This window comes from Terriglobales bacterium, from assembly GCA_035567895.1.
Lineage (GTDB): Bacteria > Acidobacteriota > Terriglobia > Terriglobales > Acidobacteriaceae > Gp1-AA112.
Genome location: DATMPC010000036.1, coordinates 1 through 51,638 on the forward strand (window position 1 = coordinate 1; position 51,638 = coordinate 51,638).

General features: G+C 55.5%; 37 protein-coding genes and 1 pseudogene. 17 read left to right on the top strand and 21 right to left on the bottom strand.

All coding sequences use genetic code 11. The annotated features are described in order from the left end of the window. Positions 1 to 182: 182 nt before the first annotated feature. Positions 183 to 443, bottom strand: coding sequence for a helix-turn-helix transcriptional regulator (locus VNX88_08615; protein HWY68713.1), 261 nt, complete (start codon positions 441 to 443; stop codon positions 183 to 185). A 918-nt stretch (positions 444 to 1,361) separates the two neighbouring features. Between VNX88_08615 and VNX88_08620 the strand changes: the two genes are divergently transcribed. Beyond that, a complete protein-coding gene (locus VNX88_08620) occupies positions 1,362 to 1,880 on the top strand; it encodes a MarR family transcriptional regulator (protein ID HWY68714.1) in 519 nt (172 codons plus the stop codon). Positions 1,881 to 1,945: 65 nt separating this feature from the next. Here VNX88_08620 and VNX88_08625 read toward each other — a convergent pair whose 3' ends face one another. Both VNX88_08625 and VNX88_08630 read right to left on the bottom strand, forming a co-directional pair. Then, the gene (locus VNX88_08625; GenBank protein ID HWY68715.1) at positions 1,946 to 2,485 is read right to left on the bottom strand and encodes a hypothetical protein; all 540 of its coding nucleotides are present in this window, start codon (positions 2,483 to 2,485) and stop codon (positions 1,946 to 1,948) included. A gap of 421 nt (positions 2,486 to 2,906) precedes the next feature. After that, positions 2,907 to 3,563: a TetR/AcrR family transcriptional regulator gene (locus VNX88_08630; protein HWY68716.1), complete on the bottom strand. Its 657-nt coding sequence runs from the start codon at positions 3,561 to 3,563 to the stop codon at positions 2,907 to 2,909. Between the two features lie 81 nt (positions 3,564 to 3,644). On the opposite strand from VNX88_08630, the gene VNX88_08635 reads away from it, so the two are divergent. After that, positions 3,645 to 4,493 carry a nuclear transport factor 2 family protein gene (locus VNX88_08635; protein ID HWY68717.1) on the top strand — a complete coding sequence of 283 codons (849 nt, stop codon included), beginning with the start codon at positions 3,645 to 3,647 and terminating at the stop codon, positions 4,491 to 4,493. A gap of 435 nt (positions 4,494 to 4,928) precedes the next feature. Here the strand turns inward: VNX88_08635 and VNX88_08640 are convergent, their stop codons facing one another. Then, complete coding sequence (locus VNX88_08640; protein HWY68718.1) at positions 4,929 to 6,350, bottom strand: TIGR03118 family protein; 1,422 nt, start codon at positions 6,348 to 6,350, stop codon at positions 4,929 to 4,931. Positions 6,351 to 7,478: 1,128 nt separating this feature from the next. Here VNX88_08640 and VNX88_08645 point away from each other — a divergent pair. Continuing rightward, positions 7,479 to 8,305 (top strand): annotated as a pseudogene (locus VNX88_08645) (SDR family oxidoreductase). Positions 8,306 to 8,782: 477 nt separating this feature from the next. On the opposite strand, the gene VNX88_08650 reads toward VNX88_08645, so the two are convergent. From VNX88_08650 to VNX88_08660, 3 genes are all read right to left on the bottom strand, one after another. Continuing rightward, complete coding sequence (locus VNX88_08650) at positions 8,783 to 9,511, bottom strand: DUF899 family protein (protein ID HWY68719.1); 729 nt, start codon at positions 9,509 to 9,511, stop codon at positions 8,783 to 8,785. Between the two features lie 120 nt (positions 9,512 to 9,631). Further along, positions 9,632 to 11,140: an alkaline phosphatase family protein gene (locus VNX88_08655; GenBank protein ID HWY68720.1), complete on the bottom strand. Its 1,509-nt coding sequence runs from the start codon at positions 11,138 to 11,140 to the stop codon at positions 9,632 to 9,634. 142 nt (positions 11,141 to 11,282) lie between these two features. Beyond that, complete coding sequence (locus tag VNX88_08660; GenBank protein ID HWY68721.1) at positions 11,283 to 11,432, bottom strand: hypothetical protein; 150 nt, start codon at positions 11,430 to 11,432, stop codon at positions 11,283 to 11,285. Between the two features lie 275 nt (positions 11,433 to 11,707). Between VNX88_08660 and VNX88_08665 the strand changes: the two genes are divergently transcribed. Continuing rightward, complete coding sequence (locus VNX88_08665) at positions 11,708 to 11,899, top strand: hypothetical protein (GenBank protein HWY68722.1); 192 nt, start codon at positions 11,708 to 11,710, stop codon at positions 11,897 to 11,899. A 396-nt stretch (positions 11,900 to 12,295) separates the two neighbouring features. On the opposite strand, the gene VNX88_08670 is transcribed toward VNX88_08665, so the two are convergent. The 12 genes from VNX88_08670 to VNX88_08725 all read right to left on the bottom strand — a co-directional run bounded on the left by VNX88_08670 (position 12,296) and on the right by VNX88_08725 (position 35,626). Further along, positions 12,296 to 13,027, bottom strand: coding sequence for a hypothetical protein (locus VNX88_08670; protein HWY68723.1), 732 nt, complete (start codon positions 13,025 to 13,027; stop codon positions 12,296 to 12,298). A 43-nt stretch (positions 13,028 to 13,070) separates the two neighbouring features. Further along, a complete protein-coding gene (locus VNX88_08675; protein HWY68724.1) occupies positions 13,071 to 14,936 on the bottom strand; it encodes a S8 family peptidase in 1,866 nt (621 codons plus the stop codon). Between the two features lie 78 nt (positions 14,937 to 15,014). Continuing rightward, positions 15,015 to 15,146 carry a hypothetical protein gene (locus VNX88_08680; GenBank protein ID HWY68725.1) on the bottom strand — a complete coding sequence of 44 codons (132 nt, stop codon included), beginning with the start codon at positions 15,144 to 15,146 and terminating at the stop codon, positions 15,015 to 15,017. A 1,002-nt stretch (positions 15,147 to 16,148) separates the two neighbouring features. Beyond that, positions 16,149 to 19,265 (bottom strand): multidrug efflux RND transporter permease subunit, encoded by a 3,117-nt coding sequence (locus VNX88_08685; protein HWY68726.1) that lies wholly within the window; start codon positions 19,263 to 19,265, stop codon positions 16,149 to 16,151. A gap of 147 nt (positions 19,266 to 19,412) precedes the next feature. Then, on the bottom strand, positions 19,413 to 22,682 hold the full coding sequence (locus tag VNX88_08690; protein HWY68727.1) for an efflux RND transporter permease subunit: 3,270 nt from the start codon (positions 22,680 to 22,682) through the stop codon (positions 19,413 to 19,415). After that, positions 22,679 to 23,962, bottom strand: a complete 1,284-nt coding sequence (locus tag VNX88_08695) for an MdtA/MuxA family multidrug efflux RND transporter periplasmic adaptor subunit (GenBank protein HWY68728.1) — start codon at positions 23,960 to 23,962, stop codon at positions 22,679 to 22,681. Before VNX88_08695 ends, VNX88_08690 begins: the two co-directional genes overlap by 4 nt. A 282-nt stretch (positions 23,963 to 24,244) precedes the next feature. Continuing rightward, positions 24,245 to 25,093, bottom strand: coding sequence for a hydrogen peroxide-dependent heme synthase (gene hemQ, locus VNX88_08700; GenBank protein HWY68729.1), 849 nt, complete (start codon positions 25,091 to 25,093; stop codon positions 24,245 to 24,247). A gap of 102 nt (positions 25,094 to 25,195) precedes the next feature. Next, positions 25,196 to 27,589, bottom strand: coding sequence for a phosphoketolase family protein (locus VNX88_08705; GenBank protein HWY68730.1), 2,394 nt, complete (start codon positions 27,587 to 27,589; stop codon positions 25,196 to 25,198). A 187-nt stretch (positions 27,590 to 27,776) separates the two neighbouring features. Beyond that, complete coding sequence (locus VNX88_08710) at positions 27,777 to 30,851, bottom strand: carboxypeptidase regulatory-like domain-containing protein (protein ID HWY68731.1); 3,075 nt, start codon at positions 30,849 to 30,851, stop codon at positions 27,777 to 27,779. 511 nt (positions 30,852 to 31,362) lie between these two features. Beyond that, on the bottom strand, positions 31,363 to 34,029 hold the full coding sequence (locus VNX88_08715) for an ABC transporter permease (GenBank protein HWY68732.1): 2,667 nt from the start codon (positions 34,027 to 34,029) through the stop codon (positions 31,363 to 31,365). A 309-nt stretch (positions 34,030 to 34,338) separates the two neighbouring features. After that, positions 34,339 to 35,274: a DJ-1/PfpI family protein gene (locus tag VNX88_08720; GenBank protein HWY68733.1), complete on the bottom strand. Its 936-nt coding sequence runs from the start codon at positions 35,272 to 35,274 to the stop codon at positions 34,339 to 34,341. Between the two features lie 19 nt (positions 35,275 to 35,293). Then, complete coding sequence (locus tag VNX88_08725) at positions 35,294 to 35,626, bottom strand: PadR family transcriptional regulator (protein HWY68734.1); 333 nt, start codon at positions 35,624 to 35,626, stop codon at positions 35,294 to 35,296. Positions 35,627 to 35,926: 300 nt separating this feature from the next. On the opposite strand from VNX88_08725, the gene VNX88_08730 reads away from it, so the two are divergent. After that, positions 35,927 to 38,356, top strand: coding sequence for an ABC transporter permease (locus VNX88_08730; protein HWY68735.1), 2,430 nt, complete (start codon positions 35,927 to 35,929; stop codon positions 38,354 to 38,356). Between the two features lie 326 nt (positions 38,357 to 38,682). Then, entirely contained in the window at positions 38,683 to 39,321 is a 639-nt protein-coding gene (locus VNX88_08735; protein HWY68736.1) for an Ig domain-containing protein, read from the top strand. 33 nt (positions 39,322 to 39,354) lie between these two features. Here VNX88_08735 and VNX88_08740 read toward each other — a convergent pair whose 3' ends face one another. Continuing rightward, on the bottom strand, positions 39,355 to 39,549 hold the full coding sequence (locus VNX88_08740; GenBank protein HWY68737.1) for a hypothetical protein: 195 nt from the start codon (positions 39,547 to 39,549) through the stop codon (positions 39,355 to 39,357). Between the two features lie 137 nt (positions 39,550 to 39,686). Between VNX88_08740 and VNX88_08745 the strand changes: the two genes are divergently transcribed. The 8 genes from VNX88_08745 to VNX88_08780 all read left to right on the top strand — a co-directional run bounded on the left by VNX88_08745 (position 39,687) and on the right by VNX88_08780 (position 46,203). Continuing rightward, positions 39,687 to 40,103 (top strand): helix-hairpin-helix domain-containing protein, encoded by a 417-nt coding sequence (locus VNX88_08745; GenBank protein HWY68738.1) that lies wholly within the window; start codon positions 39,687 to 39,689, stop codon positions 40,101 to 40,103. Positions 40,104 to 40,167: 64 nt separating this feature from the next. Further along, positions 40,168 to 40,836, top strand: a complete 669-nt coding sequence (locus tag VNX88_08750; GenBank protein HWY68739.1) for a DNA-3-methyladenine glycosylase — start codon at positions 40,168 to 40,170, stop codon at positions 40,834 to 40,836. Positions 40,837 to 40,952: 116 nt separating this feature from the next. After that, positions 40,953 to 41,375: a cobalamin B12-binding domain-containing protein gene (locus VNX88_08755; protein HWY68740.1), complete on the top strand. Its 423-nt coding sequence runs from the start codon at positions 40,953 to 40,955 to the stop codon at positions 41,373 to 41,375. 223 nt (positions 41,376 to 41,598) lie between these two features. Beyond that, a complete protein-coding gene (locus VNX88_08760) occupies positions 41,599 to 43,299 on the top strand; it encodes an acyl-CoA carboxylase subunit beta (protein HWY68741.1) in 1,701 nt (566 codons plus the stop codon). Between the two features lie 97 nt (positions 43,300 to 43,396). Continuing rightward, positions 43,397 to 44,278, top strand: coding sequence for a hydroxymethylglutaryl-CoA lyase (locus VNX88_08765; protein ID HWY68742.1), 882 nt, complete (start codon positions 43,397 to 43,399; stop codon positions 44,276 to 44,278). Then, the gene (locus VNX88_08770) at positions 44,275 to 45,057 is read left to right on the top strand and encodes an enoyl-CoA hydratase-related protein (GenBank protein HWY68743.1); all 783 of its coding nucleotides are present in this window, start codon (positions 44,275 to 44,277) and stop codon (positions 45,055 to 45,057) included. Before VNX88_08765 ends, VNX88_08770 begins: the two co-directional genes overlap by 4 nt. Continuing rightward, the gene (locus VNX88_08775; protein HWY68744.1) at positions 45,054 to 45,503 is read left to right on the top strand and encodes a thioesterase family protein; all 450 of its coding nucleotides are present in this window, start codon (positions 45,054 to 45,056) and stop codon (positions 45,501 to 45,503) included. The genes VNX88_08770 and VNX88_08775 overlap by 4 nt, the downstream gene beginning before the upstream one ends. 43 nt (positions 45,504 to 45,546) lie before the next feature. Next, positions 45,547 to 46,203, top strand: a complete 657-nt coding sequence (locus tag VNX88_08780; GenBank protein HWY68745.1) for a hypothetical protein — start codon at positions 45,547 to 45,549, stop codon at positions 46,201 to 46,203. A gap of 147 nt (positions 46,204 to 46,350) precedes the next feature. Here the strand turns inward: VNX88_08780 and VNX88_08785 are convergent, their stop codons facing one another. Further along, the gene (locus tag VNX88_08785; protein ID HWY68746.1) at positions 46,351 to 47,277 is read right to left on the bottom strand and encodes a TerC family protein; all 927 of its coding nucleotides are present in this window, start codon (positions 47,275 to 47,277) and stop codon (positions 46,351 to 46,353) included. Positions 47,278 to 48,280: 1,003 nt separating this feature from the next. Between VNX88_08785 and VNX88_08790 the strand changes: the two genes are divergently transcribed. From VNX88_08790 to VNX88_08800, 3 genes are all read left to right on the top strand, one after another. Next, positions 48,281 to 49,447 carry a hypothetical protein gene (locus tag VNX88_08790; protein ID HWY68747.1) on the top strand — a complete coding sequence of 389 codons (1,167 nt, stop codon included), beginning with the start codon at positions 48,281 to 48,283 and terminating at the stop codon, positions 49,445 to 49,447. Positions 49,448 to 49,737: 290 nt separating this feature from the next. Continuing rightward, complete coding sequence (locus VNX88_08795; GenBank protein HWY68748.1) at positions 49,738 to 50,253, top strand: hypothetical protein; 516 nt, start codon at positions 49,738 to 49,740, stop codon at positions 50,251 to 50,253. A gap of 555 nt (positions 50,254 to 50,808) precedes the next feature. Next, positions 50,809 to 51,638: VWA domain-containing protein (locus tag VNX88_08800; GenBank protein HWY68749.1), on the top strand; the 830-nt coding region annotated here is incomplete at its 3' end.

The following is a 51,638-nucleotide window of genomic DNA, read 5'->3' on the forward strand; positions in this document are numbered from 1 at the left end:
CGCCGTGATACTGGCCGTGATTTTGGTCATCGTTGTGGGCACAATACGGCTGATCGGCTCAAACGCCAACACCGTCTTTTCGCAAGCGGCTAGTACTATCCAATAACTGCCGATTCGTCAAAACGTAAAGGGCGACGCCTCAGGTCTTACACCTAAACAGGGGCTTTATTTGGCATCAAAGACTAAGCAGGTGGTATTCCCACGCCTCCACCAACAGTGCTGGCGGCATCGAATCGTCGAGCCTCGTACCACAGTGCGAGTTCGACTCGATTCCAAAATCCGAGTCTGTCGAAGATGCAGCGAAGGAGGTTTTTGACGACGTACTCAGTGGTTCCGATTGCGGCAGCGATATCTTTGTTCTTGAGTCCTTCTGCAACAAGTTCGATGACGCGCTGTTCGCGCGCGCTGGGTTCATGTCTTCCGTAGAGTTCTGTTCCTGACACTTCTGTCTCCTGTATAAAAACGTTGCCAACTTCACTCGCTTGACCCCACCAGTGATTGCAAAGCGTAGGAACATCCTGTTGAAGTGTGCCTTGACCGTGCGCTTAGCTATGCCTAGTTCTTTTGCGATGTCTTCGTTCTCGCACCCTTGGAGCAGCAGATCAACGACCTGCTGTTCTCGATCACTCAAAAGGACGGGTTCAAACATCAGGCTCCTGCCTCCATCTGAGGGAATGCAATCTTCCCCCTGACTAGACCTGTGAGGCAGTGCTTTGCAATCTGCACTGCCGCATCATAGGTCCGGGGGAAGCACTCGAACAAAAGTACAGGTTCGTCTTTGTTTTGGGAGGGCCTACGGTCCCATACTTGAACGACGTGCTTCTGCTTGCAGAGCTTGTTTGGAGACGAGGAGACGAAAATCTCGGCCCTGAATCGACCGTGCGCGATTTGGTTCAGAGGCTTGGTCATCACTCGGCCCCCACCGCTGTCGCAACCTGCGGCTCGTTGTCTCTAACAATGTCTGGGCAGGGAGTCTGACGAATCGCAGCGCGGATAGCCATGAACTCGCTGCGCGCAGCGGCTCGACACTTCTGATGTTCCGGGTCTCCAATATGCTTGCAGGAGTCGGATAGGCGGAACAGAGTTTGTATTGAGTTGCCGATCTTGATTTTCTGGTAGTACTCAAGGGCCTGTGGAAGGGTAGTGCGTACAAAACCAACCAAAACCTCCGCCTCATTTCTTGGTAACAGGATTTCGCAGGCAGTGCCCGAGCCGGAGGCATGCCTGCAGTTCGTATGTTTAAAGTATCATACTACCGACACACGTTCATAAAAGTCAACCCAACGTCTGTGGACATCTTGCAAATACTGCCAAGAGTGTGCAGTGTCGATGGTCACTATCGTGTATGATGTGCCCAGGCTATGAATGACAACAATCCCATCAAGACATTCCCCGCAGTCTGGAAAAGCTACATCCTTTTGTACAAACTAGCGCTCACCATTGTCGAGAAAAGGCTGGAAGAGTACTACGGGGAGGGCCAAGGGGTCGAATTGAGAATGGTGTGGGTTCTCATGGCGGTCCAGGAACACACCACGAACCAGAGGGCACTAGCCGCGAGCTTGGGCATCAACAACAACGTGATGGTAGACCTACTTGACCGAATGGAAGAGAAGAGCTTAGTCACACGCACGAGGAATCCTGAGAATCGCCGCGAGCATCTCTTGCGGCTCACCCCACGAGGGAAGAAGGTGCTGAAATGGGTGTATGACAGCTTCGATGAGGGAGCCAAGCAGGCATGGAGACCATTGACCCTGAAGACGCTAGAACAGATCAACGAATTCGCCATGAGCATCATCGACGGGCACTATCAGGAATTGGACGAGACGTTGGAATTAACTGATCTCGGTCATCGTAAGCCCCCACCCCCACTACCTAGGTAGTGATTTTTAGTGGCTTCCGGAGGCATGTGGGGCCGTTGGACATCGCGTTGCCGAACCGTCAGAGACTACTGGGAGGAAACGGGTGAAGACCAGTGGGCGTCGCGGAACTGCCAGCGTCCCTCGCGGTACTCTGCAAGTCCAGTAAAGTATCCCGTTTCGGTAACGCCGTGCCCGGCGGTGTCGACCTGAATCTCGCGCCATGAGACCGCGACGACGGCGAACTCGTTGGTGAGCGGATCGACGCGCAAATCATCTCCCCAATTCAATTCAATGTGACGGATGGTTTGGGCGAACTTGCGAGTACCGTCCTGTGCGGCGGCAGTATTCGGGAAGGCCATCTGGCCGTTGACGGCCATAAAGAATGCGCGACTCGCATCGAAATACTTTATCCAAGCCGTGGGGCCATCCTGAGTGACGGAATGGGCGACGGTTTGCATGAACGCGCGCACGGCTTGGTCAGCTCCGTCCGGGGTCACGGAGAGGGAATGGCTGGCGCCAGCTCCAGAAGGAACGCAGGCTGCCAACGTGATCGCCAGCAGCAGAGAACGGATTCGCAACTTGCGCGAAAGGAACAGAACAGGAAGAACGCGCGTCGAAGACAACATAGAAAACCTCCATCGACCGACAAGCCGGAATAGCGAGGTATAACACAAAGGGAATCTAGTGCGTCAATTAGCGAAAAATCCCCATTCCGCTCACAAGCGCCGGAGGTTCCCGGTTCCTTCGTGAGTTGTCGGCAAACCATAAGCTATCCAGAAACGGGCTTCGAGGACCAGAAGCCGACTTCTGGCCCGTGGAGGGTTTCAACATTCAAGTGAAGACTGCCTTTCTCGAAACGGATTACTTCCGGGTTGCCCGTCATTCACTCCATTGGTAGTCTAGCCGCAGCCGTGTCTCTTGAAGCGGCCTTCCACGAGTTGAGGGGCTAAAGCAGAGGACCACAATAACGGCAACGATGAGAACGGGGTCGTCAGGACGGTCCTCGTTTCCCTTTGCAGCGAGAGTTTGAATCGTCTCCTTCGATCATCAGCCAGCAATTTTCAAAGGCGGGCAGCGTCGGGTGGCAAGGGAACTGATGCGTGCCAATATCGTTTCCCGTGCTGTCGATATCGCCTTTTTTTGATCTAGCAACTGCAAGGCCCAGTGTGCTCCCACAGCCATAGAATAGATTTCCAACACGAACTGAGCCGCGTTGATATCGGCCTTGATGTGCCCGGCCTTCTTCGCGTCTTCAACTGCGCGAGTAAGCGTATTCAACCAAGCTTGCATGGCTTCTACGATCGCCTCGCGAACCGCGCCTGGCCGGCTATCAAATTCAAATGATGCTGCAGTAAAAAAGCAGCCTCCGGCAAACACTTTGCGCTCAACATGGCTCAACCAGCGGTCGCATAGGCTCCACAATCGTGGCATCCCAGCCGATTCAGCTAGAGCCGGGTGGACGACATAGTCGACGAAGATCTGGCGCGCCGTCTTTACAGTTGCCAGTTGCAAGTCCTCTTTGGAGCCAAAGTGAGCAAACAGGCCGCTCTTGCTCATCTTGAGTTCGTCGGCTAAGCGCCCGATCGTCAATCCCTCTAAACCTTCAACAGAGGCCAGGTCAACTGCAGCACGCAGTATGCCTTCTCGCGTCCGCTGACCCTTGGGTAGGTTGGCGCGTGTTTGCGTTGATGCGGAGGATCGCATGCGAAAAATGTAGCTCGTTGCCAAATAATAGCACGAACGTTCGTTTTTGTGAGATACTTGGTCCTGCTTCCGGAGGCTCTCATGCCCCGACTCGTTGTTCCGCTGCTTATGATCGCCGGCCTTGCTTCGTGCATGCAGGCCGAGGAGATTCCGCTCGAGACCTGTGACCGCCTCCCGGTCGTGCAAAGCAGCATCGCCGGAATGAAGTTCCTCTTGCTCGTGGATACCGGGGCGACATCTATGCTCAACTTAAAATCGTTTCCGCATGGAGATGCACAAAGGATTTCAGTCACTTCCTGGACCGGAACCGCTCAGACCAATGCCCAGCAAATCGTCATCGGCGATCTGGCTGTGGGTCAGCATCATTTCAAGAATCTGAAACTGCCTGCAATCGATCTATCGCCGATTGGGCGTGCTTGTGGCCGGCAGATTGACGGTATCTTTGGGATCGATTTGTTGGTGAAGCTGGGAGCCACCGTCGACCTAAAGGAGTCGGCTGCGCGACTCCTTGTGGGTACGGAAAGCACCAAGGCACGCGTCGATGAGTTGCATGAGCAACTCGTAGGCTGTGAACAGGCATTCAATCGCGCAGATGAAGGAGCCTTTTCCGACTGCTTAGATCCGAACATTGTGCTGTTCACCGTGGCTGGAGACTTTTACGGGCGCGACGCAGCCATGAACTACTACAGACAACGATATTTCCAACAGCATCCGCCGGCACAGCTCGCTATTACGCCGCGCGCCCATCATCCTCTGGGCGAGGCCATTTGGGTCGAATACGATTTGCGCATCGCCGTGGCCCATCAAGTGATCGTCGCCCGCGGCACGGCGTTATGCCAGAAAAGTGAAGGCAAGTGGCGAATTCTTCATATGAACCATTCCAGTCCGCCAGCAGAAGCCTTCGCTTCCGAGATCAACCCGGGCAAATAGAAGCGCGAAGAAGCACCACCCAGATGGATCGAAAAATCAACTATTTGGCTGATTTCCTTTGTTCTGGACCAGGGGGTCGGAGGTTCAAATCCTCTCTCCCCGACCATTCCTCATTTTTGCCCTCTGGAAGATGTGGGCCATTTCATGTATCTAGAAAAGCCCGCTGAGTTCAAAGCAAACCGGTTCCAGCAGTCGAAGCAGTCTGGATGTCCGCTAGGTTCAGATGCCACGTATTGCGATACAACGATCCTGCGCTGAGAAAACTGCGAATCAAACCCCCGTCTCGGGAACTATTCTCCCGGGCGGTTCCCTTTTGGGTCTACCCGTGCGCCGGTTGGCCGAAGTTCTTCGGGTTCATCAGCATTCAGTTTGAAACCGAAGTTGGCAGTCATGATTTATGGCTCCTGTTGATGCGCAGCGTTCGCAACACGCTAGTCAATGGCCCTGATCGTGCGGTACCGTGACTGTCACCGTCACGCTCGATGAGAGGGGCAGTTTGTCTTTACAGGAGATTTCGACAGTGTACAGACGCCCGTCGCCGCCTCCATTGCGTGACGCGCGTAGCTCCACCCTGTGGGCATCAACCACGATGGAGGAGTCGGCTGTGTTGTTAATACCGCCACCGGAATCTGCTGCCGTCACGCTGAGAGAGCAAGCGGGAGCCGCATCACAGTCGTCGCTGACGGAGTAGCCGATCGTCACATGGACGAACTTGTTGTTGGGCGGCCAAAGCACATTGGGACTAGCAGAGGCACCGCTAATCACTGGTCCATGACATGTCGACAAGCTGCCGAAGAGTCCGTGCTGCTGGGCTTGAATGCCGGCGGAGAAATACAAGACGCTGGAATTGCCACCAGCCTTGTCGTTGCCGAAAATTAATGTCCAGAGGCCATCAATCGACAGCGGTTTGCCGTCGGTCCCCTCTAGCAATCCGAGAAATTTGCCGTTGTCTGCTCCGGGCGCAAGACTGAAAGCACTGATGTTGCCCGGGCCGCTAGCAGCAATTCCAGTGTTAAAGTTGCCGACCAGAAGCGCGTTGCTGAACTTGCCGAAATCGGCCGGGGCGACCGCCATACCCCAGGGATCGAGAAGCGTTCCGCCGGTGGCAAATCGCTTGATGAAATTGCCATCGGTGTTGAACACATTGATGGCACCGGACCCGACCGCCTCTGGGTTTGTCGGTGTATAGCTAACGTAGAGGTCGCCGTTGATATTGGCGATATTGAACGGGACGAGGCCGGCCGGGAGATTCGGATCGGTGAAAGTGCCGGGGAGCGTCGCCTTGGCAAAAGTGTGGTCCCAAACATCAATGCGGTTGCCGGCTGCATTAGCCGCATAAAGGAATTGGACCCCGGATCGCAACCCTAACGCGAGTCCCGTGTACGCCGCTGGCATCGATCCGGTTGCTCCGAGTTGGGCTTGATGGGAAGGGGCCGGCGGCGGGACACCCGGACTCCACCCGTAAATGTTCCCATTTAGTCCTGCAAAGAGGAAGACCGACGCTCCGCTGGAGGTCCCGGAAGTGACCGTGAAATCAGTGGCAACACCATTGAACATCTGTCCTGAGGGAACAGGAACGTTCACGATTAGTGAATTCGCCGTCACTGCGCCAGTGGTTGGATTGACTGAGTAAAGAGTCGCTACCGACTTTCCCGCGTCTGAGACCCAAAACGGACTGCCGTTGCTGTGGGACACGCCCCACGGATTCACGAGATTCGAGTCCTGCACCACAGCCATACCTGAAATATCAGAAACCAGGTTTGTTTGCTTGAAGAACTGCGCGCGGACGGGCAGCGTCAATAGGAATCCTGCCAACAAGACAGCGACAGAGACGATCTTCTTTCTTCTTCGGCTCATGGCGTTTTCTCCTATTCTGAGGTATCGAATTGAATGGCTTGTTCAAAGCCAACCCCTATTCCGGAAACAACTGTGCCGGAATTCCCATTGTGGCCGTTCACTCTCACGGCTCGGTAGTTCGCGATACCGGATCAGATTTGTATCGCCTGCCGTGGGCACGTTTCAAAGTGGGAGACGACCACCCATCGATGAGGCGAGGAGACAGAGTGAAAAATCTAACAACGGGCCGAGGGCTCGGCCAAAAAACCGTTCGAATTATGCTCGCGGTGTGGTGAGCTGTCAACCCGGTTTTAGTTGTTCACGCACGTCAAAGATCGTTCTTTGGTTAAGCGAAGACGGGAGATTGGCTTCGGTGGTGGCAGCAGCTCAGCCGTGCGATCGCGCGACTGATGGGAACCGCCCGACCTTAGTCTACGGACGGCGCGGTGCCGAGTTCTGACTGGTTTGTCGGCAAACAGGAAGTTGGCCATAAACGGGCATCTAGGAAGTTTCGTTCCGCAGCGAATCCGCCGATTCTGAACGAGTCGTCGGCCATCCGGAATGTATGGTCCGCCGCTGTGTCGCAAGCGAAAAATGAAGTGACAGGTTGGTCCGCGCAAATGTATACGGCCTTTGTTGGAGCACAAGGCTCCTGGCCATGATGGAATGCGCTGCGCTCTCTTCCTATTTAATTAGGCAGTCTTGGAAGACTTCTTCCCAATACAGGTTTGGAGAGCGCCGGGTTCGACCGTTGTGCCATCTCATGGTTCGCCAGCAGACCTGGCAGAAATCATCAAATCCGTAGTAGCCGCTGGTGTGCAGATGTGGGAATCGCGCATGCGATTTCCAAGCCGGACCTTATTAAGTACCTTAAGGATTCCTTTGGCCGGGTGCCCTACCCTTGCGGTTTTCAAGGGTGGGTTACGAGAACGTGTCCATTTCATGATTTCCTCAGTTCCATTTGTTGGAGTAGGTTCCCGATTCGAATCAATGACAATCTGACTACAACACACCCGGCCGAGACAAGGACAACCGGGGACAACGGATGACTGTCCGCTAGTTTGCTAGAAGCTCCGGAGCTTAGCACCCTCCCCATTTGACGGAGCTCCTTCAGCGAACTAACATGCTGCGCGCAATTCGGAGGTGTTTATGTGTTTTGAGGGAAAGACTGCTCTGATCACCGGAAGCTCACGCGGGATCGGCCGCGGCATTGCGTTGAAATTGGCGGAAGGAGGCGCGCGCGTCGCCGTTCATTACTACCGGAACCTGGAGGCTCGCAGGCAACGCTGGACCAAATCCGGAAACTCGGCTCTTCAGGAATTCTGGTGCAGGCGGACGTATCCAAGCCGGAAGAAATCCGCCGCATGTTTCAGCAGGTTCGCTCCGAATTCAAGTCGCTGGATATCTTCGTCGCGAACGCGCGCCCCGAAGCTGCGACGTTCTACCAGGCTCCGATGGAGATCACGCTCGACAAGTGGGACACCGCCATCGATTCCCAGGCCAAAGCTTTCCTTGTGGCCGTGCGCGAGGCGGCTCCCATTATGTCGACTGGCGGACGCATCGTCGCGATCTCGTTCGCGCCCGGCGGACGCTTTGGAAGCTGGCAGCCCTGGGTAGCGATGGGCGCTGCAAAGGCGGCAATGGAAGTCTTGGTGCGCTACTTCGCAGTAGCTCTGGCGAGCCGAGGCATCACCGTGAACACCATCAGCCCCGGCTGGATCGAAGACAGCGTTCTGAACAGCCTGCCCGAAGCGTTCCAAAATGGTCTTCGTGATTGGCAGGAGCGCGGATGGACTCCAATGGGTCGTCTCGGTACCCCAGCCGACATCGGCAACGCGGTAGCCTTGATCTGCTCCGAACGGGCCTCCTGGATCACAGGTCAACTCATCGACGTGGACGGCGGTGCCTCGTTGGTCGATGCCCATCTCCCGCTGGAGTTCCAAGGCATCGCCAAACAGGCAAAGGCCGCAGCCTGACATGGCAATGACAAGAAACCGGACAGACGGAGCGTTGTCTCTCGAAATCCTCAGGAGAATAACGGGAACGTCTCGTCTGGAAGGTGTGAAAAAACTGACTCTGATTTCGCGTTCGGAAACATTGCGTTTAGAAGCCCTACGAACGATTCGTTGGACGCTGGGTGCCCCGGCCTTCGACTTGTTTTCCCTTAATGAACCGGAAAGAGGGTGCGCTATCCTCCGTCTGCCGCGGCGGAGAGGATGGGAGAGAAGGGTGTCGACGACTCGTGGTTTTGATCTTGCTTTTGATTCTCTGCAATGGACTTAAATCCTGCGTCATGCAAGAAAGTTGAGACGTATTCATGGCGCTAACGATCTGATCAAGTCCATTGCGCAGAACCAAGAGCAAGATCTGACTAGCCTCGACCCGTACGGTAATGCACGCGTAGACCCTGTGCTGAAATGGTCGTTCCTGTTTTAAGACTGGCTCGAGGTGAACTAGGCGGCTTGGACTTTGGTACCGTAAGCAAGGCTGGCGTACCAGCTGCCTCGGCCTTGCGGGGTGAGGTCCATAAAGTGCCAGATAGGAGTGAGTAGATCGATGCCACGCTCCTGAATGTCGGGCGCCATCCTGGGATGCGCTGTGTAAAAGTGACGCACGGTACCCTTGGCGTCGCGCGTGAAAACGGAAACGGTTGAGTCCTGACCGCCTTCGCGGTCTTCGCTGCCTAAGTCGTATTTGAAAGTATTGTTGCCGGCGCTAAGGAGGCGCAGCTTGTCCCAGCCCCGTTCGCGCGCGTGCGAGCGCAGCGTCGGGAGATCGGCGGCAGCGACAACAGCGAAGTCAAGATTCTGAGCGAGATGATGGGCGACACCATTCGCACCGTCGAGCCATGCGGTGCACATGGGGCAAGCCTTCGTCTGCCTCTTTCCGAACATGAAGTGATAGACGACCAGCGAGCGATTGGGCTTGGTGAAGAGTTCGCCGAGTCGGACGGTGCGCACAGGCGCATCACCAGCGTTGAGGTCACGTGGACCCTCTTCAAATTGATAGTCCTGAACAGCAGCACCTTCCGGAAGACTGCGGCGCAGCTCAGCGACACGTTCGCGCTGACGCATGAGCTCGATTTCGGCAAGGCGAAGCTCCGCGCGCTTGGCCAGATACTCGGAAGATTCGTTGGTCAAATTGGTTTGCCGAAACGTTCCATCAATTACTGTGTGAACCATGATGGTGGCCTCCGCGTGTCATTCTCTCTCAAGCAGTAATGACGTGCAATCGATGGTTGACTCACAGAGGCGCCGCAGACAGCCCGGGTGCCACATCTTTCCTTGACTGTGTCTTCGTGTTCACTGTGGAGCAACTAGATCCGTTTTCGGGTGCTCCGGCAAGATTAGAGGTGGCAGCGGTCTGCGATTGAAATCAAAGTCATTGACCAAGTCACCGAGCTGCGGTGCATTTTCCCGCACGGTTGGGCGTGGATCCGGCCTGCCATCGGTTTTTGGGTCGAGTCGCATTCCATTCAGGAAATCGTCCTCGATGAATTTCAGGTAGGCGTCAAAGCTCAGCGTCTGCTTATCGATAAACCCGCCTTTGGCAAAAGGGGAAATCACCAATCCTGGCACGCGGAGACCATATCCATTCTCGTCCACCTTGGGGGGCACAACATGATCGTAAAAACCGCCCCAATCATCCCAAGCCAGGAAGATCGCAGAGTCTTTCCAATTTGGACCTTTCATCACTGCGTTGATGAGGCCGGTTACGAAAGCCTGCCCGACACTCACCAGCGCAGGCGGATGCTCGCTGACTTCACCCGAGGGAACAACCCACACGACTTGAGGCAGCGTTCCCTTGCGCGCCTGCTCATAAAAGTTCTCAATGGGCTGGATTCGGTCGAGCTCGCCGTCGTTCTTAACCGTGTCGAAATACGGAAGTGGATTCCAAATACCGGGTGTTCTGGCGTTTTGTTTTACCGGCGGACAGTTAACTTGTGAGTCGTCCTCGCAATCCGGTTCCGTTCCCTTCACCACGTAATATCCCCAGCTTACGTGATTTTTGTGCAGTAGATAAGTGAGATCGGTCCAGGCGTAAATGGGCCGCGTGCCAGGTGGACCATTCCGGGCTTCACCTCCGAAGGCAGCATTCGTTCGACCACCGAAATCCGGGGGTATCCCCGGAGCTTGCAGAGCATTCGTGCAGCTCTCGGGCTTGTCATGCTCGGTGCAGAAAGCCGACCACCCAGAGACCTGGAATAAATGTTCGGGCAAGCTCCACGACGCGTTCGGCTCGAACATATGGTCCTGGAGCACGAATTTTCGCGCGTACGCCCAGTAATTAGGGATCTCCCCCTCATCGTGGTAGCCCATTACGTCGGAAGGTGACGAGGGATCACAAACCGGACTGTTTCCAGGCAGACAACCCCTTCTGCCCCGCGGCGCTGCCGTCGCACTGACAGCCTGCGCAACAAAGCCGTCCATCTTGCCTTCGTCGATCGCGGCGAGAGCGGCTTTTTCCCCATGTGGTCCGCCGCCATTGGCGTCCTGGGAATCGTGGTATGGCTTGATGCATCCTCCATTCTTCGGATCAGGATTGCATACCGACGGCACACCACTTTCCATCGGGAATCCCTCCGCCCCAGGGTACGTTCCGAAATAGCTGTCGAACGATCGGTTCTCCTGCATGATGACGATAATGTGTTTGATCCTGTGAATGCCGTCGTCTCTCTTCTTCGCCTTGGCGAAAGCTGGATAGAGAATAATCACCAGCAGCAGACTTGCAGAAGCTAGGCCCAGTAGCGTGTAGCGCGCGAAATTTAAGCGAGGCTGGTTCGATTGAGGGCCAGACGATGACAGCATCATCTTTGTACCTCCGAGTCCCGGGCAGCTCAGTCAACGATTCGTGGTTTGATGGGGCAAAAGTGTAACTCCAATTGGAACGCGAGGGAATATTTCTCGTAGCCTCCAAGGCCAGCAGAAAGTCTTGGCGCTGAAAGAAGAGAATCTACTGCACCAACTCCGAACCGAGCCTGAACAGATTCGTCAGTTCCATTACGACGTTTTCCGGTGCAGCATCTTCGTGCAAGTTCAGAGTAATGAACCGCTGCCGGAACGCTGAAGGAGCGATGGCATTCTTCAGCTCATAATCGATCACTACTGCACCGAAATCGAAGAAGTCAGTCTTTGTCCAAGCCTCATCGAGGCCATGTGCCGCAATGAGACGAAATCCTACTGAGTGAATGGCGTCCTTCAGGTCGGTTCAGTCGTTCTTCGTTTGCACAGACAAGCAGGATAGTCACGCGCTGAATTTGGGGTGATGCACTGCGAGTGTCAAGGTGACTCGGGTTGTACGTGGCACGTCGGCTGCGGCTCCGGTGGCGGACAGTATTGTGCCAAGGGCATCCTGACTCGGTACTATTCCGATACGGAATGCGTACTGTTATGCCGCGTCGTCCGTCGAGTGTCGTCCAAGGAATCGTTAGAGAAATTCGCGAACCGGAGCCACTTGTCCACGTCTGGAGTTATGTCCCCAAACGCCTGCCTGAACGTCTCCTGGAACTGCTCAAAGGACTTCTGCGGCTCTCCATTTATTTTGACCTGCATGGAGTAGCTCAATGGTAAGCGGACAAGATACTCCAAAGAGCAGGAATACGAACAGCAAAAATTCAATTAAATCTCGGGACTGCGAGTCACCGCTTGCCTGTGGTAGCTCGCGGGGCGATGCCTGAAGGATCGAGCACGATGCCAGCTATTTTTCTTCGCAACCTCTGGATTTGCCGGGTTCTATAAATGGCGATGCCGAGCACCTCTCTCCGATCTGATCAGGAGAAGTGTTTGCTCTTGACATCGCCATTTATAGAACCCGGCAGATGACTCGTCCGGAGTGTCTAGTCCGTCGGTAGTTAGCTTGGACCTGGACTGAGGATTCTTTCTCTATATCTGTCTTTGGATCAGGGGCAGCCCTCAGGGGCTGCCCCTTCGCTTTGCAGGGTCAACACAGTTTTTTCTTGCGCCGAACTAGTTTCCCGCCACAGCCGCGGCACGGCCCGCTACTGCCGGTACCGGAGCCGATTCCATGGAGCCATCGAAGTAGCGTCTATAGGAGTGAAAGACTCCGAACATTACCGGCAGCACGAACAGCGGAACCTGCCAGCCGACCTTCACCGTTGCCGCGAGAACTAACCCGGCGATCGCCGCGCTAGCTACGAAGTATGGGAAGGAGAGTTGGAAGAGGTCGCCCCAAGTCTTCACAGCGCTCTTCGCTTCGGTGAGCGAGATAACAATGGCAACGGGCATGGTATTCACTACGAAGAACGCACCCGCAGCCAGCACCAGCAACAACGCTTGCGAACCAGTCATGTTGTTGAGCGCCGGCGAGCCGAACATCATGCGCGTGGCTCCCACTGCCAGGGCCATGTTGCTGAAGTTGAAGATCGCCTGCACCGTGTTGAACTTCTGCGTTGCCCGCGGCAGGCACTGAACGAAAGTCGAGAAGCACGCTACCGCTAGAGCTTCCGACGCGCTCATCTCGGCCACTGCGACCAGGATGAACGGCAAATTCACTGACATGCTTCCAGTGAGTCCGGGCAGCTTCACTTTCAACCGCGCTGCCAGGCAGCCTACCAGAAGGAACGACACAAAGCGCACACGATCGGCCGATTGGGCGTGCATGGCTGCGTTAGCCAGCACTGCGAGGCCAGCGAGGATGACGAGAGCGATGAAGAACTGGGCTGCTCTAGAGATTTTCATTTGTGACCTCCTTTCGCTTTTCATATGAGTTTCTCTAGCTCAGCTAGAACTGACTGTTATCGTCGTCGAGCTGTCCCCAAACTACGCTTTCTCCCCAGACCACGCTGCAGGCACTGTCGTCTAATTGCCCCCAGACAACGGATTCGGCAAAGAGTATCGAACTGCCATCGAGCGCCGCTTGACCCCATACAACAGAGTTAGCCAATACGGTTGAACTCGAACTCCATACTGAAGGTCCGTAAACCACGGAAGGAGTGTTGACCAGCTTGGTCGTGCCGGTCGTTGAGTCGTAGACGACAGCCGGAGACGTTGCGCCGCCGCTTACAACCGTGTTGTCGGCCAGCGCCGCCTGTATGTCGAGATAGCCCGCGCCGTAAGTGAAGAGATCGGGCTGAGTTGTGTAGGCATTCCCCGCAAGGTCATACGTCGTCATTGGAGTCTGCGGATAACCCTTCCAGGCGTTCTTCATCATCAGAGCTTTAATCGAATCTGGCGTCGCTGATGAATTTGCCTGGATCATCAACGCGGCCGCACCGGCTACCACCGGAGTTGCCATGCTGGTGCCACTCAGCTCCATGTACTGACCGGCTGCAGAGACTCCGCAGACCGTTGGATCTGAAGTTGCTGCGCCGCACATTGCCGCCGGAGTAAGCAACAATCCGGCTGGAAGTGACGTGGCGATCGTGCTTCCCGGAGACTCTAACGAAGTGATCTTGTTACCGGGAGCGACTATGTCGGGCTTAGCGATATGGTCGACGAGTGACGGACCTTTTGAACTGAAGGTGTCGATCACGTCATCGGTCCGCGTCCAAGTGTTAACCGGGTTCATGGCTCCTACGGTGATGACGTTGGGATCATTGCCAGGAGCCTGGATCGTGCCGTAACCTTTTTCGCCGAAACTGTTGTCACGTCCCAGGTTGCCCGCGGCGACGACCACCACAATGCCCGCCTGCCAAGCCTGCTCTACGGCTTGGCACAGCGGATCCACCGTGTATGACTCGTACACCGGACGTCCGAGTGAGAGGTTGATCACGCGGATGTTGTACTGATCTTTGAGCTGGATGGCCCGATTAATGGCCGCGATCACTGAACTGTCGCCTCCGCCGCCATTCGCATCAAGCACGCGAAGATTAATGATGTTGGCGTTAGGTGCGATTCCGACGTACTGCTCGGCGTATCCCAACCCGGAGTCATGACCATTACCCGCGGCAATGCCGGCCACGTGCGTGCCGTGACCATAAGCATCATTCGTAGTGGGATCGTTCGGCACGAAGCTTTCGCTGTAGACCACACGCGATGCGGTCATGTCGGCCGTCTGAAGGTCGTCGTGCCGGTAGACGCCGCTATCGATGACGGCGATTCCGATTCCGCTACCGTCGACCCCATAGTTCTGGCGTGCAACGGGCGCGTTGATCGGGGCCGCAGCATCGTCCCACATCGACTTGTTACGGCGATCTGGGGTTACGTAGAGAACGTGATCGTCTTGCAACAGGCGATCAAGCGCTGCTACCGGAATGCGAACAGAAGCGCCGTGCACAGCGCCGAATTCCCGCTTGAAGGTCGCGTGCAGGTCGCGCTCGTATTTGGCGCGATGGTCCTGCTTGAAATGTGCATGCGCGGCAACGACGGTTTGCTTTTTCCGATCGCCATGAGGCCCGCTATAGAGCTTGTCATTCGGGTGAAAATTCTTGTCGTTCTCGAATGCATCCGGCTTGAACTGGACAATAACGTCCACAGTTCCGTCCGGATTCACCGGGAAATTGTCGATATCGGGCGCGGCTTTCGGACCGTGCTTACTCTTATTGGCCGCGACGCCTTCCGATACCAAGCTCAATAGCACGAGCAGAACAGGCAGACACGTATGACCAAAGCGAGTAATTGCGCCCCGGTTTGTGCGTTGAGTTTTCATTCGAATCCTTCTTACTCCCTGTGAGAAGGTCTGGCTTTTTGCACCGCGCTTGAAGCGCGGGTTAAAGAGAAGGACTGCCTAGGAGCCCCAAACGGCCGAGGCTACTGTGCTGAGCACGTGCTTCACATGACGGGAGGAAAGGTTCAACCCAGCGATGACAACGAACGTCAGGCTGAGCAGGAAAACGATGATTTTGCTGCTCTTTGCCATAGTGGTGAAAGATCGCTCACCTGTTTAGGAGCAAGCAAGAAACCAAAGTTACGCAGAAGTTGTGCCTTTATTTTTCAACGAGTTGGACAAATGGCGGAACTCGGCAGAAAGGACACTTTGTCCGCTGAGACACTGCACCAAAGTGGTACACAGGCGGCCAAATAGATGAAAAGGGCACGGTTGCGCCGGCTGTGCCAATAAGGGACATTTTGTCTCTGCAACCGCCCTGACCCCAGGAACTTGGCTCCCCATCCGACGCTCATCCAATTTGCTTCGAGTGAGTTTTTGAAATCCGGCTGGTCGCCGAGGTTTGCATTTCAAGAACAGCACGGTCAAGGCCCCAGCCAGCAGTAAAACGGCTCCTTGGAATCAAGAGATCGAAGTTCCTGGACTGATGGTCGGCAAACAGGAAGTTATCCAGAAACGGGCTTGTGAGTAATAAAGAAGCAGCCCCCGGTTTGTCGGCTATTCCGAAATTATCCACCGCGACGAATCTTTCAACAGAGGCTTGGAATCTGAATTCCCAAATCTGTCTTTTCTGAAAAGCATCAAGAGAGAAGATCTTCCCTTATCTTCCCTTAACCATTGGATTGTCGCTCCAACGGTTCGACGGAGGCTGTTGCGTAGCTGTCGAGGGGCATATTCTCCCCTCAGATTCGGAATCTCGCGGTCTGAGGGGAGAATCTGCCCCTTGCCCTTTGGGATTTCGACCCAAAGGTTTGAGGGCACATGATCGTTGGATTTAGCGCCCAAAGGTCGAGGGAAGATTAGGGAAGATTAGGGAAGAATAAGGATTCTGACGGGTATTTTTTGATACTTCAAAGCTCGTCCCTGTCCGCGCAGCTCGTTGAAAATACGTTTAAGCGCCGCGCTCATAACCCAAAGGTCGGTGGTTCAAATCCACCCCCCGCAACCAACCTTTCCAGGTCTGAGAATTTTCCTCCGTCGCAGATTCCAATGATATGAAGCATCTGAGCCTTGGATTCGCCTCGCTCCCAGCAGCTAATCTCCTGCCGTAGGCTGCACTCGACGCGGGCCGAGCTTGGGTCTGCGAGCGAAGCGTAGGCGGAAACGGTCGAGATAGAGGTAAATCACAGGTGTGGTGAACAGTGTCAGCATCTGGCTGACGAGCAAACCACCTACGATGGCGATACCCAGAGGACGGCGAAGTTCGCTTCCCGTTCCGGCACCAATCGCCAGCGGAAGTGCGCCAAACATGGCCGCCATGGTGGTCATCATGATAGGGCGAAAGCGCAACAAACAGGCCTCGCGCACAGCGTGTTCAGGTGATTTGCCGCCTTCGCGCTCGCTCTGGAGCGCGAAGTCGATCATCATGATGGCGTTCTTCTTCACGATACCAATCAGCAGGATGATGCCGATCATCGCAATGACCGTGAATTCCGTGTTGGTCAAGAGTAGGAAGATTAACGCACCAACTCCGGCTGAGGGTAAGGTCGACAAAATGGTGATGGGATGAACAACGCTTTCATAAAGCATTCCCAGGACAATGTACACTGCGGCAAGGGCAGTAAGGATGAGAATAGGCTCGCTCTGTAAGGACGCCTGAAAGGCTTGTGCCGTACCTTGAAATCCACCGTGAATGGTGGAAGGCATGCCCATCGTGCGGACTGCATCCTCAACCGCTGCCTCTGCTCTGTCGAGCGAAACATTGGGAGCCAAGTTGAAGGAGATGGTTACAGCCGGAAACTGGCCCTGGTGGGCGACGGCAATTGCGGTTTCCGTAGGCTGAAAATGCGCAAACGCGCTAAGCGGGACCTCAGTCCCGTTCCGGGAATGCACGTAGATACTCCTAAGCGCCTCTGGCCCCTGGCTGAACTTCGGATCGACCTCCATCACCACGTGATACTGATTGATACCGCTATACATAACAGAGACCTGGCGCTGACCGAAGGCGTCATAGAGCGTGTTGTCGATCTGCGCAGGCGTGATTCCGAGACGCGATGCTGTCTCACGATCGATTACCACGGTGACTTCGAGGCCATGATTCTGCTGGTCGCTGGCGACGTCACGCAGCTCCGGCATCTGGCGCATCTTATCGCTGAGTTGGGGTGCCCATTGCAGCAGGTCCTGAAGGTTGTCGCCCTGAAGCGTGTACTGGAATTGCGAATTGCTTCCACGCCCGCCGATATTCACGTCCTGCACTGGAACCATGAACAGTTGTGCGCCGGGAATCCTTGAAAGTTTAGGGCGCAATCGGTTCACAACGTCGAAAGCCGACTCTTTCCTTCCTTTGCCGAGCGGTTTGAGTTGGATGAACATGTTGGCAGAGTTCGTGCCTCCCCCGCGCCCTCCGCCGCCAGTGAAGCTGATCGCGGTGTCGACTGCGGGGTCTTTCAGCACAATGCTGTTCAGGATTTGCAGCTTGCCCTTCATCGCCTCGAATGAGACGTCCTGTTGGCCAAGCATACCGCCGGAGATTCGGCCGGTGTCCTGTTGCGGGAAAAATCCTTTCGGGATGATGTAGTAAAGGTAGATATTCAGCGAAATGGTAAGAAGTGTGATTACTAAGACCAGCGGCTGATGGTCTAGTACCCACTCGAGTGAATGCCGGTATCCGTCATGCAACCAATTGAAGGCACGCTCACCTGCGTTGTACAGCCGCCCGTGCTCCCGGCCATGCTCGGAGCGCAGGAATCTGGCACACATCATGGGCGTGGTGGTCAGCGAAAATACGAGCGACAGCAGCACAGCCACACTGAGCGTGACAGCGAACTCACGAAACAGCCGGCCCACGATACCGCCCATAGCCAAAATGGGAATGAACACGGCGATGAGTGAGGTGCTCATTGAGAGCACGGTAAAACCAATTTCTTTCGCTCCCAGCAATGCCGCGGCCATGGGCTTCATGCCCGCTTCGAGATGCCGGGTGATGTTCTCGATTACCACGATGGCATCGTCCACGACGAATCCAGTGGAGATCGTCAACGCCATTAACGACAGATTGTCGAGGGTATAGCCGGCGAGATACATCACTCCGAAGGTTCCAATTAAAGACAGCGGGACAGCAACGCTCGGAATGACCGTGGCCCACCCGCTGCGTAGGAACAAGAAGACAACAAGCACGACTAAGCCCACAGAGATCACCAGCGTGCGCTGGACATCAGTAACGGAGGCTCGGATGGTGGTTGTGCGATCCATGACAACCTGTAGCTTTACCGTCGGCGGCACGCTAGCTTGCAATTGCGGCAGTAGCTCACGAACTCGGTCCACAGCCCCGATAATGTTCGCCCCAGGCTGCCGCGAAATCACCAGCAGCACGGCGGGCTTCCCATTTGCGAGACCCGCATTCTGAGTGTTCTCAACGGAGTCGCGAACATCAGCAACTTCGTGCAAAAACACTGGAGTTCCGCTTCTGGAGGTCACGATCAAGTTCTGATATTCGTTCGCTTTGAATATCTGGTCGTTGGTATCGATGCTCCAGGTGTTCTGGACACCGCTTATCTGACCCTTAGCGGAATGCGCGTTCGCCGAGTTGATGGCTGTGCGCACGGCGTCTAAGCCGACGTTGAGCTTGCTGGTACGTAAAGGATTCACTTCAGCGCGTACTGCCGGCCGAGAACTTCCACCAACGAAGACATTGCCGACGCCCTGCACCTGCGAAATCTTCTGTGCAAGCACTGAATCGGCGATGTCGTACATCTGCGGTTGCGTTTGTATGTCGGAAGTCAACGCAACGATCATGATCGGCGCGTCGGCTGGATTCACCTTGCGCCAGTTAGGATTGCTCGGAAGATTCGGAGGCAACTGTCCGCGCGCGGCGTTGATGGCGGCTTGAACGTCGCGTGCTGCGGCGTCGATATTTCGGGTAAGGTCGAACTGCAACGTGATGCCAGTTTGCCCCAGACCGCTCGAAGAAGTCATTTGAGTAACGCCAGCGATGCGTCCGAATTGCCGTTCGAGGGGTGTTGCTACCGCCGACGCCATAGTCTCAGGACTTGCTCCAGGCAAGCTGGCGCTCACCGAAATCGTGGGGAATTCCACTTCGGGAAGCGGAGCCACTGGCAGCTTGCTATACGCGAGGGCCCCCGCGAGCAAAACGGCAAGACTCAGCAACGAAGTGCCGACTGGTCTGCGGATAAATGGAGTCGAAATACTCATCTAGGCGAAAGCCGATTCACCACGGAGGCACGGAGACACGGAGGAAACTAGAGGGGAAAACGCAAAGCCAGTACGTTTGAGCTTTCTGGTAGTAAAGCCCCATTCCCGTTTCACTGTTCTCCCTGTCTTCGTGGTGAAAAACCTCCTTCAATCTGCGCCCACTGGTTCCTCAACGATCTCATTGATCCTGAAGCGGCTCAGCCGTCGTGCCATGCGATCAAAGAACAGGTACACGACCGGAGTTGTGTAGAGCGTGAGGACCTGGCTCACTAGCAACCCACCGACGATGGTCACGCCAAGCGGCCTCCGCAGTTCCGATCCCGTTCCGGAGCCGAGTGCCAGCGGCAGTCCACCGAACATGGCAGCAAAGGTTGTCATCAGAATTGGTCGGAGGCGCAGCAAGCAAGCCTGATAAATAGCTTCTTGCGGGGGCTTACCCTGATCGCGTTCGGCTTCGAGCGCAAAGTCGATCATCATGATGGCGTTCTTCTGCACGATGCCGATCAGAAGGATGATTCCAATAAGGGCAACCACTCCGAATTCAAGCCGGAATAACAAGAGAGCGAGGAGCGCTCCCACGCCAGCCGATGGCAGCGTCGAAAGGATCGTGAGCGGATGAATGTAGCTCTCGTATAAGACGCCGAGCACGATGTAAACCGTAATGAGCGCCGCCAGCACGAGATACGGCTCATTGGCCAACGAGCTCTGGAAGACCGCAGCCGTGCCCTGGAAGCTCGGATGAATACTTGCCGGCATCCCAATCTCGGCGCGCGCCGCGTCAATCAGTTTCGTGGCCTCGCCCAACGACGCCCCCGGAGCCAGATTGAACGAAATAGTTGCTACTGGGAATTGGCCCTGATGGTAGATCGCCACCGGAGTGGTCGTGGTTTCGATTTGAGCGAATGCGCTGAGCGGAATGATTTGCGATCTCCCACTTGCAACGCTCGCAACCGGAGTACTCCCCGTACCAGTACTGGCCTGCGTCGAACCTCCCGCAGATGATCCACTCGAATTCTGACTCGCCGCCGCCGAGCCAACTGACGGACCCCCAACTCCTCCGCCGCTAGTCGCCGGTGGAGGACCGCCTGGGGAAGCGTGCACGTAGATGTCGTTGAGGTCATTTGGGGTCAATCGATGGTCTGGAGCAACCTCGAGCACCACGTGATACTGGTTGAGCTGCGTGAAGATGGTTGAAATTAACCTCTGCCCGAAGGCGTCGTACAGAGTGTCGTCGATCATCTGCGGCGTGACGCCAAGTCGCGATGCCGTGTTGCGATCCACAACCAGATCAGCCTCCAGACTGCCGGAGCCTTGATCGCTGGCTACATCTCGCAATTGCGGAATTTGCTGCAACCGCTGCAGGAGTCTGGGCACGTATTCAGCCAAGTCCTTCGCATTTGCGCTCTCCAGCGTGTACTGATATTGAGTGCGGCTGATGCGATTTTCGACCGTGATGTCCTGGACGGGCTGCATGTACAGGATCATTCCAGGAATCTGGCTCACGTGAGGCTGCAGGCGACGAATAATCTCGGAGGCGCTCGCGCTGCGTTGGTCTCGCGGCTTCAGGTTGATCTGAATACGGCCAACGTTGGGCGTCATATTCGTGCCATCAACGCCGATGAATGAAGAAAGGCTCTCGACATCGGGATCCTTCAGCACTACATCTGCAACCTGCTGCTGCCGGTCTGCCACCCATTGGAATGACGCGCTCTCTGGAGCCTCAGTAATTCCGAGAATCACGCCTGTGTCCTGAACTGGGAAAAACCCTTTCGGAACAATGATGAACAGGAAAATAGTCAGCGCTAGCGTGCCTATTGTCACCAGCAAAGTAGTCGGCTGATGCTGCAGAACGAATCGCAGCGTAGTCGCGTAGGTATCCCGGAGCCAGTTGAAGGCACGTTCCGAACCACGCGCGAACCAGGTATCGTGCTGCTTGTCTGCTTTCTTTAGCAGCCGCGCCGACATCATAGGCGTCAGAGTCAGCGAGACAAACGCCGACACCAGGATTGTGACGCTCAGGGTTACGGCGAACTCCCGGAAGAGGCGCCCAACGATGTCTCCCATAAAGAGGAGCGGGATGAGGACGGCAATGAGAGAAACGGTTAACGACACAATGGTGAAGCCGATCTGCTTCGATCCCATGAGCGCGGCTTCAAGCGGCGGGTGTCCTTCTTCGATGAAACGATCGATGTTCTCGATCATTACGATGGCGTCATCCACGACGAATCCGGTTGAGATCGTTAGCGCCATCAGGGACAGATTGTCGAGCGAGTAGCCGAGCAGGTACATCACGCCAAACGTGCCGACGATCGAGAGCGGCACTGCCACACTGGGAATGATCGTTGCCGCAACGTGGCGCAGGAAGATAAAGATCACCATTACGACGAGGGCAATGGTGAGGAGCAGTTCGAGCTCAACATCTAGTACAGAAGCCCGAATGGTGACGGTTCGATCTGTCAGCACCGTGACCTTAACCGTCGGGGGCAGCGCGGCGTTGAGTTGCGGAAGGAGCTTCACGATCCGGTCCACAACGTTGATGATGTTCGCCCCAGGCTGGCGTTGAACATTGACGATCACTGCCGGACTCTTATTCATCCAGGCGGACTGTTGCACGTTCTCAACACCATCGATAACGTTGGCAACATCCTGTACACGGACCGGCGCGCCGCCCTGGTACGCAATGATGATCGGCTTGTAGTCGTCGCTGGAGTAGATCTGGTCGTTGGCCCCGATGCTGAATGACTGATGCGGACCCTGGATGTTGCCTTTGGCCTGATCGGTATTGGCAGCAGCCAATCCGCTGCGCAGATCCTCGAGACTGAGACCATAGGAAGCCAGCGCTGTGGGGTTCGCCTGAATCCGCACCGCGGGCTTTTGACCGCCGCTGATCGTGACGAGTCCCACTCCGGGAAGCTGCGAAATCTTCTGCGCCAAGGTCGTATCGGCCAGGTCTTCGACCTTGCTCAGCGGCAGTTGATCTGAGGTGAGTGCCAGGGTCACGATCGGGGAGTCGGCGGGGTTTACCTTGCTGTAAATGGGAGGGTTCGGCAGATCGCGTGGCAGATACGTTCCCGACGCGTTGATCGCGGCCTGTACTTCTTGTTCCGCGACGTCGATATTCTGCTGTAGATCGAACTGCAGGGTGATGAGCGAGCCGCCATAGGAGCTGACGGATGTCATCTGGTTCAATCCGGGAATCTCCCCGAATTGACGCTCCATGGGAGCGGTCACAGACGACGTCATCACATCCGGACTTGCACCCGGATAAAACGTCAGAATTTGGATTGTCGGATAGTCAACCTGCGGCAGCGCAGATACCGGTAGCTGTCGGAAGGCCACCATGCCAGCCAGCAGGATGCCTACCATCAATAGCGACGTGGCAACCGGCCGCAGAATAAAAATGCGAGACGGATTCATGCTCCATGACCGGCACGCCGGCCCCCTCCTGGCGGACGACTCGAAGGAGGAGATTGCCCTGGCTGCTGCCCTGGAACCTGAACGTCCACCCGGCTACCGGGTTGCAACTTCTCTTGCCCATCCGTAACCGCTTGTTCTCCCGGCCTCACGCCGGAGTCAATGACAGCAATGAGTCCTTCAGTCAACGCAACCTTGATGGGCCGTGATTCTACGGTGTTATCTTGTTTCAACACATACACGTATGTGCCCTGCGAACCTCGCTGCACAGCGGTCGACTGGAGGGTGATCGCATTCTGGCGCGTGTATACCTGCAGGCGTGCGTTCACAAACTGATTCGGATATAAGGCGCTATCGCGATTATCGAACACTGCCTTCAGACGGAAGGTTCCCGTGTTGGGATCAATCTGGTTATCGATTGTTTCGAGGCGGCCGTCGGCGATCTGCTGCGTGTCATCGCGGTTCCACGCTTGTACTTCCAGGGGGCGACCCTTCATGTGCTGCATCACCATCTGTAAGTTGTCTTCGGGCAAAGTGAACAGAACCGAAATGGGCTGGAGCTGAGTAATCACCAGCATTCCATTCGGATCGGAAGCATGAACCATATTGCCTGGATCCACCAGCCGCAATCCCACTTGTCCATCGATCGGAGCTTTGATGTGGCAGTACGTGAGGTTCAGCTTGGCATTGTTGATCTGGGCATCGTCAGCACGTACCAGGCCCTCTTGTTGCGCAACCACGGATTGCTGAGTGTTGTATTGCTGTTGGGCGATCACTCCTTGCTTGTAAAGATCGGCATAGCGCTCCAAATCACGCTGCGCGTTTTCAAGATTCGCCTGATCTTTGTACTTTGTCGCCTCCGCCTGAGCAACCTGGACCTCGTAGGGCCGCGGGTCAATCAGAGCGAGTTCATCGCCCTTGCGAACGTGCTGACCCTCCCGAAAATGAACTTGCATCAACTGTCCATCGACGCGACTATGAATCGTGACAGTGTAGTAAGCCTGAACGTTCCCCAACCCTTCGAGATAAACGGGAATGTCGCGTTGTTGCACCGGGGCAACTGACACAGGAATAGGCCGACTCGCATCTGCTCCGCCTCGACCCTGCCCTCTTGCTGCGCCCGGATCCGGTGCCTTGTGTAAAGCGCGAATGCCGAGGAGCCCAACTACAATGACGACGAAAATGACGATGATCCAAGTGGCAGTCTTACGGCCGGAGCCGCGCTGCGGTGGAATTTCCACTTCGTGCAGATCGGGTGGTGGAGTTATCAGTGGTTGTGCCATGAATGAATGACGAGCCTCAAAGCACGGGGGGACCCTGCTAATTTACCGCATCCGAGCATTCCAATACCGCCTACTGAAACTCACGGAAACTCTGGGAGAATCGTGGCGCCTATTCCCAGCGCCAACCGGTGCCGGATATCGGGGCAGGAACGCCTTTCGGCTCAATTATTAGACTAACCCGACACGGGGAAAGTACCTAATAATCCAGTGCGTTGGCGGGTTAAGTTTTGTTAATCCCCGTTTACGCAAACGCCTTGGTTACCCTCTGAATGTCATCAAGCCTTATTCAACGCTAAGGAGTTTGCCGAGATCCCCGGCAGCGCAGCGCAAGCCCACATAGAACGTGCCAAACAGCGCGTAGACTGCACTTACTTCATCGAAGCGCATTTCGTAGATCAGCCGCTTGAAAACGAGGGGCTCGTCGGCGAAGAGCGTCACACCCCACTCCCAATCATCGAACCCGATGGAACCGGAAATAATCTGCTTCACTTCACCCGCGTAGCGTCGCCCCACGAGGCCATGCTCGTTCATCTGTCGCTGGCGTTCTTCGATGTCGAGGGTGTACCAGTTTTTGTCTTCCCCGCGACGGCGATCCATTGGATAGAAACAGATGTATCGATTCGGCGGCATCTGCGGAAAGAGACGCGGCTGCATCGCTTCTCGCTGGCGAGCGAGCGTCTCTTCGATGGCGCGCTTCCATTCCTCGGAGTGCGGTTCCGTGCCACTCTCGACGAGCGAGCGATACGTCTTGATGCTGGATTCGTACAACCCAAGCTCAATAACAGATAAGTAGGAGCTAGCCGGTTCCAGAAAATCGCTGAGCCTGGTGCGCGTCAGTGCCAACTCCGCCTGGTTCAGCGCGGCAAACGATTCCCGAAAGTGGACGAACATCAGGTCGCCCTTATGTCCCAACAGAGAGAACAGCGCCGACTGACCGTTGGCATTCTGCTCCATAGATTCGAGAACAGCGCCGCCTTCTTTAACGATCTCGCGTTTCTCCGCAGCGCTCACCTGCCGCCATGCGGGCCAGCGAAACTTCATCATCTGGTGAAGCACGCTGTAGCCCTCGATGGTGAGAGGCACTTCGGGAAGCGTGGCGGTTTGTGGACGTGCCGTACGTGCTGTAGACATAGGCGTGAGCATCTATTCTACCTTGCAAAGATTCAGCTTCAGGTTCGTGGCCTGCTAGCCCCAAGGTCTGGACGCTAGGCCGGCCGGCATCCAGGTGAGTCACTACAAATTCCACTTCCAATCTCTTACCTCAGGCAGGTCCTCGCCATGCTCGGATACGTAAATCTTGTGGCGCTGCATTTGCTCGTAATAGCGCTCCGTGGCTTGCGGGACAAGATGAGCAAGCCGCGGAATCCGGCGAATGGCATCCAGTTCGAGTTGGAAGCGATCGAGATTGTTGATCACCACCATATCGAACGGAGTGGTCGTGGTCCCCTCTTCTTTATAGCCGCGCACGTGGATGTTGTCGTGATTGTGGCGACGGTATGTCAACTTGTGAATCAAAGCCGGATAGCCGTGATAGGCAAAGATCACGGGCTTATCTGTGGTGAAGATGGCGTCGAAATCCTCGTCCTGCAATCCATGTGGATGCTCTTCGTACGGCTGCAGTGCCATCAGGTCTACCACGTTCACGACACGAATCCGAATGTCAGGAACGTGCTTTCGCAGACCGGTGACCGCTGCAAGGGCCTCCAGTGTCGGGATATCTCCCGCACACGCCATGATGACGTCGGGATTCCCCCCATCATTACTGGCCCAATCCCAGACTCCCAGTCCTGTCACGCAATGCCGAACAGCAGATTCCATATCGAGCCACACCCATGCAGGCTGCTTGCCGGCAACGATGAGATTCACATAGTTGCGGGAACGCAGGCAGTGATCCGCGACTGAGAGCAGCGTGTTCGCATCCGGAGGCAGATACACTCGCACAATCTCCGCCTTCTTGTTCGACACATGATCGATGAAGCCCGGATCCTGATGGGAGAAACCGTTGTGGTCTTGCCTCCACACATGCGAGCTGAGCAAGTAGTTCAACGAAGCAATCGGCTTTCGCCAAGTGAGATGTCGCGTTGTCTTCAGCCATTTCGCGTGCTGATTGAACATCGAGTCCACGATGTGAATGAAAGCTTCATAGCAGTTGAATAATCCGTGGCGTCCGGTGAGCAGATACCCTTCGAGCCAGCCCTCGCACATGTGCTCGCTCAAGACCTCCATCACGCGCCCATCGCGCGACAGATTCACGTCCACAGGTTCGATCGCCGCCTCCCATACCTTCCCGGTGACCTCGAAGACAGCATCAAGACGATTCGACGCAGTCTCATCCGGCCCCATGATGCGGAAATTCCGCTTATCGGCGTTGAGCTTTATCACATCGCGCAGGAAGCGTCCAAGCACTCGCGTGGCCTCGGCTTCAACGGTGCCAGGACGTTCGATCTTCACCGCGTAATCGCGAAAATGCGGCATGGTGAGCGGCTCCAGCAGCAGTCCGCCATTCGCGTGAGGATTCATGCCCATGCGGCGCCTGCCCTTAGGAGCGAGCGCGGTGATTTCGTCGCGAATCTTGCCCTCTTTGTCGAAGAGTTCTTCCGGCTTATAGCTTCGCATCCAGTCTTCAAGAATCTTGAGGTGCGCAGGATTCTTGCGCACATCGTCGACCGGCACCTGGTGCGCGCGCCATGTTCCCTCCACTGGCTTGCCATCCACCTCTTTCGGACCAGTCCACCCCTTGGGCGTCCTGAGAATCAGCATGGGCCAGCATGGACGCTGGGGATTCTGCTGTTTACGCGCGCGCTGCTGGATGGAATGAATGTCGGCCAGAATCTCGTCCAGACTCGCCGCCATGAGCTGATGCATCTCCGAAGGATCGTTTCCAGCAATGAGCAGCGGACGATAACCATATCCGCGAAACAAATCGAGCAGTTCGTTTTCGGGAATGCGGGCAAGCAGCGTCGGATTCGCGATCTTGTAGCCGTTCAGATGCAGGATCGGCAACACGGCTCCGTCCGTCACCGGATTGAGAAACTTGTTCGAATGCCAACTGGTTGCGCAGGGGCCGGTCTCTGCTTCACCGTCACCCACAATGCAAGCTACAACGAGATCGGGATTGTCGAATGCAGCTCCGCAGGCGTGGAGCAGTGAATAGCCCAGTTCTCCACCCTCATGTATCGATCCGGGAATCTCCGGCGCAACGTGACTGGGAATTCCATACGGCCAGGAAAACTGTTGAAACAATCGATGCAATCCATAGCGATTCTGCTCAATCGCCGGATAAGTCTCCGTGTAAGAGCCCTCGAGATAGGTATGGGCCGCCAGGCCGGGTCCACCATGCCCGGGACCGATGATGTACATCATGTTGAGATCGTTCTTGACGATCAGCCGATTCAAGTGCGTGTAAATGAAATTCAAACCGGCTGTGGTGCCCCAATGACCCAATAGGCGCGGCTTGATGTCGTCTGGCGTGAGCGGCCGCTCGAGCAGGGGATTGTCCTTCAGATAGATTTGCCCGACTGTGAGGTAATTTGCCGCGCGCCAATATGCGTGCATCCGCTGGAGTTCCTCGTCAGTGAGGGGATGGGTCGAAGTCTTGCGCTCTTCTATCGTCTCCGCGTATGGCATGTTCGAAACCTTCTTCCTGTTCCTTACTGCAACAGCATTCCCTGGTGTCTTCTCTGCTTAGAAGATCAAGTTAACTAGATTCTATCGGGCACTAGATTACGCTTTCGTGACTGCCATCACATCGAGTTTCGAGAAAGAAAAAGGCCGGCATTGGTGTGCCGGCCTAAGAATTTCAGCGTGCGTCTGACTAGAAGCTGAAACGGAATCCGAATTCACCAGCCAACGACCGTGGAATGTTCGTGCTGGTTGGATTGATGAATCCGGCAGAAGTACCAAGAGTACTGTTGTTGCTCTTGTCTTTGCCCAGAACGTTCGTGTTGACGTCATTGCCGTAGTTCGACCGATTGGTCAGGTTGAATGCCTGAGCCATGATCTGCAAATTGGCCTTTTCACCAATCTTGAAGTTCTTGCTCAAGCGTGCGTCAAGCTGAAGGAAAGAGTCTCCACGGAGGGAGTTGAAAGGCACTAGATGGCAAGTTCCGGCAAAGTAGCAGGTTCGCCCAGCGCTTCCCGTTATGTACGTGTTCGGGGCGCTGTTTGTTACCACTACCGCGCGATTGTCCTCACCCGATCCGAAACCGAGCGTATCCGTGGGAGCCGCGGCGTTGTAAGGACGGCCCGAGCCAACTTGCAGGATTGGGGCAAACTGAATCTTCCACGGCAAATCGGCTACAGCAGCCAGAGTCAGGTGATGACGTTCATCGTTAAAGGTTGGACCGTACTCAAACGGCGAAAACGGATTGCGCGGATCGCGAGGATAGTGGCGGAAAGACGTACCAGTATCTCCATATGCCTGTGCTTTCGCCAGTGTGTAATTAGCCCGCAACGAGAAATGGCGAACCATCTGCTGCCGGTAGCTGAGGTTCATGCCGTCGTAGCGCGAACGACCAATCGATTGCTCGTCGCGGACGCTGGCAAGGACAGGCTGTCCAGCCGCCGCAAATGCTGCCGAAAGCGGACGTGCGAAACCATTTGCGGGATTGCCGCCGATCGGCAACTGCGGATTAATGTTGATCGTCTTGTTCAGATGTAGGCCCAGCACGTGGACGTACTCGGCTTCAATCACCGAAGAATTGTTCAATTGCCAGCTATAGCCAATGTTGGCCTCTTCGGTCATCGGGTTCTGATAGAACGGATCCATCAGGCGTCCAGTGCTGCCAGCAAGGAGTTGACTCGAAGGGGCTCCGACTGTCGGCAATGGATCCACACCGTAACGGTAGTTCTTGAGTTGAATGCCCGTTCCCGGCACGATGTCCGTGTCATTCGATAATGAGAACTGCGTCTGGAAAATCGTGGGGTTGCTCATCTGTTCCATGAACAAGGGAATGTTCTGGAAGATGTTTCCGTAGTAGAGACCGAAGCCTCCACGCAGAACATGCTTTCCGGCGCCAGTGAGGTCATAGGCAAAACCGACGCGCGGACTAAAGTTCCGGTTGTCGTCACTTGGTTTCTTGAAGGTGAACTGTTTTGCCAGCGGACTGATGCTGGAGATCGCTACCAACTCCTGATAGGTCCGGCTGTTGGCGATGGACGAACCCCCGATAAAGTTGAAGTCCTTGTCCCAACGCAAACCCAGGTTCAGCGTCAAGCGCCTTGAGACCTTCCAGTCATCCTGGAAGTAGGTTCCGAATTGCTTGGTTCCACCGGGAACGTTCGTCGCCGGATCACCATTAGAGATCGACATTCCGGCAACTGCTCCCGGGGTCGCGAATCCCTGCGGGAAATTGACCTTATCGGTCGTGATTTGGCTCGGATCGGCTCCGAAATCCACTTCGAGCGTGTCGTTGAACTCGAAGTATCCCCCCAGAGTCGGATTGTGAATGTAATCCACTCCAAACTTGAAGTTGTGGTTGTTCCAGCTCTTCGAGACATCGTCTTTGAACTGCCACTTGCGCTGGAACGATTGCTGAGGAACGTTGGCGTTGGTGCCGAAGCAAGAGCCGCCGGCGCCGCAGTTGTTGCTGCCGCCGCCCGGGAAGGTGATCAGCGGTACACGAATCTTGCTGTCAATGACGTTGTTCCAATACTGGAAGCCGAAGGTGAAGCTGTTTACTGTCGTATTAGACAGGGTTGAATTCAGTGTCAGGTTCGCCAGTTGCAGCTGGTTAGTCGTGAAATTTCCGGCGGTGGCATCCTGGAAGCCGTCCGACTGATCGTTGTTGCTGTTGTTTCCCTGCGAGTTATAGCTCAGATAGGCGGTATTTTTCGAGTTGATGATGTAGTCAGCCCGACCGTTGTAGCGTGTCTCAAAAAACGGAGTGGGCACGACTGCGATGGGCTTCGCGCCCAACGGCTGAGCAAGAGTCAACTCATCGAACGTAGTACCGAACTCCTGGATGCTGGTGTGCTCTCGCTGCCGCTCGTAAGCGAAGAAGCCGAAGAACTTATCCTTAACAAACGGTCCGCCGACGCTTCCGCCGAACTGCTGGCGCGAGTATGGTGGATTCGCGGTCTGGTCCGGTAGCGGGTGCTGATCGGCGTTGAACGTCTGATCACGGAAGAAGCCAAAAAGTGAACCGTGATAATTGTTCGATCCCGATTTGGTAATCATGTTGATCGCGGCGCCTTCTGATCGTCCATTTGCGGCAGAGAACCTCTGCGTGGAGATTGCAAACTCCTGCACGGCTTCCAGAGGAAGCTGCATAACCGGGCCGCCGACAGTGTTGTCCTTGTTGTCGACGCCATTCACAGTGACGTTCACGTTGCGGCCACCATCACCATTGACGGAGAGAATCGCATAGCGATTCTTCGTGGGATCGTAGGAATCCGCAGCTTTCACGCCGGGTGTGAGATACGCGAGGTTCGCGACGTCGCGACCGATGAGCGGAAGATCCTGCACTTCCTTCGGCGTAATGTTTTGACTAACGTCGGTTTTCAGCGCGTCCAAGAGTGGAGCTTCCGCGCTGACTTCGACGGTTTCAGTTGCGGAACCCACGCTAAGCGTGAAATTTTGCGCGGTAGTAGATCCAACCAGAGTTTGCACTCTCTCGGCGCGCGCCTTGTCAAAACCCGTCATACTTACAGACAGGCTATAGACTCCGACGGCTAGTGGATCAAATCGGTAGCTGCCATCAGCGCCGGTCTTCATCGACCGGCTCACACCGGTCGCCGTGCTAGTGACAGTAATTTCTGCACCGACTATAGCGGCGCCACTTTTGTCAGTGACTGTGCCTTGAATGCTTGAGCTGGCAGTTACCTGAGCAAATGCACAGTTGGCGGCAACTAATAAGCTACAGAGCCATAGAGATAACTTCCTACACATTGCCTCTTCTCCTTAATATGTACTTAGCGAGAGCGCGACTCAGCGGCGATAACCTCTGTCCCTGACCTTAACCGCAGAACTTTTTGCTCGCCATTTGGTCCCCGATTCTCCGGCACGTTCATCGACGAAATCCAGACTCTGAGCGGAGAAACATGGCTGTCGAGCAACATTGGTGGGATAAGGCGCTGAGGCTCAGGGATGACTTCAGGCGATCAGAGCAATGAGCGGGAACTAACAAACTTCCATGGTTGAACGTGGGGCACGTCTTCAGTCTCTCAGCAGGGATTAGTGAACAAGCGATGATGTCCGGAAGGCATGATAATTACTGCTAAGTAGAAATCGGGATAATTACAGTATTCATATTTCCACCTTTAGTCCCTGGGACTTGTAAACGAAGATCAGTGTGATGCTTCAGCGGATCCCATCGTGTCGAATCGGGACCAGATGTCTCAAAAGGGGCTGACGTTTTGTTAAGTTACTTCCTCGTTGCGCTTCTGTTCCCCGATCCAGCTCACTCTTGCCGCAAGGCTTGGGAAGGATCGATGAGCGTGACTCGATGGGCAGGAACGAAACAGGAAATCGCTGCCGCCAAGAGAAAAACGAGTGCCACGGCACTGTAGGTGAGCGCATCCGTTGGGCTCGTCTGGTAAAGCAATGAAGAGAGCAACCGGGCAAGAGCCAGCGCTCCGATGATTCCCAAGATGGTACCCATCACGGCCATGGCGAGCCCCTGGCGAACAACCATTTGCAGGATGGAACTTTTCGATTGCCCCAGAGCCAGTCGAATGCCTAGCTCGTGCGCTCGCTGATTGATCGAGAGCGCCATCACACCGGCAATTCCGGTTGCGCTAATGAGTAGTGCGAGGCCAGCGAATATTCCTAGGAGAATGGTTGTCGTCCGGGGCGAAGCCATTGAGTCCTGCTCGAGCCGGTCCATGCTGTCCACCTGATCGACGGCAAGTTGCGGATCAACATCGTGCAGCGCCGATCGAACCAAGGAAGCCATACTCATGGGATCGGTGGCCGTCCTTACAACAAGGCGATTGGCGCCGCCGAACTGCTTTACGGGAAGATAGATCTCGTCCAGTACGTCGTGTTGCAAGCCGTACTCGCGGGCATCCCCTACTACGCCAGCGATAGTAATCCAGCTTTGTCCCTGATCAGTAGTTATGCGCTTGCCAATCGGATCTTCTGTAGACCAGAAGTGGTGCCGCATCGTTTGATTGATGATGCCTACGTTCACAGCTTTATGGTCATCGTGATCGGTAAAAAACCTTCCTTCCAGCAGAGGCTGGCGAATTGCGTTGAAGTAATCAGGAGAGACTAATGTCAGATCGATTTGCGGCGGCGTCTCTCCGGGAGCCGGCAGCCTGCCCTCGATTTGTATTCCGGTGTTGCCGGGACCGGAAACGATTCCCTGTTTGCTGAAGGGATAGTTGCTCACGATCGCTGCGGACTCGACGCCCCCGATTGAACTGACCTTGCGCAACACATTATCGGAGAGCTGTTCAAAATCCTGATTGGTTGTGTACTTCGAGAAGTTGGCGCTCATCCGTAGCGTGAGCAAATGATCCACTCTGAATCCCGGATCGACTCTCTGCAGATTCACAATGCTCCGCAGCATCAGTCCTGCGCCCACCAGCAGCATGAACGAAACCGTAACCTGAGCGACCACTAAGGCGGCACGCATCCTCTGACGGCTGCCGCTGGCTGTTGTCTGTCCGGTCGCCTGCTTCAGTGCGTCGGTAATCTGACGGCTTGACGAGATCGCGGGAACGAATCCGGCCAAAATACCCGCAAGGATGGAAGCCAGGAGTGTAAATAAAAGAATCGGCCAATCGATCTTCACCTCGCCGGCTCGGGTTGTAAAACGAGCTGCAAATTTCACAAGCAATCGCAAGGCTGGTGGAGCGATCAGTAGCCCCAGGGCGCCGCCGGCCAGCGCAAGCATCACTGCTTCGGTCAAGAGCTGGCGTATCAGGCGCAGTTTGCTCGCGCCTAACGCGCTGCGCACGGCAAGTTCGCGCTCTCGCTTCAGAACTCGCGCCAACATCAGATTGGCAACGTTGGCGCACGCGATGAGCAGCACGAATCCCGCCGCTCCCAGCAGTACGATCAACGTCAAGCGAGCCCGTTGAATGAGTTCATTCTGCAATGGCGCCAACGCCAGGCCGTATCCATATTCTTTGGGATAGTCTTTCGGATAGGAGCTTTCGAGCTGGCGTGCGATCGTCGAAAGATCTGCCTGGGCCGACTGCAGAGTGACTCCGGGTTTGAGTCTTCCGAAAACTGCGGGCAGCATCCGCGCCTGGCGATTTTCGATTGTCCGCGGACTCGACCGGAACGGACACTGCGTGGTCGGCATGTAGACATCGTTTTCTGAAGGATATTGAGGAATCGGCGGTAACACTCCAATGACGGTGTGAGGCCGGTTGTTCATCTGGAATACTTTGCCGACTACGCTCGGATCTCCGCCCTGATGACGCTGCCAGTATTCGTAGCTGAGTACGAGCACAGCATCGGCACCCTTGGTTTCATCAGCAGGTACGAACGTTCTGCCCAACAGTGGCTTAGTTCCGAGCACGTCAAAAAAGTTCGCAGAGACCACACCGGTCTGGACGCGCTCTGCGTTTTCCTTTCCCAAAAGGAGAAACGACATGCTGTGGTATTCCACTACCGACTGAAGTGTGTGGTTGTAGTCCCTATAGTCGAAAACCTCCTTAGGAGAGAACGGCACGCTGTCGAGCCTCGCCTTGCTCGCCTGCTGCTTCAAAACCACGAGCTTCGATCCATCGGCGTAAGGAAGAGGACGGAGCAACACTCCGTAGACAACACTAAAAATCGCAGTATTTGCGCCGATGCCTAGAGCGAGCGTGAGGACCACCAGCGCCGAGAATCCCGGATTATGCATGACCATCCGCCAGCCGAAACGAAGGTCTTGCAGCAAGCTTTCGAGCCATGCTCCAGTACGAACCTCACGCACCTGTTCTTTCACCTGATCCGATCCCCCGAGTTCGACTTTGGCAGCGCGAACGGCTTGCTCACGGCTCATGCCCCTGTCCATCTTCTCGTCGGCTAGCATCGCCACATAAGAAGAGACTTCCTGATCGAGTTGTTCATCGACTTCATCTTTACGAAATAGGTTTCGGAAGAAGCTACCGATCTTGATGAAAGACATCGTGGTCACCCTGTTTTGTATTGTGGGCGGAGTCCCAACGTGGAACTCGAGTGCCGCTCAGCGAACGATGATTGTGGAGTATCAACAACTGTCATCCTGAGTCCGCCGCGCCGGACGAAGGATCTCCCGGAATATTTCGGACTTGATTGTCATGTCCTGGCTCTTTGGCCAGAGTTCTCGTGGAAGAGCCGCGAAAGTGCGACTAAGACTGCTGCATCCCGGGAGATCCTTCGGCCAACACCGGGCCTCAGGATGACAGTTCGCAATTGACGCGAAGCTCATTTCAGTTCAATGCGTTTCAGCAACCTACTAAGTCGCATTCAAGTATTTATCTGGCGAAGCATCGAACGCCTGTTTGTGATCCTGCATACAGAAGTAATAAGTCTTACTTTTGTAGACAGACTTCAACGGGCTTCCCGGCGCCACTTCCATCTCGCACACCGGACAGAGCGGATGGGCATCGGTCGAGACCGGGATCTTTGCGTACGCATCGTTCGAATCGGCGTTCATCCACCCTTTGCCCTGATATTCCATGTAGTAAGCAGTGCGATCAGCCGCTTCGCGACCGTAATAACGCTCAACAACGTGTAGAGCGAGATCAATTCCGGAGGAGAGTCCACCGGCGGTTGCAATATTTCCATCCTCGACAAATCTCGCGCCGCGCTTCACGTGAATGTCGGGATTTTCCATAGCCATCGTCTTGTAGGAGCTGTGGTGAGTCGTTGCTGTCTTTCCTGACAACAAGCCGGCCTCCGCGAGAACAAATGCTCCAGTGCAAACCGACATCGTCACGTCTGCGGTCTGAGAAGCCTTGCGAATCCAACCCAAAACAGACTTACTTGCACTCTGCTGGGCGGGAACAACGATCACCTTCGGAGCCGGAGCGTTCTCAATACTGTAGTCAGGGATGATCTTCATTCCAGCACTCGCCTTGATCGGCTTGGTCGTCTCCGCCACTGTGTACAGCTTGAAGGCAGGCATCATCTGAACCGAATTCACGCCCATTGCGGCATCCTGGAAGACTTCCCATGGGCCGGCGAAGTCGATCATCACCGCGCCGTCAGAGATCACGAACGCAACCGGAATACTGCCCTCTGCCGGTGGCTTGAGAGGACTGGCGGCCGGCAAGGCTCTGTTCCCTTTTGGAACTCCGTCCGAGGTTATAGCCGGTCGTGCAATCGATAACGGTAATGCTGATGCGACTCCAAATGCCGCCGCGCCTTTGAGTAATTCTCTTCTCTTCATAGAATTCGTCCTCCTTCAGTTAAGAACTTGCCAGCGCCTGAGCAATCGCAAGCGAGATGCGACTCCACCGCTCGCTTTCCGTCTCAAGCTGTCGCCGACCAGCTTTAGTGAGCCGGTAATACTTAGCGCGCCGATTGTTCTCCGACTCGCCCCACTCCGAGCTCACCCAGCCTTCCTCTTCCATGCGGTGCAAAGCGGGAAAAAGCGATCCCGGTTTCACTTGAAACGTTCCACCGGTAATCTGCTCAACACGTCTTGCAATTCCCAGTCCATGCATCTGGTCAAGAGCCAAAGACTTCAAGATGAGCAGGTCCAAAGTCCCCTGCAGTAATGCGGTTTGTTCAGGCGCCACGTGCACACTCCTATCGACGTTCTGTAGGAGAATAGGTTAGCGACCTATAGAGAATCAATAGGAAACTCGACGCAGATCAAGGTGGGTGAAAACCGGCTGTTGCAGCCAGTGCGGTGCTGTGCTTGGGACGGGCTCGAGAATTCTGTTCACTTCCGAACACTTGCGTCTGAATGTGGACATAAGAATGGGACTCGAATGGCCTGAAGAATCCAGAAATCGCCAGTCTGATTAGCACCGAACTGCGGTGATATCTGGCGTGGAAAATGCCTCAGCTTCATTGGATTTGTCCACACCAATGCCATGCAAAACATTCTTCAGGATGTTCGCTACGCCCTTCGCCAGTTACTAAAGTCGCCAGGCTTCGCTATGACTGCTCTTCTCACGCTTGCGGTGGGAATCGGAGCGAACGTCGTTGTTTTCGGCGTCATGAACGGGCTGCTGCTGAATCCGCTTCCAGTCCCGAATCCCGAGCAGGTGTACACGCTCCAGCACGGCGGGCAGGGGGAGATGAGCAACTCGTTTCCCGATTACCTCGACGTCCGGGAACGAAACAGTGTCTTTTCCGGAATTGCGGCGACTCGAGTCGCCCGCATTGGTCTTGAAGCGTCGAACCTTGCGCAGCCGGTATGGGGATACGAGGTCACGGGAAATTATTTTGAGACGCTCGGTGTGCGTCCCGAATTGGGCCGATTCCTGTCGCCGGGCGACGAACGTGGCGATCATGCCGCCGAAGTAGTCGTTCTGAGCTACGCCTGCTGGAAGTCGCGGTTTAACGGAGACCCACGAATTCTTGGCGCCACCGTGCGGATTAACAAACAGCCGTACAACGTAATTGGGGTGGCGCCGGCTAGCTTCTATGGAACCGAGAAGTTCTTTTGGCCCGAAGTGTGGCTTCCTATTCTCAACGAGCAGCAGATCGAGGGATACAACTGGATCAAGCGGCGCAACGACTCCAATGCCTGGGTTGTTGGACGACTCAAACCCGGAATCACTAGGGTGCAGGCCGAAGCGAATCTCAACAACATCGCCGCGCAGCTTGCGCGCGAATATCCGGCAAGCGACGAACACTTGAGCTTTCGCCTAAGCCGGCCGGGACTTCTGGGTGACATGCTCGGAGGACCGGTTCGGGGATTCATGTTTGGGGTCATGTTGCTTGCTGTCCTCGTGCTGCTCGCAGCCTGCACGAACCTTGGAGGGCTACTCGCCTCGCGCACCGCAGATCGCGCACGCGAGCTTTCCATCCGGGTTGCGCTTGGTTCAAGCCGATCGCGAATTCTGCGACAGCTCGTCGTGGAATCGGTCGTAGTGGCGATCGCCGGCGGTATCGTAGCTCTGTCTTTGTCGGCGGTATTGCTCCAGTTCCTCAGCCGCTGGAGACCGGTGGCCGACTTCCCGCTTCAGTTTCTCGTGCAGCCGGACCGCAAACTCTATTTGTTCGCATTCCTGGTCTCGATTGCGACGGGACTGATCTTCGGCTGCATGCCAGTAAGACAGATTTGGCGCACTGATCCGAACCAGGTCCTTCGGGCTGGAAGTGGCACAGCAGTAGGCACCGGGCGTCTGGCGCTGCGCGATGTATTACTCGGCGTACAGATCGCAGTCTGCTGCTTGCTCGTGACTGCATGCTTTGTCTCGCTGCGCGGATTACAGCGCGCGCTCACTACGCCGTTGGGATTCGATCCGCGAGGCACAACGCTCGCCATTTTCGATCTGCATCTGGCGGGGTACACCGATGAGCAGGTGCCGGCGGTACAGAAACTCCTGTTGGACACTGTGTCGCGCATGCCGGGCGTTACCACGGCGGCGTTTGGCAGCACTACGCCACTCGCGCTCGATCAGTCGAGCACTAGCGTGTTTGACGAGACCATAACTGAGTTCCGCGCGTCAGCGCAGAAATTCCACGCCAGCTACTACCAGGTATCGCCCGGGTACTTCGTTGCTTGCGGCACGCGAATGCTGACAGGACACGAGTTCACATGGCATGACGACGAGCATTCGCCGAAGGTTGCGATCGTGAATGCGGTATTTGCTCGCAGAATGTTCGGCACGGAGCAGGCCGTCGGGAAACGATTCCGATCTCACGGGAAACAACCATGGGAGATCGTTGGTGTCGTGGAACAGGGCAAATATGAGCTCCTGGCGGAAGAACCGCGACCGGCCATCTTTTATCCGATTCTGCAATCGCCCAATACGTCGACGGTGTTGGTGCTGCGCTCGACTTTGGCCTCACAGCAGATGATCCCCGCGATTCGCGAAGCCATCTATCGCATCGATCCGAGTATTCCGATGTTTAACCTGAATAGCTGGCAGGATTCGCTGAGCTTCATGATGCTGCCGGCAGTCGCAGCCACGGTAGCGCTTAGCGTTTTCGGCTCGCTCGCGATCGTCCTCGCTGTTACCGGCTTATTCGGACTTGCCTCTTACACCGTGAGCAAACGGATGCGGGAACTCGGGATTCGTGTGGCTCTGGGCGCTCAGCAGGTGCAGGTGCTTCGTGCCGCGCTCACACGAACCGTACTCCTTCTCCTGATGGGCTCGCTGACTGGACTCTTACTTGGAGTGGCAGCGACGAAGGTGCTGGCTAGCATCGTCTATCACGCTTCTGCCGCCGACCCGCTGGTGTTGCTCGGAGTGGTGGTCACCATGGCCCTGGTTGGACTACTTTCGGCCTCAATCCCGGCGCGAAGAGCGCTGGCAATTCATCCGATGGATTTGTTGCGCGAGGAATAGAGAGGACAGAAGGGCTTACCGGTCCGACCTTCCCTGATCTTCGTTTTTTCGTTCGCTGTTACTTTTCTGAATCCCGCGCTAAACCGCGCTAAGCCCCTAGATCGATTCAGGTTAGGTAGAGATTTAGACAATTCCCTGTTAATTCGCTGGTTTCGAGCAAAATTTGCGGATTTTGGGCAGAATTCGTGGATCTGCGATCGAAGTTCGAAAATATTGGCTGTAATTGTCGCTGTTCTTTGCTTATAGCTGATCGATTTCCTCCCAGCTTCTATAGTTAATCCATGCGCAATGCCTGGATCCTAATCCTATGTGCCGGCTCGATCTGGATGCTCTCCAACCCCACGGTATGTGCCCAGGCGCCGCCGAGCGGCCGTCCCTTCCAGATCGTGACGTCGAACCTGCCGCCGCCCGAGATCGGAGTGGAATACAAGGCGGAGATGAGAGTTGTTGGAGGCAAGCCGCCCTATCAATGGACGATCCTGCAGCAATCGTTGCCGCACGGCCTTACATTGGACAGTGCGCGCGGAGTCATCTTCGGCACACCGCAATCTGACGCTCAGTTCTCCGTCTTGGTGCAGGTCTCCGACTCTTCGGAACCACCTTTAACGATCACCAAGCTCATGGTCAGCAATCCTGGGCCACTGCTCGCAATTCGCTGGACCGACCGTCCGCATATCTCGCTCGACCACATGGCTGGCGCGGTGCGCGTGAAAAATGGCAGCAAAGACGACGTTGACCTGGTCGTCATTGTCGTGGCCGTAAACGAATATGGGAAGGCCTTTGCCTTACGCTACGAGCGCCTGACCCTTCCCAAGGGTGTGGAAACTCCCGATCTGAAATTCGATTCCAGCCTGCCCCTCGGACAATACACGTTGAATGTGGATGCAGTGGGAGAAGTGCCGGCCAAGAACGCTATTTATAGGGATCGCCGCGAGATACCAGGGATGATTGTGCAGTCGCAGTAGTTCAGGGCGTGTGCTCGCGACAACCCACTACCATCAGCGCCAGCCCACCAATAATAAATGTTCCTCCAACTCCCACCGGAAGCGCCGCGGCTCCGTGCCCGATACACCAAGCGTGATGCTGCCGGACTGAAACTGCGCTTGTTCCGCGTGCGGAACCTTAACGACAAACGACAACAGCCCTAGAGCCACGAAAATGATGCCAATCAAGAAAAGTGTTTTTGTGCTCATCGCTACAACCGCTTCTTATTAGGATGCACTTCGTTCAGGTGTCGTGGATGCACCGAATCAGTGCTGCTCTTAATGCTCAGAGTCTTTGAGCAACTATTCACAACGGTTCGTCCTCCCAATCCTGGAGGAGAATCTCCATGCGTACGAATTTTTCTTTCACTCTCGCATTCGCTCTCGCGATTGGTGGTATCGCTTGTTCGAACGATCCCGGGACCACGCGGCAGCAGGCAGCCAAAACCACTGAAGAATTGAAGCAACAGAGCCGTGAAGCTGCCGGAAATATCAAAAAGGGCGCCGCCGTCGCGCAGACTCAAATCACCGCCGCGGCTCAGGGCGTAAAAGAAGGGCTTAACGATGAGAACTCATCCCTAGTAGACCTGAACAGCGGGAATAAGGCTCAACTAATGGGACTACCAGGAATCGATGAAGCACGGGCAAACGCGATCATCGCCGACCGGCCGTACCAGCAGCCTCGGGATGTCGTGAGGAAAGGCGCGATTACCGCGAACGAGTACCAGAAAATCTCCGACCACGTGACTGTCGGCTCAAGTTAGCAATCCACGTAGTCTGGGACGACTTCACAATTGGGCTGGAGCCACTCCAGTAAAATCTGGACTTGTGAAAACCGCCGCCAAGAAGCAACTTTCTGCAACGAACGGGTCGCCTCTCTCTACTGACCAGGAGCCATCCTATGATCAGGCGCTCGCACACTTGCGGTCTGCTGATCCAGTGCTCGGCGCGATCATTCAGCGTGTAGGTGCATACGCGATGCAGTATCACGAGCCAACATTCCGTGCGCTCGTGCGATCGATCGTCTTTCAGCAGCTTCACGGAAAAGCGGCGCGAACGATCTTCGACCGCTTGGTGGACAAGGCTGGCGGCGAGATCACTCCCGATTCGATACTCAAGCTTCGTCCTACGCAAATGCGAGCTGTTGGACTTTCGAGGCAGAAGCTAACGTACATTCGCGATCTTGCGCGAAAGACTCGCGATGGAGTCGTCGAGTTCGAGCGTTTTCCGCAAATGAAAGATGAAGAAATCATCGCGGAACTCACCCAAGTGAAGGGCATCGGCCAGTGGACTGCTCATATGTTTCTGATGTTCGCGCTGCGTCGGCCCGACATTCTTCCCACTGGTGATTACGGAGTACGAGCCGCGATGCGTAACGCATATGGCATGAAGGTGATGCCGAAGCCGCGAACGATGGAGCGTCTGGCGAAGAGCTGGCATCCATACTGCTCGATCGCGAGCTGGTACATGTGGCGCTCACTGGATGTGGTTATTTAAACCGTGTGACCCCTGTCGCACAGCCGTCCTCGGCTGCTCTGCCAATCTCAATTACAGGCGAAGATGCCTGTGTCACGATTAGCCCTGACTAGTTCGCTATAATCACCAGTTTGCTCATGCCCTCTGAAACTGCTAAGAAGATTCGCGTCCTCGTCGCCAAACCAGGACTCGACGGCCACGATCGCGGCGCCAAGGTAATCGCCCGCGCCCTGCGCGATGCCGGCATGGAGGTCATCTACACCGGTCTGCGGCAGACTCCGGAGATGATCGTCACCGCCGCGCTGCAGGAAGACGTCGATGTGATCGGACTCTCAATTCTTTCGGGGGCCCACAACGCAATCGTCCCCAGAGTCGTCTCTCTGATGAAAGAGAAGCAGATGGACGATGTGCTGATCGTCCTCGGCGGTACCATTCCGGAACAAGATATTCCCTTTCTCAATCAGCACGGAGTAACCGGCATTTTCGGGCCGGGCACCTCGATGGACCAGATCGTGACCTTCATTCGCGCCAATGTGAAGCCGCGCGGAATCCCAGCGTAGGAATCGGGTGATCGGGTGATCGGGTGAAGTAAAAACCGAGAGCTTTCAGCTGGCGACGGTTTTGGTCCGCTCGAAGTCCACTCGAATTTGAACTGATTACGACTCACAATTGCTGCAGGCCGAACATCGAAAGCCGAGGTCGAAAGCTTCTGGTTCTTACTTCCCCCGATCACCCGATTCCTACGCTGGTTTGTTACTCTAGAGAGTTTCTTCGCGCAGCCCAATGGCACAAAGCCCTGTCACATCCACGCCGAACAGCGTAATCACCTCAGCTCTCGATCCCAGTTCACCGCGCTTTCAGAAGAACGCGCGAGCAATGGCGGATCTAGTCACAACTATTGCTCGTGAACAGGAGAAGATTCGCGAAGGCGGCGGAGCCAAGGCAATCGAGTCTCAACACGGTAAGGGACGTCTCACTGCGCGCGAGCGCATTGCACTGCTCGTTGATCGGGGCACCGAGCTGCTTGAGCTGGGAAGCTATGCGGCACACGGGATGTACGAGGAATGGGGCGGAGCTCCGAGCGCGGGAGTAGTTACGGGATTGGCGCGTGTTCAGGGACGCCTGTTCATGCTGATCGTGAACGACGCTACCGTAAAAGCTGGCGCCTTCTTTCCCATGACCGCGAAGAAGGTGATCAGGGTGCAAAACATCGCTATAGAAAACCGCATTCCGACGATCTATCTCGTCGATTCTGCAGGTGTGTTTCTCCCGCTGCAGGAGGATGTTTTCCCTGACACCGACGATTTTGGTCGCGTCTTTCGCAATAACGCAGTTATGTCGGCGATGGGGATTCCGCAGATCACTGCCATTATGGGAATGTGTGTGGCAGGCGGGGCATATCTGCCGGTAATGTGCGATCACATCCTGATGACCGAAGGCAGCGGCCTCTTTCTGGCCGGACCGGCTCTCGTGCAAGCTGCCATTGGAATGAAGTACACGCCCGAGGAACTCGGGGGGGCGAAGATGCATGCCCAAATTTCGGGCACCGTAGATTTCCGCGAACCCAGCGATGAAAGCTGCATTTCCCGAATCCGAACTCTAGTCGAAAAGATGGGTACGCGCCCTTCTGCACCCTTCAGCCGCATTGAGCCGCAATCGTCTCGTCTGCCCAAAGAACAATTGCTAGGGATAGTTGATGCAGATCCTGCGCGACCGTACGACATGAAAGAGATCATAGGACGCATCGTTGACGACAGCCGCTTTGATGAATACAAGGCCGAATACGGCAAGACGGTGCTCTGTGGATACGCACGCATCGGCGGCTTCGCCGTGGGCATCGTCGCCAACCAAAAGACACACGTCCAGGACCTGGACAAGCACTCGGGCGAGAAGCGAATCGAGTTCGGTGGTGTGATCTATACCGAATCGGCAGAGAAGGCAGCCCGCTTCATCATGGACTGCAATCAGAACCTCGTGCCACTCGTCTTCCTTCACGACGTAAACGGCTTCATGGTCGGACGCGACGCCGAGTGGAGTGGCATCATCCGTGCCGGCGCGAAGATGGTGAACGCGGTCTCCAATTCTGTCGTACCTAAAATCACTGTGATTATTGGCGGATCTTTTGGCGCGGGCCACTACGCAATGTGTGGCAAGGCTTACGATCCCCGCTTCGTATTTGCCTGGCCCACCGCTCGCTACGCCGTCATGAGTGGAGCATCGGCTGCGGGCACTCTGGTCGAGATCAAGATCAAGCAGCTCGAACGCGGCGGAAAGAAATTGAGCGACGCCGAGAAGAAAGAGCTGTATGAATCGGTGAAGAGTACATACGACGAGCAGATGGATCCCAGGTATGGTGCTGCCCGCTTATGGATCGACAAGATCATCGATCCGCTGGAGACGCGAGACGTCTTGATTGCCGCATTGGAAGCCGCATCGCTAAATCCAGATATTCCGAAGTTCAATGTAGGGGTATTACAGACGTGACTGCCCTTGTCATTCCGAGCGTAGCGAGGAATCCCTACAGGGCCCAAGCAGTATGGGTCTGCGTAGGGATTCTTCGCCGCAAAATCGGCGGCTCCGAATGACAACGAAAACGCCGGTCAAGCTTATCGAATGCCCGCGCGATGCCTGGCAAGGACTCAAACACCAAGTCCCAGCCGATACTAAAGTGCACTATATGCGCGCTCTGATCGGCGCCGGCTTCAAACATATCGACGCGGTTTCCTTTGTCTCGCCGAAAGCCGTTCCGCAAATGAGCGATTCCGAGCAAGTCCTCAAGGATCTAGATCCGCCCGATGATGTCGAGATTATTGGCATCGTTGTGAACGAAAAAGGCGCAGATCGCGCCATTGCCACGGACGCGGTTCGGACTCTCGGATTTCCCTATTCCATTTCTCCGACGTTCCTCAAGAACAACCAGAATCAATCTCTCGAAGAAGCCATCGACGTGCTGGAGAACATCGAGCAGAAGGCGCGTGATGCGGGGCTCAACCTTATCGTTTACATCTCTATGGCTTTTGGCAATCCGTACGGGGACTTGTGGAACGTGGATGAGGTGGTGGAAGCTGTCGATCTGCTTTCGGAAATGCAGATCGAGCAAATTTCTCTTGCCGATACTGTTGGACTGGCCTCCCCGCAGCAAGCGGCCGATCTTGTGAGCCCTGTGATCGAACGCTTCAAACATCTCGAAATCGGCGTGCACCTGCACAGCCGCCCCGCTCAGGCAAAAGAGAAGATCAAGGCCGCGTACAATGCCGGTTGCCGCCGCTTCGATTCGGCTCTCGGCGGACTCGGAGGATGCCCGTTTGCTCAAGATGAACTCGTGGGAAATCTTCCGACGGAAGTTGTATTGGAAACACTGAGAGAGCTGGGCGAGGAGGTTCCCATTCGCAAGTCTCTCGATAACGTCCTGAAAATGTCGCAATTGATCGGAGCCGGTTCACTATCCACCCAAATCCAATGAATTTCGCAACGCTAATACTCAGTGAGAGCGAAGGGATCGCTCTGCTCACGCTGAATCGTCCTGACAAGCGCAACGCTATCAGCTACGAGCTAATCGCCGACCTGCAAAAGGCGCTCGAGGCCGTCGAGAAGTCTGCATCCCAGGTGCTGATCATCACCGGCGCAGGCAAGGCATTTAGCTCGGGCATGGATCTGGAGAATCTCAAATCACTGATCGGCAGAACTCCGGAGCAGAACGTTGAAGATTCTCGCACCATGGCGCGGCTATTCCGTTCCATCTATGATTTTCCCAAGCCGACGATTGCTGCGGTGAACGGTGCTGCCATTGCCGGAGGCACGGGAATCGCGACAATTTGCGACTTCACTCTCGCCACTCAGGAAGCAAAGTTCGGCTACACCGAAGTTCGCATCGGATTCGTCCCAGCAATCGTCTCGAACTTCCTCGTGCGACAAGTGGGGGAGAAGCACGCGCGTGATCTGCTGCTGACTGGGCGCATCTTTGCCGCAGACGAGGCCCTTCGCCTCGGACTGGTGAATGAAATCGTTGATCCCGACCGCCTCTTGCCTCGCTCTTACGAACTTGCGCGCACGCTGATGGAAAATAGTCCCGCTTCGCTGCGCGCGACCAAGGAACTCCTGTCGCAAACCGTCAATGAGGAACTCGATCGCCGCCTTGAGTCCTCGATTGAAGAGAATGCGCGGATCCGGCAGACGCACGACTTCCGCGAAGGGATCAATGCCTTTCTGGAAAAGCGCAAACCACGTTGGAGCAGTCATTGACGGCGAGCCGATTGCACCAACAGCGAAGCAGTCATGAGGTCCGGCTGCGCGTGCGCTACGCCGAAACCGACAAGATGGGTGTGGTGTACCACTCAAACTTCTTTATCTGGATGGAGATCGGCCGGGTCGAACTGATGCGCAAGCTCGGATTCAATTACAAGCAGATGGAAATTGAAGATGACTGCCATCTGCCGGTTGTCGACGCTCGGTGTCGCTATAAGTCGCCTGCGTACTACGACGAGGAGATCGTGGTGCGAACGGAGCTGCGCAATCTGCGCGGCTCGTTGCTGCACTTCGGATACGAAATCGTGCGCCAAAGTGACGGCGCCGTGCTGGCAGAAGCGGAAACCACTCACATTGTGGTCAACGCCCAGATGGAAAAGCGCCAGCTTCCCGAACGTTACCGGGCGGCCTTCGAGGCATTGGCAGGGCGATCACTGTTATAAATCGCACATCTACATTCTTGACTGGGGCATCTATGCTATTGGAATGCTCAGCTTGATCCTCGCCTGCGTAACCATGGGAGTTTGTGCGCTCTTCCTGTGGTACTTCTACTACGCGCGCAAATCGAGACAGAGAGCCTTCGAGGTTCTCGGCTGGATTGAGAGCCTCCTCAGCGGTCACGGCCATGTTGCCGGCCTCAAGTGGGAGGGCTCATCGAGTTTCCATGTGCCGCTTCGTTTGCGCTCCAACGTCTTCCACAACGCCAGTTTGCACGTGCATTTGATCCCGCGAGAACTTCCCCTGAACTGGCTCCTCGGCAAACTCAAGAAAAAAGAGGAGACCGCGGTGTTCCTAGCCGATCTCGATTGGGCTCCGCCGTTCAACCTTGAACTCGAGAGTTATCGTCTGTTTGCACGGACACGCAAAGATCTTGCTCCCGATGCGCCGGGCTGGGAGTTCGAGCAGACCACGCCGTTTATCTTGACCAGCCGAAATGACTGGCAAAAAGAAATTACGGCAGTAATTACAAATCTGCTGAGCTCCCCTGAACGCCAATTTCTGAGGATCGCCTTCCGTCGCGAGTCCCCGCACTTCACTGCGACTCTCTCGCTCGACGCGTTTGCGCCCCAATCGGCCTATCGCACAGAAATCTTCAATTCACTCCGCGAGCTCGCCACCGGCGCGTCAGCGCCGCAGATCTAGAACGGCGTTTTCAACACGGAGTCACGGAGAACCGCGACAATCGGTAAAAGCCGAGCTGCCTTTCTAACGGTGGGCAAGAATCGCCTTCCAGGGTTTACTCCCTCTAGTAGTTCTCCGTGCCTCCGTGTCTCCGTGGTGAAAACGCCCTTAGGACTCCCGCACGGTCTCCTTCTCCGGCCAGATCAGCGACGCTCCTACTGACGCGGCCAAAATCAGCACTACTGCTCCAAGCGTAATGCTGAGTGGTGGCTCGTAGAAGTGAGAGGTCAGCATCTTGAGTCCGACCAGCATTAGGACAATCGCGAGCCCGTAATGCAGAAAGCGAAACAGAGAAAAGAAGTGCTCCAAAGCAAAATACAGAGAGCGCAGCCCCAGAATCGCGAAGACGTTTGACGTGTACACGATGAAGGCGTCGCGAGTAATGGCCAGTATGGCTGGAATGGAGTCGACTGCGAAGATGAGATCGGTGGTCTCGACTACAAGCAGGGCGAGGAACAGGGGGGTAGCCATTCTGCGTCCTTCCCGCCGCACGAAGAACTTACTGCCTTCAAACTCCGGAACGATGGGAAAGAATTTTCGAAAAATCCGCAACACCAGATTCTTGTCGGGATCGACATCAGGTTCGCTGTTCCGCAAAAGCCCGATGCCGCTGTAAACCAGGATGGCTCCAAAGACGTAGATAAGAAATTCGAATCGCTCCAGAAGCGAGACGCCTAACAGAATAAAAGCAAGTCGCATGACCAGCGCCCCAAGCACGCCCCACAACAGGACTTTGTGCTGGTATTCACGGGGAACGCGGAAGTAGCGGAACAAGACCAAAAAGACAAAGAGGTTATCGATGCTAAGAGACTCTTCCACCACATAGCCGGTAATGAACTGGAGCGCTGGGGTCCGTCCATATTGGAAGAAAACTAACCCAGCAAAAGCGGCTGCAAGGAGTATCCAAAATCCGGTCCAAGCCATCGCCGCTTTGAAGCCCATTACCGGCGAGCGCCGATGGAGCCCAAGATCCAGGGCCAACATGGCCAAAACGAAGAGATTGAATCCGATCCAAAACGCCAGAGAATGCGCCATTCGTCTCGTTCAGCAGTGTACAGGGAGAAAAAGAAATCGGGTGACCTCCACCCCTGCAACCGCAACATCGGCGCTTGCCGGGGACCCGGCGATCGGGCGATCGGATCATCGGGTGAAGTAAGAACCGAACGCCAATGTTGTACGTTTCCACACTGCGGACGGGGCGTGACTCTCTAACGGGTGCGTCCAGAGTTGTTTGGAGCACACGTGGCAAGATACGGGGCACGGCTCCCGGTTCTTTTCGAGGAACTGATGTCATCACGCCGGCAGCGACTTCAAATTCACTGCTAATTCACTGATCAGGAGGCTAACAGTGAATTAACAGCGAATTTATCAGCGAAAATAACAGTGAATTTCTTCCGCTGCATAAAACCCGCATAAACACTGGGGGTACCGGAGAGGGGCAGTGAATTAACAGTGAAATTGCAGTGAATGCCAGGACTCGTGAAGCATAGGACCCTCATCGTTCTGCGCCTCCCTTTCTTGTAAGCGGAGCCAAGCTGCGAAGCTCCGGACCACGAAGCTGCGAAGCGATTGTCGATCTCCTCTTCCGTGGTACCGCGACTCGCTGGAAAGAGTCAAGGTTCTTACCGTCGCTCGCTGTGGAAATTAAAGTCAGAACCGTTCGCGGTAGCGGATGGGTGAAGTTGACGATGGCCCGCCGCGCGGTGTTCGCCGTTTCCTTCGTGACCTTCGTGTTCGCTCTAGCTGTTGCCGTTGCTTGGCTGTTACGTCCTGAGTCCGCCGCGGCGGAGCGGAAAGGATCTGATGTTGGTCCGTTGTCTTCCCTTTCCCCGTCCCCGATTTGTCCGACGTTTCATCCCGCAATTTGCTCAAACTTCGGGAGAACCGCTACGTCTAACCGCCGAAGACCGGGGTCCCCGCCAACTTGTCATCCCTTCGAAAGCTCAGGGCAGGCTCTGAGGCTGCCGAAGGATCCTGTGTTTTGTTCTGGCTGTTTGTTGCTGGGGTGGGAAGAAATTCCAATAAGGAGCAATTTCCAATGAAGCGTAGCCAAGCCGCGCTGAAAAGGATGGCGTTCTGCGTACTCTTCTTCCTGTCAGCACTTCCGATTGCCAAAGCAGCGGAACCGATCACGATCGCCATGACGGCCGATCGTTGGGAGACGAAGGAAAACGCGGAGTTCTTCCGCCAACTGGGCTTTTATCACGGCTTGATGCGACTGAACAGCGGCCATGCCGTACTGAAAGGCATCACGTTCAGCAATGGAACCATCGAGTTCGACGTAAATACGATTGGGCGGGGCGCACCCGGAATAGCTTTTCGAGAGCAAGACGAAAAGAATTTCGAGCTCGTATACCTCCGGCCTGATCCGGCCTGTCCGGCCTTTCATGCCTGCATACAATACACGCCGCAGACTCATGGTGTCCTGTTATGGGACCTGTTCCCGCAATATCAAACGCGGGCGGCGCTCCGGGAGAACGGGTGGAACCACATCAAGATGGTCGTATCCGGCCGGCGCATGAATGTTTTCGTGAACGATGCCACATCGCCCACGCTCGAGGTCGGAAGGTTAGAAGGAGACGCGATGAAAGGGGGGCTACACCTGGAGGGACCCGGCACTTTCGCAAACATCGTGATCACTCCCGATGCCGTCGACGGTCTTCCCCCGGAGGCGGCCAAAGATCCCACCGACGCGGATCGCGGCCTGATTCGGAACTGGCGTCTCTCAACTTTTTCCTCGCTGCCGAACGGTAAGGATCCCGTCTATCACGACATGCCCGGTGCTTCGCAGGAGTGGAAGACAATCAGCACGGAGCGGAACGGGCTGGTAAATATCAGCCGCGAGTATGGCCGGCCTTTGCCCGAGCCGAACCGAGCCGTAGCCTGGCTGAAGACCACGATAACTTCCGACAGGAAACAGGAGAGGAAAGTAGATATCGGATGGACGCGCGAAGTGTGGGTATTCGTGAATGGGAAACTGCAGTACGCCGACAAAAATCTGTGGGAGCAGGAAGGAGCCAGAAAATTTCCCGACGCGCGATGTTCACTCGAGAATGGTTCCTTCACATTGCCTCTGGAAGCGGGCGACAATGAGGTCGCAGTGGCAATCGCAAACAACTTCTACGGATGGGGATTCATGCTGCGCCTTCCTGACGCGGAAGGGTTTCACCTGGCAGCAAAGTCGACGCCACCGCTACAGCACTAAGCTTTCGTCAAACAGGCCAACTCCCGCGCGTGTCGGAGCTTGGAATGGAGTTGCGGCTGTTTGGCTGCTGCCTTAGCCGACCTCCCAATTCTGTCATTTCTGCTAGTGCCGCGCGTTCAAGGCCCACCCTAAAGTGTTTGTTTTGATGGCTCTGCTCTCTTCCCAGTTGCACCTGGAACTCGCCCACGTTTCCAGCATGTGCAGAAAACAAACGGGACGATGGCACCGCCGCGCGGGTGTATGCTTTTCGCTTCCTCAGGCACTTACAGCTTTTCCAGGAGGGTAGTCGCGTGAACAAACTGGTGGCGTTAGCACTGTTAGCGGGATTGTGGACACTAAGCGGCGCGACGGCGCGGGCCCAGACGACTTCGCCAAAAGAGAACACTGATCACGTGATCAGCGATCGCGATATAAATCTGTTGCGGAAAGATCTTCGTTCGCAAAGAAAACAACTGATTGCGGCCAACTTGAAACTGTCGGATGCGGAAGCGGCGAAGTTCTGGCCGGTTTACGACCAGTATGTGGCCGAGTTGATTGCGATCAACGACAAGAAGTTCGCGGTGATTCAAGACTATGCTGACAATTGGGGGAAATTAACTAATGAGCAGTCGCTGTTGCTTATCCGGCAATGGGCGGACTTTGACATTCAGACAACCCAATTACGGCAGAAGTACGTGCCGATCGTGGCCAAGGTGCTGGATGGAAAAAAGACAGCAACGTTCATCCAATTAGACCGGCGCATCGCCATGATGCTGGAACTCCAGGTAGTCTCGCAACTGCCGCTGGTGCAGGATCAGGATCGGTAGTACGGAACGTTTCCCAATCTGGCTTGGCAAAGAAAACGTCTCGTCTGTCTGCTATTTTCCCTGGTCTCCTATTCCGGTAGTCGAATCACCGGAGTCTCAGGTCGGCAGCAGACTCCGAAGTGCTGCCACAGTCGGAACCATGGGCTGGACGCGAGTGCTTCATCGTGCCTTCGGTTTGCAGCAGAGATATCGTGTGCGCTGAACGGTCTAATATCGGGAGCTTCGAACAGCTCCTCCAGCTGCTGGATGTCATCAATGATGCCCTCAATATCCATGCGTGACTAGTATATCGAAGGAACTCTGAATGCCCTGAAGACACTGGGACAGACCAACAGGCGCACGGCGGGTCACCGTCGCCCACCCATCGGCTACCTTCACCCCAGTCCGCCGCGGCGGACAAGCAGCCAAAACCAAACCCAAGATCCTTCGGCTTCGCTCAGGACGACAAAGCGCTCGCTGGGGACCCCGACCGCCGACGGTTCCGATTTTTAGCGAATCTTTCTCAAGTTTTGTGGGTTAGCACCGAACAGCTGGATATGACCGGTAGGAGGAACCATGCGCCGCCTGCCTCGCCTCGCTTTTGTCCCAATCTTCTGCGCCACCTTTTTGCTCGTCTTTTCACCTGCACGCGCGCAGGAGAGTGCCCAAAACAAAGACACAACGCTGACATCCGATGTAAACCTCGTCTCCGTGTACTTCACCGTGCGCGATTCGCACAAGCGCCTGCGCGACGATCTTGACCAGCAGCAGTTTCAAGTGCGTGAAGACGGCCGGCTGCAAACCATCAAGTTCTTCTCGCACCATTCGGATGTGCCGCTGAACGTCGGCGTCCTGCTGGATACCGGCACCAGCACGCCGGCCACGCTGGCGTTTGAGGCGGAGGCAACCGGCATGTTCGTCGAACGCGTAGTCAGGCCAACCGATCTGGCTTTCCTGGTGAGCTATGCCAATCGCATTGAGACGCTGCAGGTGCCAACCTCTGACGTAGCGCTGCTGAAAGACCAGGCGCAGACGATTCGCGCGACTGGTCCGGTGGAGGTTTCTCTGCCCGCAGGACGCATTCCGTTTCCCGGTCCGCGCATGCCGATCCCGGGTGTTCAGCTCCCCGGCGTTCCGACTCCGCAACGCAACCGTGACCGCCCGGCTCGCCTCTCTGACTCAGTGCGCTTCTCGATATTTCATTACCTAAAGCGGGAGACGGGGCGCAAAGCGCTGCTGATCGTTGCGCTCTCGGACGACCAGCACAGCGAATCGACGCTCGAAGACGCGCTGATCGCGCTGCAGCAAAACGATGTGATCGCCTATGTGGTGCAGGTAACGGATGGGCCGCATGATAACTGCGACGTATTTCACATCTTCAGTGAAGGCAAGCTAAGAAAGCTGGC

Excerpts from the sequence above, each read along its gene's own strand:
- VNX88_08620 (HWY68714.1), top strand. The coding sequence starts at position 1,362 with ATGAATGACAACAATCCCATCAAGACATTCCCCGCAGTCTGGAAAAGC.
- VNX88_08625 (HWY68715.1), bottom strand. The coding sequence starts at position 2,485 with ATGTTGTCTTCGACGCGCGTTCTTCCTGTTCTGTTCCTTTCGCGCAAG.
- VNX88_08630 (HWY68716.1), bottom strand. The coding sequence starts at position 3,563 with ATGCGATCCTCCGCATCAACGCAAACACGCGCCAACCTACCCAAGGGT.
- VNX88_08635 (HWY68717.1), top strand. The coding sequence starts at position 3,645 with ATGCCCCGACTCGTTGTTCCGCTGCTTATGATCGCCGGCCTTGCTTCG.
- VNX88_08640 (HWY68718.1), bottom strand. The coding sequence starts at position 6,350 with ATGAGCCGAAGAAGAAAGAAGATCGTCTCTGTCGCTGTCTTGTTGGCA.
- VNX88_08650 (HWY68719.1), bottom strand. The coding sequence starts at position 9,511 with ATGGTTCACACAGTAATTGATGGAACGTTTCGGCAAACCAATTTGACC.
- VNX88_08655 (HWY68720.1), bottom strand. The coding sequence starts at position 11,140 with ATGATGCTGTCATCGTCTGGCCCTCAATCGAACCAGCCTCGCTTAAAT.
- VNX88_08665 (HWY68722.1), top strand. The coding sequence starts at position 11,708 with ATGCGTACTGTTATGCCGCGTCGTCCGTCGAGTGTCGTCCAAGGAATC.
- VNX88_08670 (HWY68723.1), bottom strand. The coding sequence starts at position 13,027 with ATGAAAATCTCTAGAGCAGCCCAGTTCTTCATCGCTCTCGTCATCCTC.
- VNX88_08675 (HWY68724.1), bottom strand. The coding sequence starts at position 14,936 with ATGAAAACTCAACGCACAAACCGGGGCGCAATTACTCGCTTTGGTCAT.
- VNX88_08680 (HWY68725.1), bottom strand. The coding sequence starts at position 15,146 with ATGGCAAAGAGCAGCAAAATCATCGTTTTCCTGCTCAGCCTGACGTTC.
- VNX88_08685 (HWY68726.1), bottom strand. The coding sequence starts at position 19,265 with ATGAGTATTTCGACTCCATTTATCCGCAGACCAGTCGGCACTTCGTTG.
- VNX88_08690 (HWY68727.1), bottom strand. The coding sequence starts at position 22,682 with ATGAATCCGTCTCGCATTTTTATTCTGCGGCCGGTTGCCACGTCGCTA.
- VNX88_08695 (HWY68728.1), bottom strand. The coding sequence starts at position 23,962 with ATGGCACAACCACTGATAACTCCACCACCCGATCTGCACGAAGTGGAA.
- hemQ (HWY68729.1), bottom strand. The coding sequence starts at position 25,093 with ATGTCTACAGCACGTACGGCACGTCCACAAACCGCCACGCTTCCCGAA.
- VNX88_08705 (HWY68730.1), bottom strand. The coding sequence starts at position 27,589 with ATGCCATACGCGGAGACGATAGAAGAGCGCAAGACTTCGACCCATCCC.
- VNX88_08710 (HWY68731.1), bottom strand. The coding sequence starts at position 30,851 with ATGTGTAGGAAGTTATCTCTATGGCTCTGTAGCTTATTAGTTGCCGCC.
- VNX88_08715 (HWY68732.1), bottom strand. The coding sequence starts at position 34,029 with ATGTCTTTCATCAAGATCGGTAGCTTCTTCCGAAACCTATTTCGTAAA.
- VNX88_08720 (HWY68733.1), bottom strand. The coding sequence starts at position 35,274 with ATGAAGAGAAGAGAATTACTCAAAGGCGCGGCGGCATTTGGAGTCGCA.
- VNX88_08730 (HWY68735.1), top strand. The coding sequence starts at position 35,927 with ATGCAAAACATTCTTCAGGATGTTCGCTACGCCCTTCGCCAGTTACTA.
- VNX88_08735 (HWY68736.1), top strand. The coding sequence starts at position 38,683 with ATGCTCTCCAACCCCACGGTATGTGCCCAGGCGCCGCCGAGCGGCCGT.
- VNX88_08740 (HWY68737.1), bottom strand. The coding sequence starts at position 39,549 with ATGAGCACAAAAACACTTTTCTTGATTGGCATCATTTTCGTGGCTCTA.
- VNX88_08745 (HWY68738.1), top strand. The coding sequence starts at position 39,687 with ATGCGTACGAATTTTTCTTTCACTCTCGCATTCGCTCTCGCGATTGGT.
- VNX88_08755 (HWY68740.1), top strand. The coding sequence starts at position 40,953 with ATGCCCTCTGAAACTGCTAAGAAGATTCGCGTCCTCGTCGCCAAACCA.
- VNX88_08760 (HWY68741.1), top strand. The coding sequence starts at position 41,599 with ATGGCACAAAGCCCTGTCACATCCACGCCGAACAGCGTAATCACCTCA.
- VNX88_08765 (HWY68742.1), top strand. The coding sequence starts at position 43,397 with ATGACAACGAAAACGCCGGTCAAGCTTATCGAATGCCCGCGCGATGCC.
- VNX88_08770 (HWY68743.1), top strand. The coding sequence starts at position 44,275 with ATGAATTTCGCAACGCTAATACTCAGTGAGAGCGAAGGGATCGCTCTG.
- VNX88_08780 (HWY68745.1), top strand. The coding sequence starts at position 45,547 with ATGCTCAGCTTGATCCTCGCCTGCGTAACCATGGGAGTTTGTGCGCTC.
- VNX88_08785 (HWY68746.1), bottom strand. The coding sequence starts at position 47,277 with ATGGCGCATTCTCTGGCGTTTTGGATCGGATTCAATCTCTTCGTTTTG.
- VNX88_08790 (HWY68747.1), top strand. The coding sequence starts at position 48,281 with ATGAAGCGTAGCCAAGCCGCGCTGAAAAGGATGGCGTTCTGCGTACTC.